At 68.0% G+C, this 57,671-nt stretch carries 51 protein-coding genes (1 of these 51 only partly in view); 22 read left to right on the forward strand and 29 right to left on the reverse strand.

The features are described from left to right. Window positions 1-112: 112 nt before the first annotated feature. The 3 genes from ABD116_RS07620 to ABD116_RS07630 all read right to left on the reverse strand — a co-directional run bounded on the left by ABD116_RS07620 (window position 113) and on the right by ABD116_RS07630 (window position 2,630). The gene (locus ABD116_RS07620) at window positions 113-1,195 is read right to left on the reverse strand and encodes a potassium channel family protein (RefSeq protein ID WP_425552066.1); all 1,083 of its coding nucleotides are present in this window, start codon (window positions 1,193-1,195) and stop codon (window positions 113-115) included. Further along, window positions 1,161-2,171, reverse strand: a complete 1,011-nt coding sequence (locus ABD116_RS07625) for a GNAT family N-acetyltransferase (RefSeq protein ID WP_343966319.1) — start codon at window positions 2,169-2,171, stop codon at window positions 1,161-1,163. The genes ABD116_RS07620 and ABD116_RS07625 overlap by 35 nt, the downstream gene beginning before the upstream one ends. A gap of 66 nt (window positions 2,172-2,237) precedes the next feature. Then, window positions 2,238-2,630, reverse strand: a complete 393-nt coding sequence (locus tag ABD116_RS07630; RefSeq protein WP_343966321.1) for a hypothetical protein — start codon at window positions 2,628-2,630, stop codon at window positions 2,238-2,240. Window positions 2,631-2,696: 66 nt separating this feature from the next. Between ABD116_RS07630 and ABD116_RS07635 the strand changes: the two genes are divergently transcribed. From ABD116_RS07635 to ABD116_RS07655, 5 genes are all read left to right on the forward strand, one after another. After that, entirely contained in the window at window positions 2,697-3,302 is a 606-nt protein-coding gene (locus ABD116_RS07635) for a hypothetical protein (protein ID WP_343966323.1), read from the forward strand. 364 nt (window positions 3,303-3,666) lie between these two features. Beyond that, on the forward strand, window positions 3,667-4,755 hold the full coding sequence (locus tag ABD116_RS07640; protein WP_343966325.1) for a glycoside hydrolase family 5 protein: 1,089 nt from the start codon (window positions 3,667-3,669) through the stop codon (window positions 4,753-4,755). Window positions 4,756-4,893: 138 nt separating this feature from the next. After that, on the forward strand, window positions 4,894-5,634 hold the full coding sequence (locus ABD116_RS07645) for an ABC transporter ATP-binding protein (RefSeq protein ID WP_343966327.1): 741 nt from the start codon (window positions 4,894-4,896) through the stop codon (window positions 5,632-5,634). Continuing rightward, window positions 5,631-8,408: an ABC transporter permease gene (locus tag ABD116_RS07650; RefSeq protein WP_343966329.1), complete on the forward strand. Its 2,778-nt coding sequence runs from the start codon at window positions 5,631-5,633 to the stop codon at window positions 8,406-8,408. Before ABD116_RS07645 ends, ABD116_RS07650 begins: the two co-directional genes overlap by 4 nt. Window positions 8,409-8,538: 130 nt before the next feature. Then, entirely contained in the window at window positions 8,539-10,335 is a 1,797-nt protein-coding gene (locus ABD116_RS07655) for a glycerophosphodiester phosphodiesterase family protein (protein WP_343966331.1), read from the forward strand. Here the strand turns inward: ABD116_RS07655 and ABD116_RS07660 are convergent. Then, entirely contained in the window at window positions 10,332-11,387 is a 1,056-nt protein-coding gene (locus tag ABD116_RS07660) for a carboxylate-amine ligase (RefSeq protein ID WP_343966333.1), read from the reverse strand. The genes ABD116_RS07655 and ABD116_RS07660 overlap by 4 nt on opposite strands. 97 nt (window positions 11,388-11,484) lie before the next feature. Between ABD116_RS07660 and ABD116_RS07665 the strand changes: the two genes are divergently transcribed. Next, window positions 11,485-12,222: a HipA family kinase gene (locus tag ABD116_RS07665; protein ID WP_343966335.1), complete on the forward strand. Its 738-nt coding sequence runs from the start codon at window positions 11,485-11,487 to the stop codon at window positions 12,220-12,222. Continuing rightward, the gene (locus ABD116_RS07670; RefSeq protein ID WP_343966338.1) at window positions 12,219-12,626 is read left to right on the forward strand and encodes a DUF3037 domain-containing protein; all 408 of its coding nucleotides are present in this window, start codon (window positions 12,219-12,221) and stop codon (window positions 12,624-12,626) included. Before ABD116_RS07665 ends, ABD116_RS07670 begins: the two co-directional genes overlap by 4 nt. A 1-nt stretch (window position 12,627) precedes the next feature. On the opposite strand, the gene pgm is transcribed toward ABD116_RS07670, so the two are convergent. Further along, complete coding sequence (gene pgm, locus ABD116_RS07675; protein ID WP_343966341.1) at window positions 12,628-14,250, reverse strand: phosphoglucomutase (alpha-D-glucose-1,6-bisphosphate-dependent); 1,623 nt, start codon at window positions 14,248-14,250, stop codon at window positions 12,628-12,630. Between the two features lie 75 nt (window positions 14,251-14,325). After that, the gene (locus ABD116_RS07680) at window positions 14,326-15,822 is read right to left on the reverse strand and encodes a fused MFS/spermidine synthase (protein WP_343966343.1); all 1,497 of its coding nucleotides are present in this window, start codon (window positions 15,820-15,822) and stop codon (window positions 14,326-14,328) included. 78 nt (window positions 15,823-15,900) lie between these two features. Here ABD116_RS07680 and ABD116_RS07685 point away from each other — a divergent pair, with 78 nt between their 5' ends. Beyond that, entirely contained in the window at window positions 15,901-16,590 is a 690-nt protein-coding gene (locus tag ABD116_RS07685; protein WP_343966345.1) for a maleylpyruvate isomerase family mycothiol-dependent enzyme, read from the forward strand. A gap of 4 nt (window positions 16,591-16,594) precedes the next feature. Here the strand turns inward: ABD116_RS07685 and ABD116_RS07690 are convergent, their stop codons facing one another. Genes ABD116_RS07690 through ABD116_RS07705 form a run of 4 tightly spaced genes read right to left on the reverse strand, consistent with a single transcriptional unit; the run spans window position 16,595 to window position 19,389 of the window. Then, window positions 16,595-16,960 carry an MmcQ/YjbR family DNA-binding protein gene (locus tag ABD116_RS07690; RefSeq protein ID WP_343966347.1) on the reverse strand — a complete coding sequence of 122 codons (366 nt, stop codon included), beginning with the start codon at window positions 16,958-16,960 and terminating at the stop codon, window positions 16,595-16,597. A 37-nt stretch (window positions 16,961-16,997) separates the two neighbouring features. Continuing rightward, on the reverse strand, window positions 16,998-17,663 hold the full coding sequence (locus ABD116_RS07695) for a response regulator (RefSeq protein WP_343966350.1): 666 nt from the start codon (window positions 17,661-17,663) through the stop codon (window positions 16,998-17,000). Beyond that, window positions 17,660-18,865: a sensor histidine kinase gene (locus tag ABD116_RS07700; protein WP_343966353.1), complete on the reverse strand. Its 1,206-nt coding sequence runs from the start codon at window positions 18,863-18,865 to the stop codon at window positions 17,660-17,662. Before ABD116_RS07700 ends, ABD116_RS07695 begins: the two co-directional genes overlap by 4 nt. Window positions 18,866-18,906: 41 nt before the next feature. Then, window positions 18,907-19,389, reverse strand: coding sequence for a hypothetical protein (locus tag ABD116_RS07705; protein ID WP_343966355.1), 483 nt, complete (start codon window positions 19,387-19,389; stop codon window positions 18,907-18,909). A 377-nt stretch (window positions 19,390-19,766) separates the two neighbouring features. Between ABD116_RS07705 and ABD116_RS07710 the strand changes: the two genes are divergently transcribed. After that, complete coding sequence (locus ABD116_RS07710) at window positions 19,767-20,336, forward strand: hypothetical protein (RefSeq protein WP_343966357.1); 570 nt, start codon at window positions 19,767-19,769, stop codon at window positions 20,334-20,336. A 156-nt stretch (window positions 20,337-20,492) separates the two neighbouring features. On the opposite strand, the gene ABD116_RS07715 is transcribed toward ABD116_RS07710, so the two are convergent. Both ABD116_RS07715 and ABD116_RS07720 read right to left on the reverse strand, forming a co-directional pair. Beyond that, entirely contained in the window at window positions 20,493-20,996 is a 504-nt protein-coding gene (locus tag ABD116_RS07715) for a hypothetical protein (RefSeq protein WP_343966360.1), read from the reverse strand. A 183-nt stretch (window positions 20,997-21,179) separates the two neighbouring features. Further along, entirely contained in the window at window positions 21,180-21,731 is a 552-nt protein-coding gene (locus tag ABD116_RS07720) for a YceI family protein (protein ID WP_343966362.1), read from the reverse strand. A gap of 144 nt (window positions 21,732-21,875) precedes the next feature. Between ABD116_RS07720 and ABD116_RS07725 the strand changes: the two genes are divergently transcribed. From ABD116_RS07725 to ABD116_RS07735, 3 genes are all read left to right on the forward strand, one after another. Continuing rightward, window positions 21,876-22,277, forward strand: a complete 402-nt coding sequence (locus ABD116_RS07725; protein WP_343966364.1) for an SRPBCC family protein — start codon at window positions 21,876-21,878, stop codon at window positions 22,275-22,277. A 70-nt stretch (window positions 22,278-22,347) separates the two neighbouring features. Beyond that, window positions 22,348-22,608: a hypothetical protein gene (locus ABD116_RS07730; RefSeq protein ID WP_343966366.1), complete on the forward strand. Its 261-nt coding sequence runs from the start codon at window positions 22,348-22,350 to the stop codon at window positions 22,606-22,608. 19 nt (window positions 22,609-22,627) lie between these two features. Further along, window positions 22,628-23,482, forward strand: a complete 855-nt coding sequence (locus ABD116_RS07735) for a class I SAM-dependent methyltransferase (protein WP_343966368.1) — start codon at window positions 22,628-22,630, stop codon at window positions 23,480-23,482. 74 nt (window positions 23,483-23,556) lie between these two features. Here ABD116_RS07735 and pyrE read toward each other — a convergent pair whose 3' ends face one another. Both pyrE and ABD116_RS07745 read right to left on the reverse strand, forming a co-directional pair. Then, window positions 23,557-24,075 (reverse strand): orotate phosphoribosyltransferase, encoded by a 519-nt coding sequence (gene pyrE, locus ABD116_RS07740; protein WP_343966370.1) that lies wholly within the window; start codon window positions 24,073-24,075, stop codon window positions 23,557-23,559. Window positions 24,076-24,127: 52 nt separating this feature from the next. After that, complete coding sequence (locus tag ABD116_RS07745; protein ID WP_343966371.1) at window positions 24,128-25,360, reverse strand: exonuclease domain-containing protein; 1,233 nt, start codon at window positions 25,358-25,360, stop codon at window positions 24,128-24,130. A 172-nt stretch (window positions 25,361-25,532) separates the two neighbouring features. Between ABD116_RS07745 and ABD116_RS07750 the strand changes: the two genes are divergently transcribed. Further along, complete coding sequence (locus ABD116_RS07750; protein ID WP_343966372.1) at window positions 25,533-26,195, forward strand: DUF6308 family protein; 663 nt, start codon at window positions 25,533-25,535, stop codon at window positions 26,193-26,195. Between the two features lie 18 nt (window positions 26,196-26,213). Here the strand turns inward: ABD116_RS07750 and ABD116_RS07755 are convergent, their stop codons facing one another. Next, window positions 26,214-26,849: a hypothetical protein gene (locus tag ABD116_RS07755; RefSeq protein WP_343966373.1), complete on the reverse strand. Its 636-nt coding sequence runs from the start codon at window positions 26,847-26,849 to the stop codon at window positions 26,214-26,216. 17 nt (window positions 26,850-26,866) lie between these two features. On the opposite strand from ABD116_RS07755, the gene ABD116_RS07760 reads away from it, so the two are divergent. Next, window positions 26,867-27,022 carry a hypothetical protein gene (locus ABD116_RS07760; RefSeq protein ID WP_343966374.1) on the forward strand — a complete coding sequence of 52 codons (156 nt, stop codon included), beginning with the start codon at window positions 26,867-26,869 and terminating at the stop codon, window positions 27,020-27,022. Here ABD116_RS07760 and ABD116_RS07765 read toward each other — a convergent pair. Together ABD116_RS07765 and ABD116_RS07770 are read right to left on the reverse strand one after the other, a co-directional pair. Beyond that, window positions 27,019-27,510: a metallophosphoesterase family protein gene (locus ABD116_RS07765; protein ID WP_343966375.1), complete on the reverse strand. Its 492-nt coding sequence runs from the start codon at window positions 27,508-27,510 to the stop codon at window positions 27,019-27,021. The genes ABD116_RS07760 and ABD116_RS07765 overlap by 4 nt on opposite strands. Window positions 27,511-27,514: 4 nt before the next feature. Next, entirely contained in the window at window positions 27,515-28,504 is a 990-nt protein-coding gene (locus ABD116_RS07770; RefSeq protein ID WP_343966376.1) for a Rossmann-fold NAD(P)-binding domain-containing protein, read from the reverse strand. Window positions 28,505-28,671: 167 nt separating this feature from the next. Between ABD116_RS07770 and ABD116_RS07775 the strand changes: the two genes are divergently transcribed. Next, the gene (locus ABD116_RS07775) at window positions 28,672-28,983 is read left to right on the forward strand and encodes a hypothetical protein (RefSeq protein ID WP_343966377.1); all 312 of its coding nucleotides are present in this window, start codon (window positions 28,672-28,674) and stop codon (window positions 28,981-28,983) included. Between the two features lie 50 nt (window positions 28,984-29,033). On the opposite strand, the gene ABD116_RS07780 is transcribed toward ABD116_RS07775, so the two are convergent. Next, window positions 29,034-29,396, reverse strand: a complete 363-nt coding sequence (locus ABD116_RS07780; RefSeq protein WP_343966378.1) for a hypothetical protein — start codon at window positions 29,394-29,396, stop codon at window positions 29,034-29,036. Beyond that, window positions 29,393-29,617, reverse strand: a complete 225-nt coding sequence (locus tag ABD116_RS07785; RefSeq protein ID WP_343966379.1) for a hypothetical protein — start codon at window positions 29,615-29,617, stop codon at window positions 29,393-29,395. Before ABD116_RS07785 ends, ABD116_RS07780 begins: the two co-directional genes overlap by 4 nt. Before the next feature lie 274 nt (window positions 29,618-29,891). Between ABD116_RS07785 and ABD116_RS07790 the strand changes: the two genes are divergently transcribed. Genes ABD116_RS07790 through ABD116_RS07800 form a run of 3 tightly spaced genes read left to right on the forward strand, consistent with a single transcriptional unit; the run spans window position 29,892 to window position 36,112 of the window. Beyond that, on the forward strand, window positions 29,892-34,316 hold the full coding sequence (locus ABD116_RS07790) for a hypothetical protein (protein ID WP_343966381.1): 4,425 nt from the start codon (window positions 29,892-29,894) through the stop codon (window positions 34,314-34,316). 36 nt (window positions 34,317-34,352) lie between these two features. Continuing rightward, window positions 34,353-35,003: an RNA polymerase sigma factor gene (locus ABD116_RS07795; RefSeq protein ID WP_343966383.1), complete on the forward strand. Its 651-nt coding sequence runs from the start codon at window positions 34,353-34,355 to the stop codon at window positions 35,001-35,003. Continuing rightward, on the forward strand, window positions 35,003-36,112 hold the full coding sequence (locus ABD116_RS07800; RefSeq protein ID WP_343966385.1) for a CU044_5270 family protein: 1,110 nt from the start codon (window positions 35,003-35,005) through the stop codon (window positions 36,110-36,112). The genes ABD116_RS07795 and ABD116_RS07800 overlap by 1 nt, the downstream gene beginning before the upstream one ends. Before the next feature lie 43 nt (window positions 36,113-36,155). Here the strand turns inward: ABD116_RS07800 and ABD116_RS07805 are convergent, their stop codons facing one another. The 8 genes from ABD116_RS07805 to ABD116_RS07840 form a co-directional block, all read right to left on the reverse strand. Further along, complete coding sequence (locus ABD116_RS07805) at window positions 36,156-36,536, reverse strand: hypothetical protein (protein ID WP_343966387.1); 381 nt, start codon at window positions 36,534-36,536, stop codon at window positions 36,156-36,158. Next, window positions 36,529-36,999 (reverse strand): hypothetical protein, encoded by a 471-nt coding sequence (locus tag ABD116_RS07810; protein WP_343966389.1) that lies wholly within the window; start codon window positions 36,997-36,999, stop codon window positions 36,529-36,531. Before ABD116_RS07810 ends, ABD116_RS07805 begins: the two co-directional genes overlap by 8 nt. Next, window positions 36,999-38,303 carry a hypothetical protein gene (locus ABD116_RS07815; RefSeq protein WP_343966391.1) on the reverse strand — a complete coding sequence of 435 codons (1,305 nt, stop codon included), beginning with the start codon at window positions 38,301-38,303 and terminating at the stop codon, window positions 36,999-37,001. Before ABD116_RS07815 ends, ABD116_RS07810 begins: the two co-directional genes overlap by 1 nt. Before the next feature lies 1 nt (window position 38,304). After that, complete coding sequence (locus tag ABD116_RS07820) at window positions 38,305-38,565, reverse strand: hypothetical protein (protein ID WP_164592782.1); 261 nt, start codon at window positions 38,563-38,565, stop codon at window positions 38,305-38,307. 13 nt (window positions 38,566-38,578) lie between these two features. Beyond that, window positions 38,579-39,259: a hypothetical protein gene (locus ABD116_RS07825; RefSeq protein ID WP_343966393.1), complete on the reverse strand. Its 681-nt coding sequence runs from the start codon at window positions 39,257-39,259 to the stop codon at window positions 38,579-38,581. Then, window positions 39,256-42,021 (reverse strand): FtsK/SpoIIIE domain-containing protein, encoded by a 2,766-nt coding sequence (locus tag ABD116_RS07830; RefSeq protein WP_343966395.1) that lies wholly within the window; start codon window positions 42,019-42,021, stop codon window positions 39,256-39,258. The genes ABD116_RS07825 and ABD116_RS07830 overlap by 4 nt, the downstream gene beginning before the upstream one ends. A gap of 113 nt (window positions 42,022-42,134) precedes the next feature. Beyond that, window positions 42,135-42,533, reverse strand: coding sequence for a VOC family protein (locus tag ABD116_RS07835; RefSeq protein ID WP_343966397.1), 399 nt, complete (start codon window positions 42,531-42,533; stop codon window positions 42,135-42,137). A 7-nt stretch (window positions 42,534-42,540) separates the two neighbouring features. Then, window positions 42,541-42,753 carry a hypothetical protein gene (locus ABD116_RS07840; protein ID WP_343966399.1) on the reverse strand — a complete coding sequence of 71 codons (213 nt, stop codon included), beginning with the start codon at window positions 42,751-42,753 and terminating at the stop codon, window positions 42,541-42,543. Between the two features lie 173 nt (window positions 42,754-42,926). Here ABD116_RS07840 and ABD116_RS07845 point away from each other — a divergent pair, with 173 nt between their 5' ends. The 3 genes from ABD116_RS07845 to ABD116_RS07855 all read left to right on the forward strand — a co-directional run bounded on the left by ABD116_RS07845 (window position 42,927) and on the right by ABD116_RS07855 (window position 50,555). After that, window positions 42,927-46,043 (forward strand): PD-(D/E)XK nuclease family protein, encoded by a 3,117-nt coding sequence (locus ABD116_RS07845; RefSeq protein WP_343966401.1) that lies wholly within the window; start codon window positions 42,927-42,929, stop codon window positions 46,041-46,043. Further along, window positions 46,036-49,725 (forward strand): UvrD-helicase domain-containing protein, encoded by a 3,690-nt coding sequence (locus ABD116_RS07850; RefSeq protein ID WP_343966404.1) that lies wholly within the window; start codon window positions 46,036-46,038, stop codon window positions 49,723-49,725. The genes ABD116_RS07845 and ABD116_RS07850 overlap by 8 nt, the downstream gene beginning before the upstream one ends. Before the next feature lie 197 nt (window positions 49,726-49,922). After that, complete coding sequence (locus tag ABD116_RS07855) at window positions 49,923-50,555, forward strand: LysE/ArgO family amino acid transporter (protein ID WP_343966406.1); 633 nt, start codon at window positions 49,923-49,925, stop codon at window positions 50,553-50,555. Between the two features lie 480 nt (window positions 50,556-51,035). Here the strand turns inward: ABD116_RS07855 and ABD116_RS07860 are convergent, their stop codons facing one another. Next, the gene (locus tag ABD116_RS07860; RefSeq protein WP_343966408.1) at window positions 51,036-55,268 is read right to left on the reverse strand and encodes a DUF6531 domain-containing protein; all 4,233 of its coding nucleotides are present in this window, start codon (window positions 55,266-55,268) and stop codon (window positions 51,036-51,038) included. A gap of 222 nt (window positions 55,269-55,490) precedes the next feature. Between ABD116_RS07860 and ABD116_RS07865 the strand changes: the two genes are divergently transcribed. After that, window positions 55,491-56,117, forward strand: a complete 627-nt coding sequence (locus ABD116_RS07865) for a DUF6308 family protein (RefSeq protein WP_343966410.1) — start codon at window positions 55,491-55,493, stop codon at window positions 56,115-56,117. Between the two features lie 6 nt (window positions 56,118-56,123). Here ABD116_RS07865 and ABD116_RS07870 read toward each other — a convergent pair whose 3' ends face one another. Next, a protein-coding gene (locus ABD116_RS07870) for an LLM class flavin-dependent oxidoreductase (RefSeq protein WP_343966412.1) crosses the window boundary here: on the reverse strand, window positions 56,124-57,671 show its 3' portion. It continues 63 nt past the right edge of the window; only the last 1,548 of its 1,611 coding nucleotides appear in the window; the start codon falls outside the window, past its right edge; it ends in the stop codon at window positions 56,124-56,126.

Below are 57,671 nucleotides of genomic sequence, written 5' to 3' on the forward strand. Positions count from 1 at the left end.
TGTTCAAGGTCGCCGCATGGTGTTCAAGGTCGCCGCATGGTTCGAGGTCGCCGGTTGGTGTTCGAGGTCGGCGGGGAGTGGGTGGGGCAGGGGGAGGGCGCAGGGGAAGGGTTTACTCTTCCTGGTCGTCGGCGCCGGGGCGTTCCGCCCAGGGGGTTTCTTTGGCGGGGCGGACGACGATTAGTTTGTCGCCGGCGGCCAGGACCGAGACGGAGGAGTCGTAGTAGCGGTGGACCTTGCCGTCGCGGACGACCGAGACGACGCGGTCGGGGACCGATGACGGTGCCTTGCCGACCTCGCGGCCGAGGACTGGGCGTTCGGCGACCTCGAGGCCCTCGCCGTAGGTCAGTAGGTCCTCCATCACCTCGCCCAGGTTCGGGCTGACGGCGGACAGGCCCAGCAGTCGGCCGACTGCCTCCGAGGAGGTGACGACCGCGTCCGCGCCGCTCTGCCGCAGCAGGGGGACGTTGTCCTCCTCGCGGACCGCGACGACGATGTGCGCGTTCGGGTTCAACTGCCGGACGGCGAGCGTGACCAGGACCGCCGAGTCGTCGCGATCGGTGGTGACGATCACCTCGCGGGCGGTCATCACCTCGGCGCGACGCAGGACGGTCCGGTTGGTCGCGTCGCCGTGGAAGGCGGCCATCTGATCGTTGCCCGCGTCACCGATCGCCTGCGCGCGCGGGTCGATCACCACGATGTCGGTGCGCTTGACCCCGTTGCTGAGCAGGGTCTGCACGGCCGAGCGGCCCTTGGTGCCGTAGCCGACGACAACGACATGGTCCTTCATGCGCTTCCTCCATCGCGAGTCGCGCATGATGCGGCGACCTTCGTTCGCCAGGACTTCGAGCGTCGTGCCGACCAGCACCACCAGGAACGCGATCCGCAGCGGTGTCACGATGAAGGCGTTCACCAGCCGGGCGGTCGGCGTCACCGGAGTGATGTCGCCGTACCCGGTCGTGGTGAGCGTCACGGTCGCGTAGTAGATGCTGTCGATGAAACCGACGCTGCCGTCGTAGGTGTCCTTGTAGCCACCCCGGTCGACCAGCACGATGCAGACCATCAGCACCAGCAGGCCGAGCGCGATCATCAGCCGCCTGGACAACTCCACCACCGGCGAGCGCGTGCTCGCGGGCAGGTTGACGAGAAGGCCGTGGGGGTTACGACCGGGCAGGGATGGCACGCGTCTGACGATAGGGCACCGACGGCCGATCCACCGCATGCGACAGGCTCTGGTCGGACAGTGCGACGGTCACCATCAGGTGGCCGCTGTCCTGGACGACCCTGGTCCGCATGCGCAGGCCCTCGACGGTTCGCAGCATCGCGTCGTTCTCCGGCTGCACCATGCAGACCACCCGGTCGGCACCCATGTCCCGGGCCTCCCGGATCACCCGGCGCAGCAGTTGCGAGCCCAGACCGTGCCGCTGCCAGCCGTCCTCGACCAGTACGGCGATCTCCATCGCCGAGCCACTCAGCTCGTCCCAGGGAGCAGCCGTGGCCATCCCGACGACGGCCTCACCGGCTGCGGCGACGATGGAGATCCCGCCGGCCGGGGCCGACAGATGACGCGCAGTACGGGCCGTGAGCTTCGGCATGGGGACGTGGTACCGCCGGGTGCGGCTCTCGTACGAGCACCGGTCGTGCATGGCGACTACTGCCTCGGCATCGTCGACAGTGGCCTTGCGCAACTCCGGTACTGCGCTGCCGGGCCGGGGCGGCTCCTGGACCGGGCCGACCTCCCGCTCGGCCAGCCGGCCGGCGATCTCGACCAGTACGTCGGCACGCGCCCACTCGGCCGGCGTGTACTCATCGAACCCCTGCAGACTCTCCAGCTCCTCGTCCACGGAGATCGGGTCGTCGATGAGCCGCAGTACTGCGCGCAGGTAGCGGGTGGGCCCGTCATGGAGGACATCGGCCTGGCACGGGCGGACCGTAGTACCGGTGCAGCCCGCTTCGGCGACCAGTGCGGTCAGGTCGTCCGCGGTCCAGCCGACGCCGGTGGAGACAACCAGCTCGTCGACAGCCCCGGACTCGGCGGTGAAGACCTCCAGGCTCAGAATGTTGATCTCGTCGGCACCACAGCGTGCGGCGAGCTCGGCCAGTGCACCCGGCCGGTCGGCGAGTTCGGTCCTGATCTTCCAGAGCATGGTGACGCCCTCCCTCGTGGACACGTCCTTCCACTGTGCGCGGGAGCTGTTGCTACGCCGGGTCCTGCGTGTTACAAGCAGGTCAACCCTCTATCGGCGACGCTTGATCTTCGGCAGCCGATCAGTCAGCTTCGGCTTGCTCGCCGCCAGCACGACCGCGTTCTCGCGCCGATCCAGATCCGCATGCCGCAACAACTCCGGATAGGACGACTGCGCCACCGGCGGATAGGTCGTGACGATCGCATCCCCGCTGAAGACGAAGAAGACGGCCTGCCCGTCCTTGATCACCTTCAACAGCGACCCGTCCCGCACAGTCAACGCGTGCTCGATCGCCTTCTTCCGGGCGTTCCGCTTGGCCAGCGCCGCCTGCAACGCCTGCTGGGCAGGCTCGCGCCCATGCTTGACCGCCTCGAACGCCATCGGCCCGTACCGCACGCCGTACTTGACAACGTTCTTGGCCAACTTGCCTTTTCCACCCGCCATGGTTCGACTGTACTGACTGCGCCGGGTCGGCATGCGGAGTTGGGGGCCGTCAGGCACGATGGGCGGGTGACCGTTCCTACGCCGCGCCGGCCGATCTTGCCGGGTGCCAAGTTGTTCGAGTCGTTGCCGGGTGCGCACGACCCGGCCGCGGTGGCCGAGGTGGCGCACCGGACCGCGGAGCTGCTGGTGCGCGGCGCGCGGTCGAGCGAGGACGCCGAGGTGATCGCGCGGGTGGTCAAGCTCGCCGACGACTACGGGCTCGACGAACTCGCGGACCTGTGGTCCGACTCGCCGGCGGACTCGCTGCCCGGCACGCTGTGGCGGCTCTACCTGCTGCGCTCCTGGGTGCATGCTTCGGCCGAGGAGGTCTCCCGCGAATACGCGACCGGCCGCAAGTACGCCGAGGTCCACGCCGTGGTCGCGGGCGTCGCCGATCCGCCCGGGCCGACCGAAGTACGGGACATGGTCGACGCCGTACTACGAGGTGTCGCGACCGGCGATTTCGCCACCACTCTCGACCGCGCGGCCGCCTTCGCGCGGATCGTCGCGACCGGCCGGGCGCACCTGGCCGACGACACCCACGACCTGGTCCGGTCGGCGTCCAAACTCGTCGAACTGGCAGACCAGCTGCAGACCGCGGCACGCACCGAACGCACCGGCAACCTGTGGTAGTTCGCTACACTGATGCAGGTGTCGGGCCGCGGTAGCCCCGGGTCCCAAAATTAGCCGCTTCGAGCGGCCTCGCGCCGTGAGGCGCTTCCCGGTCCGGCACCAAATCCTGCGAATCCGGTCAGCATCCTGCGCTGGCCGGATTTTTCGCGTCGTGATCTTTCCGTGATCTCGACCGTTAACTTTTCCCGCCGGTCCACGCCTGACCGGCCCGCGGACTGCGTTAGTTCCATCCAAGCGATGGCTTGAAGCAAACGGGCATCCGGTTGCAGGTCACGGATCGGCACTGGTAGGCAGGGAACCGCGGAGGTGGGGCCGTAGCCCGAAGCAGTAGAGAACCTGGGGACTGAACAAGGAGAAGAACCCAGTGCGGAAAGCCCTGGCCGCGGCGGCTGTCGTTGCCCTGATCGCATTACTCACCGTTGTCGCCCGACCCTCGACCGTATCGATCCCGAAGGCCGACGCGAAGGTCGCGCCCGGTGTCCGGGTGGTCGGCAACCAACTCGTCGACGAGACCGGCAAGAAAGTCCAGTTGCGCGGCGTCAACCACTCCGGCGCCCAGTACGCCTGTTCCGAGGGCTGGGGGATCTTCGACGCTCCCGCCACCGACGCGACCATCGCGGCCATGAAGGCCTGGGGCGTCAACGCGGTCCGGGTGCCCCTCAACGAGACCTGCTGGCTCGGCAGTACTCAGGTCCGGCCCGGCATGCGTGGTTCGACGTACCGGAACGCCATCACGGCCTGGGTCACCAAGCTCACCACCGCCGGGATGACCGTGATCGTGGACGAGCACTGGACGCAGACCGACGCGAAGAAGGCGACCGACCAGCGGGTGATGCCGTCGCGGATCTATTCGGCCATGTACTGGCGGTCGGTGGCCGCCACGTTCAAGAACAACCCCGCGGTGATGTTCGACCTGTTCAACGAGCCCTACCCGGACAACAACCGCGACACCACGGCCGCCTGGAAATGCGTGCGCGACGGTGGCACCTGTCCCGGCGTCAAGTTCGTCACGGCCGGCATGCAGGAACTCGTCGTGATCGTGCGCGCCACTGGAGCCAACAATGTCATCCTCGTGCCGGGTCCCGAGTACGCCGGATCGCTGCGCCGCTGGCTGGAGTTCAAGCCGGTCGACCCGGCGAACCAGCTCGCCGCGTCGGTGCACATCTACGGACTGCCGCTCGATTCGCCGTACCGGGACCAGGCGCGCTGGCCCGAGATCGACAAGGTGGCGGCCAAGGTACCGGTCGTGATCGGCGAGATGGGCGACACCGACTGCACCCACCGGTTCACCGACAAGCTCACCAAGTACGCCGACGCGCGCAACATCTCGTATCTCGCGTGGGGCTGGGTGGTCAGCGACTGCGCCGACGAGCCGTCACTGATCAAGGACTACAAGGGCACCCCGTCCGGCTTCGGCGCCGGCATCAAGGCGGGCCTGCAGAAGAAGCGCTGACCCGAGGACCAGCGCTCCCCCGGCCGGATCTCGGGGTCCGGTCGGGGGAAACCCCCTGTCGCGATCACTCCCAGTAAGAGCAGACTCGGAACCACGACGGTTCTGGGGGCCGCTGAAACGCTTGGGAGGGCGAACAGCATGACGGAGGGACAGACGACCGTCGTGCGGGCGAAGGACCTGATTCGCACGTACGGCGAGGGCGATACCGCGGTCAAGGCGCTGCGGGGGGTCGGGGTGGAGATCACCGCCGGCCAGTTGACGGCGGTGATGGGACCGTCCGGCTCGGGCAAGTCGACGTTGATGCACATCCTGGCCGGGCTGGACAAGCCGACCTCGGGGTCGGTGCAGATCGGCGGCACCGAGATCACCACCCTGGGCGACGACGACCTGACCAAGCTGCGCCGCAAGCACATCGGCTTCATCTTCCAGTTCTTCAACCTGCTGCCGATGCTGACCGCGCGCGACAACATCGTGCTGCCGCTGACGATCGCCGGCGAGAAGCCCGACCCGGCGTACTTCGATGAGCTGGTGGCCCGGGTGGGCCTGGCCGACCGGCTCACGCACCGCCCGGCCGAACTGTCCGGCGGCCAGCAGCAGCGGGTGGCGATCGCCCGTGCGCTCGTCTCCCGCCCGACGGTGATCTTCGCCGACGAGCCGACCGGCAACCTCGACTCGCGGACCAGCAACGAGATCCTGCAGCTGATGCGCAGCTCGGTCGAGGAGTACGGGCAGACCACCGTGATGGTCACCCACGACGCCAAGGCGGCCGCGATGGCCGACCGGGTGCTCTACCTGGCCGACGGCGAGATCGTGAAGGAGACCGGGCGGACCGACCAGCACGAGATCCTGCAGATCATCGACTCGCTGGACCTGCAGTGACCGGCTTCGCGCTGCGCGGGCTGCTCAGCCGCAAGCTCCGCACGGCGCTGACCGCGATCGGCGTCGTCCTCGGCGTCGCGCTGGTGTCCGGCACGTACGTGCTGACCGACTCGATCTCGAGCGCGTTCGACTCGATCTTCTCCGACAACTACAAGAACACCGACGCGGCGATCACCGGCAAGACCGCGTTCGACGTACCGGACGGGACCGCACCGGCGCCGCCGTTCGACGAATCCCTGCTGGCCAAGGTGTCGGCCCTTCCCGAGGTCGGCGTGGCCGGCGGCGCGGTGTCGGGCGAGGCGCAGCTGATCGGCAAGGACGGCAAGTCGATCGCCTTCGGTGGCGCGCCCAACCTCGGCTTCAGCGTCGATCCGGAGCACCAGGAGTTCAACTCGCTCGCGCTGGTGAACGGTGACTGGCCGGGGCCGAACCAGGTCGTGATCGACACCCAGACCGCCTCGAAGAAGGGCTTCGTGACCGGCGACACGATCGGTGTGCAGGCCCGCGGCGAAGTTCAGCAGATGCGGATCTCCGGGCTGGTCGAGTTCGGCTCGGTGTCGTCGATCGGCGGCGCGACGCTGGCCGGTTTCCAGCTGCCGACCGCGCAGAAGCTGTTCGACAAACCGGGCAAGCTGGATCAGATCCTGCTGAAGGCCAAGAGCGGCACGTCGCCGCAGCAGCTGATCGACGCCGTCCAGAAGGTCTTGCCGGAAGGCACTCAGGTGCGGTCCGCCGAGGACCAGGCCGCCAAGGACGCGGCCGGGACGAGCGACTTCCTGAACTTCTTCCGGACCTTCCTGCTGGTCTTCGGCGGGATCGCGCTGTTCGTCGGCTCGTTCGTGATCGCGAACTCGCTGTCGATCACGATCGCCCAGCGCACCCGTGAGTTCGCGACCCTGCGGACGCTCGGCGCCTCGCGGCGTCAGGTCCTCGGCACGGTCGTGCTCGAGGCGCTCCTGACGGGCGTGGTGGCGGCCGTCGCCGGGCTGTTCCTCGGGCTCGGAATCGCTACCGGGCTGTTCAAGATCTTCGACGCGGCCGGGCTGACCCTGCCCAACAACGGGCTGGTGTTCCGCGGCCGGACCATCGTCGTCGCGCTGGCGGTCGGCATCCTCGTGACCTTGCTGGCCAGTCTTCGACCGGCCATGCGAGCAACGAGGGTTCCACCGATCGCGGCCGTTCGCGAAGGCGCTTCGTTGCCACCGGGCCGTTTCCACCGGTACCGCGCACTGGGCGCTGTGGTGCTGACGCTGGCCGGCGTCGCGCTGGTCGTGGTCGGGCTGTTCGTCAACGGGCTGGGCACGGGCAATCTGCTGACGTTGCTGGCGGTCGGAGTACTGCTGATCTTCATCGGGATCGCGTTGTTCGCGGCGCAGTTGGTACGTCCGTTGGCGGCCGCGTCCGATCCGGTGGCTCGTGGGTCGGTACTCGTGCTGACCATCCTCGCGTGGCCGCTGTTCTCCTTGCCCTATTGGCTACTGCGGCGTGGGTACTGGGGACCGGGGTCCGGGCTGAAGCGGGCCGGTGGGTTCGTACTCGGCGCGGTGCTGAATCCGGTGCTGCTCGTCGTGGTCACCGCGATGGCGATCCGGCGGCGGGTGAGCTCGTGGGAGCCCGAGTGGCCGGCGGAGTTCCCCGGCGTACTGATCGATGGGCCGGCGGCTGGAATCGGTGGGCAGAACAGCCGGCGCGATCCGCACCGGACCGCTTCGACGGCTGCCGCATTGATGATCGGGCTGGCCCTCGTCACGCTGGTGGCCACGCTCGGCGCGGGCATCATCAAGCCGTTCGAGGACGCCGTCGACCGGATCTTCAGCGGTGACTACGCGGTCGCGGCGCAGAACAACTTCAGCCCGCTGCCGCCGACGGTCGCAGCCGCGGTCGCGAAGGTTCCCGGAGTACAGGCCGCTTCGAGTGTGCGTGGCGGGCAGGGGCAGGTGTTCGGCGACACGATCCAGGTCACGGCGGTCGATGAGCAGGCGCCGTCGGTACTGCGCTTCGACTGGAAGAGCGGCTCGCAGGAGACGCTCGGGACGCTGGGCGCCGACGGTGCGATCGTCAACGAGGACTACGCGAAGAAGCACAACCTGTCGCTCGGTTCGACGTTCTCGATGACGACTGTCGTCGGCAAGAGCCTGCCGCTGACCGTGAAAGGCATCTTCAAACCTCCGGCGGGCGGCTCGCCGTTCGGCGACGTGACGATCTCGACGACGACCTTCGACGCGGCCACCCCGCAGCCGCTGAACCTCTACACGTTCCTGAAGATGGACGGCGGGGTCACGGCCGCGAACACCGCGGTGGTGGAGAAGGCGCTCGCCAACTTCCCGAACGCGAAGGCCCAGACGCGCGAGCAGTTCAAGGACGCCCAGGCGAGCGGGATCAAGAGCCTGCTCAACGTGCTCTACGTGCTGCTCGCGCTGTCGGTCCTGGTCAGCCTGTTCGGCATCGTCAACACGCTCGTGCTGACCGTGTTCGAGCGGACCCGGGAGCTCGGCATGCTGCGGGCGATCGGCCTGACCCGGCGCCAGGTGAAACGGATGATCCGGCACGAGAGTGTGATCACCGCGCTGATCGGGGCGGTGATCGGCATCATCCTCGGCCTCGGCCTGGCGTCGCTGCTGGCCGCCCGGCTGGACGAAGTCAGCTTCGCCGTACCCACCGGGCAGCTGATCGTCTTCGCCATCGTCTCGGTGGTCGTGGGCATCTTCGCCGCCATCTGGCCGGCCCGTCGCGCGGCCCGGCTCAACCCGCTGGAGGCACTGCAGTACGAGTAGCGGTAAAAAAGTGGCCGACGGTGAGGGGTTACCCGTCGGCCACTTACCGGCTACCTTCGCGAGGGCCGGGGTATCCCTGCGCGGGCAACCATCGGCGCCAACCGCCGTTCCCTACGCAAAGGATGCCCTCATGCGCCGCCTCCCCCGCGCGCTGCTCCTTACCCTCGCCGCCGGTCTGCTCCTCCCGTCTGCTTTACCTGCTGGTGCCGCTGCGCCGGACGACGCCCGTCGCAGCCGTGACTTCGACATCCAGGCTCACCGCGGCGGCCTCGGGCTGACCGTGGAGAGCACGATCGCCTCCTTCTCGCGTGGCCTCGAGGTCGGCGTCAGTACGCTCGAGCTCGACGTCCAGATCACCGAGGACGGCTACGCGGTGGTCACCCATGACCGCCAGGTCACCGGCGCGAAGTGCAAGGACACCGCGCCCTACACGCCGGGCGACCCGGAGTACCCGTACGTCGGCAAGTTCATCAACACGCTGACCCTGAAGCAGGTCAAGCAACTCGACTGTGGCTCGCTGCCGCAGGCGAACTTCCCGGGCCAGACGCCCGACCCGGGTGCGCGGATGCCTGAGCTGCGCGACGTCTTCGCGCTGGTCAAGCGCTTCCACGCCGACAAGGTCAAGCTCAACGTCGAGACCAAGGTCGAGGCGGGCGCGCCGACCCAGACGGCACCGCGCGAGCAGTTCGTCCAGGTGGTCGCCGCCGAGATCCGCAAGGCCCGGATCGGCCGGCAGGTGACGATCCAGAGCTTCGACTGGGGTTCGCTGATGCGGATGCGGCAGGTCGCGCCCGAGCTGCCGATCGTCGCGCTGACCAACTACGACTTCCTGCAGACCGGCCAGCCCGGCAAGTCGCCCTGGCTCGGCGGTATCGACATCGACGACTTCGGTGGCGATCTGGTGAAGGCGGCCGCGTCGTTCGGCGCGGACGCGATCTCGCCGGTGCACGGGTTCCCGCAGGACGGTCGCGTGACGGATCCGGCGTACAAGCCGTATGTCACTGCTGACATGGTCCGGTCGGCTCACCAGGCTGGGATCAAGGTGGTGCCGTGGACGGTCGACGACCCGGCCACGATGCAGTCGCTGATCGACAAGGGTGTCGACGGCATCATCTCGGACTACCCCGATCGGGTGCGGTCGGTGGTCCGGTCGAACGGGTTCCGGTTGCCGGTCGCGTACGACGCTCCGGCGGTCCGCGCGCTGCCGGCGGCTCACGCGCACAACGACTACGAGCACCGGCAGCCGTTGACCGATGCGCTCGACCGTGGCTTCAACAGTGTCGAGGCCGACGTCTGGCTGGTCGACGGCGAGCTCCGGGTCGCGCACGACCTGGAGGACGCGGTGCCGGGTCGCAATCTCGAGAGCCTGTACCTGAAGCCGCTCGCACAGCGGGTTCGGGACAACCACGGCGAGGTCTACCGGCACGGGCGGAACTTCCAGTTGCTGATCGACATCAAGAGCGACGGGCCTTCGACGTACGCGGCTGTTGATGCGGCACTGCGGAAGTACAAGGGCATCAGCACGGTCTTCGCCGGTGGCCACACCTACCGCGGCGCGGTCACGTCGGTGATCAGCGGCAACCGACCGCTCGACGTACTGAAGGCCCAGAAGGTCCGGTACGCCGGTTACGACGGCCGGCTCGCCGACCTGAACTCCAAGCTGCCCGCGTCGTTGATGCCGCTGGTCAGCGACAACTGGTCGAACAACTTCACCTGGCGAGGTATCGGGCCGTTCCCGGCTGCCGAGCGCGCCAAGCTGCAGACCATCGTCACCACTGCCCACGCGGCCGGCTACCGGGTCCGCTTCTGGGAGACCCCGGACGTCCCGGGTGCAGCCCGTGAGGCCGTCTGGTCGGAGTTGGTGGCTGCTGGGGTCGACCACCTGAACACGGACGACCTCCACGGCCTGGAGGACTTCCTGCGCTAGTCCACTACCGCAGTGAGGGCAACGACGTCGAAGCCGTCCCGGACGGCCTGGCGTTGCTTGACGGCGCCGTTGCCCTCCCGGAGTACTCGCTGGATCGTCTCGGCGACCATGTCGGCCTCACCCAGCTGGTTGAGCGCCTGCGAGACATGTCGCTGCAGTAGGCCGAGTAGCTCGCTCATAGGTAGCGGGCGCGCCTTGAGTACCTCCAGCCCGTTGCTGGTGATCCCGTCGCGTGCTGCGAGCCAATAGGCGGCTCGTAGCACCTCCGGCTCGAGCTTCGGGCCCAGACCGCCGTCGTCGAGTGCTGTCATCACCAGTGCGCGGACGAGCGTCGCCAGCAGCACTGTCTCGTCGACGGTCAGCGGTACATCGCTCACGCGTATCTCGACCGTCGGCAGGTGGCTGGACGGGCGCACGTCCCAATAGACCATCCGCTCGTCCATGATGCTGTCCGTGGCGACCAGCATGGCGACCAGTGCGTCGTAGTGCTCGGCGGATTCGAAGTACGGCGGTGGGCCCGAGCAAGGCCAGCGCGACAACATGATCGATCGCCAACTGGAGTAACCGGTGTCCTGCCCCAGATAGACCGCACTGTTCGCCGTCAACGCCAGCAGAGCAGGCAGCCACGGCCGCAGATGGTTGCTGACCCGGACAGCGGCTTCCCTGTCCGGTACGTCGATGTGCACGTGACACGCACACACGGCCTGCTCACGAGCCAGTAACCCGTAGCGGGCCGCCATCTGCTCGTACCGCGGCTTCCTGGTGATCAGTTGAGTCGCAACTCCACGGGGAGGCACAGCAATCGCCAGCAACTGCGCATGCTCCTCCGCTGCGGCTTCCGCGAGCTTGGACCGCGCCCAGGTCAACTGGTAGCGCAGTTCATCAGCCGTTTGACACACAGGCGAGTTGATCTCCACCTGGGCTCTGGTCAGCTCCAATTCGATGTCTACCCCGTCAGTACCCGCGGCGACGGCCTTACTGCGTGGCACCGGGTCGCCACCGGCCGAGACCAGCAGCAACTCCTCCTCGACGCCCATGGACGGATGGCTCAAGGCAACTCCTCTGTAGCGATGCCTTCGACGTACCCGGCGCCGACGTGCTGGAAACCGTGCCACTGCTGGTCACCAGGCATGCACTAGGCTCGGCCGGGTGAGTCTGCCGATCGTGACTGCCACCCGGTACGTGTTGCCGTTACGCGAAGGCGGTTCGCTGCCCGGTGTTGTCGAAGGCAACGATCTCGGCACCTACGTGCTCAAGTTCCACGGCGCCGGCCAGGGCCCGAAGGCGCTGGTCGCCGAGATCATCGTCGGCGAGCTGTTCCGCCGGCTCGGGCTGCGGGTGCCGGAGCTCAAGCTGATGGAGCTCGACCCGCTGATCGGCAAGTCCGAGCCCGACCAGGAGATCCAGCAACTACTGCTGCGCAGCGCCGGCCTGAACCTGGCCGTCGACTTCCTGCCCGGCTCCTTCGGCTACGACGGCTCCAGCGGCAAGCCGGACGAGGCCACCCAGGCCAAGATCCTCTGGCTCGACGCGTACGTCGCCAACGTCGACCGGTCCTGGCGCAACCCGAACCTCCTCGTCTGGCACAAGCAACTCTGGCTGATCGACCACGGAGCAGCGTTGTACTTCCACCACTCCTGGATGTCCGCCGAGAAGTTCACCGGACTCGCGTACGACGCGCAGGATCACGTGTTCCGTGACGTCGCCGACTCGGTACCGGCCGTTGACGCCGAGCTGGCGGCGGCGATCACTCCCGAGCTGCTGACCGAGGTGATCGCGCTGGTGCCGGGCGAGTGGATCGAGGAAGGCGACCGCGAGCGGTATCTGGGTCACCTGACCGCCAGACTCGCCGATCGGTCCGCCTGGCTGCCGGGTGGTGCACAGTGAGCCTGGCGCCCTTCGACCCCGCGGTGAACCTCGTCCCCTTCGACTACGTCATCCTGCGCGCGGCACCCCGCATCCACCGCGGAGAGTTCGTCAACGTGGGCGCAGTCCTCTACTGCCGCTCCCTGGACTTCCTAGGCGCCTCCTGGGACGTCGACCCGCTCCGCCTACGCGCCCTCGACCCAGCGGTCGACGTAGACGTCGTCTGCGCTTCCTTGGAGCACCTCCGCGCCATCTGCGCTGGCGAGCCCGAAGGCGGCCCCGCAGCCGCCACCCGAATCGGCGAACGCTTCCGCTGGCTGGCTGCGCCCCGCAGTACGGTCGTCCACCCCAGCCCCATCCACAGCGGCCTCACCAACGACCCCGGCGCCGACCTGGACCGACTGGTCGACGCCTTCGTCAGATAGTTCAGGCCAGGGCTTGGGAGACGACCTCGCGGGCCTGGGCGAAGACCTCGTCGAGGTGCTCCGCGCCCTTGAAGGACTCGCCGTAGATCTTGTAGAGGTCCTCGGTCCCTGACGGCCGTGCGGCGAACCACGCGGATTCCGTGGTGACCTTGAGCCCACCGATCGCGGCGCCGTTGCCCGGCGCACTCGTCAGCCGGTCGAGGATCGGCTCGCCGGCCAGCTCGGTCGCGGTCACGGCGTCGGCCGAGAGCGCGCCCAGCTTGGCCTTCTGCTCACGGCTGGCCGGCGCATCCACCCGGCTGTACGCCGATGCGCCGAACTTCTCCACCAGCTTGGCGTGCGCCTGCGACGGCGTCTCCCCCGTCACGGCCGTGATCTCGCTGGCCAGCAGCGCGAGCAGGATGCCGTCCTTGTCCGTCGTCCAGACCGTACCGTCGAAGCGCAGGAAGCTCGCGCCCGCGGACTCCTCGCCGCCGAATCCGACCGAGCCGTCGATCAGGCCGGGCACGAACCACTTGAACCCGACCGGCACCTCCCAGAGCCGGCGGCCCATGTCGCCGACCACCCGGTCGATCAGCGACGACGAGACCAGTGTCTTGCCGACCGCGACGTCCGCACCCCACTGCCGGTTGGCGAACAGGTACGAGATGGCGGCCGCCAGGTAGTGGTTCGGGTTCATCAGGCCGGCGTCCGGCGTGACGATGCCGTGCCGGTCGGAGTCGGCGTCGTTGCCGGTCGCGACGTCGTACCGGTCCTTCTGGGCGACCAGCGAGGCCATCGCGTACGGCGAGGAGCAGTCCATCCGGATCTTGCCGTCGTGGTCGAGCGTCATGAACGACCAGGCCGGGTCGATCCGCGGGTTGACCACGGTCAGGTCGAGGCGGTGCCGCTCGGCGATGGCCGCCCAGTAGTCGACACTCGCGCCACCGAGCGGGTCGGCGCCGATCCGGACACCGGCCGCGCGGATCGCGTCCAGGTTGAGCACGGAGGGCAGGTCGTCGACATAGTGCCCGAGGAAGTCGTACTCCCCCGCCTCCGCCCTCGCCGCCTCGAACGGAACCCTGCGTACTTCGCGGTTGCCACCGGCGATCAGCTCGTTCGAGCGGGCCGCGATCCAGCCGGTCGCGTCGGAGTCGGCCGGGCCGCCGTGGGGCGGGTTGTACTTGATCCCACCGTCGCGCGGCGGGTTGTGGCTCGGTGTGATGACGATGCCGTCGGCACCCGCTCCAGCGCCACGGTTGAGCCGCAGAATCGCGTGGGACACACCAGGGGTCGGGGTCAGCCGGTCTGCGCTGTCCACCAGGGTCTGCACGCCGTTGCCGGCCAGCACCTCGAGCACGGTCCGCCAAGCGGGCTCCGAGAGGCCGTGGCTGTCCCGGCCGACCAGGAGTGGCCCAGTGGTCCCCTCGCCCGCGCGGTACTCACAGATGGCCTGCGTGATGGCCAGGATGTGGGCCTCGTTGAAGGCGCCGTCGAGGGACGAGCCGCGGTGGCCCGACGTACCGAAGACGACCTTCTGGGCGGGGTTCTCGACGTCCGGCGTGATCCCCTCGTACGCCGCGAGCAGCGCGTCGACGTCGACGAGATCCTCGGGCTGAGCGGGCTGGCCTGCGCGTGGGTGCATGTGCACATGCAACAAGCCTTCGGCCCGGATCACAACTCCACCCGTGGCGCGTCTCGCTGCTCGGTTTCAACCGTCTCAAGTCGGAAAGGGCGTGAGGAGCTGGTCTACCGGCGCGTAGTCATCGGTGAGCAACGGTGCGTCGCCGATGAACTGCTGCAGCGCGTCGGGGTCGTCGATGTAGCCGCCGGTGGTGCCGAGGCGCTGGCGGATCGCAGTACCGGGTAATGGCTGGTCGGCGGCGAGCAGGACGAAGTTGCCGCCTGCATTTCCCGCCAGCTCGGCAGGTTTCGCGATCAGTGCGACGTACGGGAATTCGGCGGCGACGGTACGGAGCTCGGCCTTGAGGAACGCCTGCGGACCGAAGTCGATGATGTTGGCAACGAGGAGCCCGTCCGGCTCGAGCACCCGGCGCAGGTCGGCGACGATCTCGCGAGTGGTCAGGTGCCAGGGCACGGCCACCCCGCCGAAGGCATCCATCACCAGCAGGTCCCGGCTGTCGTCCGGCTCGGACCGTACGCCGAGCCGCCCGTCCTTGATCTGGATGTCGAGATCCGGGCCCGGCCTGGCACCCAGCTCGGCCTTGTCGAGCTCGATCACGCCGGGGTCGATCTCGTAGACCTTGTTCTTGGTCCCCGGCCTGGTGGCCGCGAGATAGTGCGGCATCGTCAGCCCGCCGCCACCGATGTGCAGCGCCTGCAGCGGTGACCTCTCCGGCCATCTGGACTCGATCGCCGTCGCGAAGTCCTTCGTGTACTGGAACTGCAGGTAGGTCGGATCCGCGGGGTCGATGTAGGAGTGGCGCAGCTGGTCGAGGTAGAGGATGCGGCCGTCGGCCCGCGCTGGGTCCTTCTCGATCCTGGCGCAGTGGTAGGCCGTCTCCACCTCGCACGGACGCGGCGCCACCAGAGTCAGGCCAGTACCGATCAGTGCGAGGGCCAGTGGCCGGCTAGCGGCCTTCAGACCGCGGAAGAAGACCGTCAGGGCGGCTCCGGCGAGCACCAGCAGGCCGCCGAGGCACAGGACGATCGTGCTCGTCGGGACCTTGGCAACGAACACGAACCCGGTCAGTACGGTGCCGGCGATCGCGCCGACCGTCGCATAGGCGGACAGCCGGCCGACGACCGTACCGGTCTGGCTCAGCTTCGACAGTCTGAGCTTGGTCACCATGGGCGTCACCGCAGCGAGCAGTGAGGCAGGCAGGAACAAGGCGACGGCTACTGCCAGGAAGACCGCCTCATTGCCACCTCCCCGGAGGGTCTCGCCGGTCCAGCGCACCACCGGCAGGATCAGCAGCACCAGGGCTCCGGCCAACAGGATCATCGGCCCCAGCGTCCGGGTGGGCGGCGTGCTGTCGGCGATCCGGCCACCCAGCGCGGCACCGGTCGCAATGGCCGCCAGAGCGACGCCGATGACGGCGGTGTTGGTCTCCAGAGTCAGGCCCAGGTACGGCGCCACCAGTCGCAGTGAGACGAGTTCGAGCACCATCACGGCGGCTGAACTGCCGAACGACAGGGCAATGGCGACTTTGTCGTTGATCGCCTTGGCGGGTGCTTCTAGGGCGGTCTCATCCACCGCGCCACCCTATCGGCCGTCGATTCCGCCCCGGGCTGTTCGTCATGATGGAAAGACAGTGCTCAGAAGGGACCACCGATGGACGCAACCACGAGTGTCGACCTGTACGCCGGAACGCGCGCGCGGCTGACCGACGCCGTGCAGGGCTTCGGGCCCGAGGTGCTGGCCGGCCGCGTGCCGGCCTGCCCGGAGTGGACCGTGCACGACGTCGTCGCGCACCTGTCCGGCGCCGCCGCCGATTTCGTCTCCGGGAACCTCGAAGGCGCGCCCAGGCCGCCGTGGACCGCCGTCCAGGTCGACGCCCGTCGCTCGATGCCGACGACTCAAGTCCTGGACGAATGGGCGACGACGACCGGGCCGGCGCTGGAGAAGCTGATCCTGAGCGGCAACACCGCCCACCCGATGATCTGCAACCCGTACGTCGACGCCGGCACGCACGAGGCCGATCTGCACGGCGCGACCGGGATCGGGCGGCCGCCGCGGGAGATCTGGCTGGCGACGCTCGACTGGGTCTTCCCCGATCCGCGCCCGTCGGACGAGGTGGCCGGCACCTTGTCGATCGTGACGCCGGACGGTACCTATCAGCTCGGTTCCGGGAAGCCCGTGGCCGAGGTCCATACGGACACGTACGAATTGTTCCGGGCAATCTTCGGTCGTCGATCGGCGGCGCAGATCCAGTCCTGGCAGTGGACCACTCCGGCCTCCGCCGAGGCATGGTCGACCGAACTGCCCCGCTTGCTCCAGACGACGGTCGACCTGATCGACTGAGGCGTCAATCGTGGGGCTGGTCGAGTTGAGCGACCAGCGTTTTGGGGGCCACCAGGCGATAGGCGTCCTCGACGAGCTCGGCGAGCTGCGGCCAGTCGATGTCAGGGACGTCGAGGTAGACACCGAGCCAGCCGCGGTGCCCGACGTACGGCGGCCGGAAGAAGTGCTCCGGGTCGCTGGCGACCAACGACTCCTGGCTGCCTTCGGGAGCCGCGCACCAGAACGCCGTTCGGTCGTCGTGATGCTGGTCGGCGAACATCACGAAGGTCTTCTTGTCCCGGACGAACCACGTCGGCTCACCGTGACTCAGCCGCTCGGTCGTCTCCGGCAAAGCCAGGCACAGTCCTCGCAGTCGACCCAGCGCGTCCATCGTGTCTCCTCTCAACGGCGTGGTCCTGGTGCGAGTCTCAACGGCGTGGTCCGGGTGCGACGATGCCGGCTTCGTACGCGTAGACGACGGCCTGGGCCCGATCCCGCAGGTTCAGCTTGGTGAGGATCCGGCTGACGTGAGTCTTCACCGTCTGCTCGGCCAGTACCAGGGCCGCCGCGATCTCCCGATTGGACTGTCCGCGCGCCACCAAGCGCAGGACGTCCGTCTCCCGCGGCGTCAACTCGGCCGCGGCCGCCGGCAACACCGGCCGCACCTTCACGAAATCCTCGACCAGCCGCCGGGTGATCGACGGCGCCAGCAACGCATCCCCCGCCGCGACGATCCGCACCGCCGCCGCCAGCTCGTCCGGCGACGAATGCTTCAGCAGAAAGCCACTCGCCCCAGCCCGCAACGCGTCGTACACGTACTCGTCAAGGTCAAAGGTGGTCAGCATGATCACCCGCGGCGGCTCCCCCGGCGCGACCTCAGCCAAGATCCGCCGAGTCGCCTCCAGCCCGTCCATCCGCGGCATCCGCACATCCATCAAGACGACATCCGGCCGAACCCGCCCCACCACTTCGACAGCCTCGACTCCATCCCCTGCCTCCCCCACCACACTCAGATCCGGCTGCGCCCCGAGCAGAGCCGCAAACCCCGCCCGCACCACCGGCTGATCATCCACAACCACCACAGAAACCGTCACTCCACGCCCCTCTCAGCGGGTAGGACGGCTTCTACCCGGTATCCACCGTCAGCAGTTCGTGCCGCGTGGAGGCGACCATCCAGCAAACCAACACGTTCACGCATTCCGATCAGCCCATGCCCACTCCCCGACGCGACCGCAGCATCCACAGGCCCGTTCACAACACTCACAATCAACTCGCCACCGATCCGTCGAACCCTCACCTCCACCACCGCGCCCGGCGCATGCCGTACCGCGTTACTGACCGCCTCCTGCACCACCCGGTACGCCGTGAGCTCGACCGCGGGATCCAGGTCCGCAGAGGACTCGACCTCCAACCGCACATCGGCGCCGGCCCGTCGGGTGGTGGCGATCAGCTCTTCCAGGTCGGCCAAGCCCGGCTGGGGACCCAGCTCGGAGTCGGCCCGGCCACTGGATGGGTTCTCACGGAGCAGGCGCAGTACGCGTCTCATCTCGGTCAGCGAAGCGCGAGCGTCCTCGGCGATCCCGGCGAACTCCTCGCGGGCGTCGGCTGGCAAGCCGGTCAGCCGATGGGGTGCGCTGTCTGCTCGGACGACAACGACCGACAGATGGTGCGCGACGACATCGTGCAACTCCCGTGCGATCCGCGCCCGCTCCTGCCAGCGAGCTCGTTGAGCCCGCTCAGCCGCGCTGATCTCCTCCTGCTCCAGCAGCTGCTGCCGTGCATCAGCCCGAGACCTCACCAGATCGGCAACCACAACCGCCACCGCAGACAACAACGCCATCGTCAGCAGCCCGGCCCACGACCCACGCTCCGGCGCCAACGCCATCCCCACCACGCCGACCAGTTGCGTCACCACCCACCAACCGCCCAGCACCCAACGCGATGAGGCCCAAGCACCTCCAACCCCCAAGCCAGTGGCGCCTCGCGCGCCGGAGAAGGCCAACACCAGCGAGTGGCCGAAGACTCCGGTGACTGGCCAGGGCCAGGCTTCGTCGGGCGACACCGGGACGCAGACGATCGCGGTCAGGACGGAGGTGGCCAACGAAACGGGCAACGCCCATGGAGGCCTCAGCCACACCAAGGCCAAGGCCAGCGCTCGCATCACCCCGAGCGCGAAGGCGGCTCCGATCGGCAGTTGGTAGTGCTGACCGAGGTCGGTACTGGTCAGCACCAGCAACGCGCCGACCCCGAGCGCCGCCCAGATCCCGGCTCGCCCCACAGGCCACCTCGAGCTCATCTCACGACCTTAATCAGATTCCAGCTCAGCAACCCGCAGGCTCAGAGCTGTTGGGTCCAGGAGTAGAAGAAGGCGCCGCCCGCGATCGCCAGCACGATTGTTGCCGGAAGCACCATTCGCGAGGTGGCGGAGCCGTACAGACGGCGGATCGAGGCGGCCTGGAGCAGCGCCAGACCGCGGAGGATGAAGGGGATCGACACGACGATGGGGATGGATATGGCGGCATGTACCGCCCAAGCGCCGGCCTTGGTCGGACCACCCCAGGTGCCGGGGCCGAACGGGCCGTGTTCGACGAAGCCGTAGAACGGGCCGCGGACGACGGCCGTGACGAGCAGCATCACGAGGAACCAACTCAGCAGACCCAGCACCAGGCTCACCACCGCGCTGAGGAGAGAGCTGAAGAGTCCGGGGCGACGCAGTCGGATCGGGTCCGGCGAGCCCTGGAAGCGGGCGAGCTCGCGCCAGGTCTGATGGACCGCGTCGGAACGGCCGAGCAGGGTGCGCACGAACGTCAGCAAGCTCACGGGGACCAGGGCGAGGCCGTAGGCGATCGACCGGAGCAGTCGGCTTCGGAGCGACCGGCGCGCCGGCGGGCTGCCACGTCGCGGATCGCTCGGGCGGGTTGTCAAGGGGTGGTGACCGGATAGCGGTTCGTCTGCAGGGGGCGCGGGGGTTCGGACAGGGTCCGTCATGTCGACTCCTCAGTCTCAGTAACTGAGATCGAGCCTAGAAATCAGCGGTGCCGGAAACATCGCGCCACGGAGCCAATTCGCACCCCCTACCCCGGTACCGGGTCGACTGTGATCTAGGTCACAGTGACCACGGTCCGTGTCTCAGCGTTACACGGTCAGTGCCGGAGGGTGCGAGCGGCAGTGCCGCGCCGACAGGAGGTTCGGACAACATGCGCATTCGGAACCTGGCGGTGACCGCCACGCTGATCCCGGTCCTGATGCTCGCGGGCTGCGGCCATGACGACGCCGCCGAGGTCGCAGCGTCGTCACCGGGCGCCCACAAGGCCGCCAAACCCGGCGTGGCCGACGCGGTGGCCAACGGCTCCCAACCCGGCGCCGGTGTGGCCGCCTCGAACGACCCGGTGATCAACGCGTACTACGACTACCGCGTCGCGTTCGACGTGATGATGCGCAGTGGCGGCCGGTCGACCGAGCAGCTCGCGCCGGTGATGACGCCGACGATGTACACCGCGATCGGCCAGCAGGCGAAGTACTTCCGGGCCAATCGTCTGCACAACACCGGCGTCACCAAGGTGCTGTGGGCCAAGCGGGTCCTGCGCTCCAACGGCGTGATCGTCCGCGCCTGCTACGACACCAAGCAAGCCCGCACGGTCGACACCAGCGGCAAGAGCGTCCTCCCGGCCGGGACGCCGACCCGCTGGCTCGACCAGATGCGCGTCGAACTGGTCCAGGGCCACTGGGTCGTCGACGGCGGCAGCACCACCCCGCAAGCCTGCTGACCCGCCCGCCATCATCGGGCGGCGAGCAGCACCTCGTAGTACCCCTAGACGTCTCCGTGCCGCCGTCCATCCTGGGCACACCTCGCGGTCCGGAGCCAACTCACAGCGCGGAGAGCAGCCACTGCTCTCCGCGCTGTCTGTTTCAGATCGTCCGATTCAGGCGTGCCGAGTGGCCTGCTTGAGAAGCGACTCGACCGCTTCGCACAGAGCGGCGTCGTCGGCCGGACCCGACCAGACGATCACCCGCGCCTTGTCGCCGAGCTTGGCGGCAACCAGCTCGCGAGCCGGCGTCGGATCCCCTTGATTGAGCAGTACCACGAGCCGCCGGCCATCACGCTGCAGCCGATCGAGCAACGGCGGCAGCGTCGAGCCCCGGAACAGTCCCGGGTCGCTCTTCACCTTCGTCTCGATCATCACGCCGCGCCCGCGGACCACCAGCAGGAAGTCGGCGCGATCGCGGGTGAACTCGCGATCGTGATAGACCCGCGCCTTCGGCCACAGTCGTTCGAGCGCGGCATCCACCTCGGCGTCGTACCGGGCGGAGAGCCGGCTGATCTTGGAGCTCGTCCCGCGCGGCCGGAACTCCTCGGGTGCACGGAGCCCTCGACGCCGGCGCCTCAACAGGGGCCGGAGCCAGCGGTAGAACGACGTGTCGATCATCGGCGGACCCCCTGGACCTGGGATGACACTCAAACCCGATTGTTCCCGGGTGAAATGTCACGAACCACGTCCAGGTGGTGTCCGCCGGTGATTGTGACAGCATTGCGACGAACCGGCCGGCTACCGCAACATCAGGCCCGGCATCCGGCCGGCCGACAGCGCCGCGAGTCAGAGCTGCGGTGATCAGGCGTTCTTGATCGCCGAGACCTCGATCTCCAGGTTGACCTTCTCGCTGACCAGCACGCCGCCGCCCTCGAGGGCCGCGTTCCAGCTCACGCCGAAGTCCTTGCGGTTCAGGGTGACCGAACCCTCGAAGCCCAGCCGCACGTTGCCGAACGGGTCCACGCCGCGACCGGTGTACTCGAAGTCGACGTCGACGGACTTCGTCACGCCACGGATCGTCAGGTCGCCGGTCACGATGAAGTGGTCGTCGGCGGCCGGCTTGACCGCGGTGGAGACGAAGGTGATCTCCGGGTGGTTGTCCATGTCGAGGAAGTCGTTGCTGCGCAGGTGCTCGTCGCGCTGGGAGTTGCGGGTCTCGATGCTCTTGGCCTGGATGGTGACCTGGGCCGTGGAGTTCTCCGGCTTCTCGCCGTCGATGTGCGCCGACCCGGCGAACTCGTCGAAACCACCTCGTACCCGGGCGACCATCGCGTGCCGGGCGCTGAAGCCCATCCGGCTGTGCGAGGTGTCGATCGTGTAGTCACCGGTGAGTTCGGAATAGTCAGTGGACATGCAGTCCGCCTCCCAAAGAGGGTAGTTTAACTTTGCACTGTCAACCCTGACAGGGTTGAGTTGATTCGTCAACTGACCGCCGGTGACCGGTCTGTGACGCAGAATCGGCAGGCAGCCGAACCCGTCGGCCGATCAGGAGGTCCAGTGAGTTCGACGCAGTGGAAGGTCCACTTCAAGTCGGCCCCGAGCGAGGTCTACCGCGCCATCAGTACGCCGCTGGGCCGCTCGCGGTTCTGGGCGGCGGCGGCCCCGGAGAGCGACGGGGTGATCCATTTCGTGCTGCCCGGCGATCGTACCGACGACGCCCCGATCGAGCGCGCCGTCCGCGAGCACCTGTACGTCGTCCGCCTGTTCGGCGAGCGGATCTCCTTCGCCCTGGCCCCCGACGAGAACCGCGGCACCGACCTCACCTTCACCCACGAGGGCGAGCCCGACCCGGCCACCTGGGTCTCCCTCCTGCTCCGCCTCAAAGCCCACGTCGACTTCGGCGCCGACCTCCGCAACCACGACCCGGCCCGCGCCCTCACCTACATCGACGGTTGTTGACAGCATCGTTGCGGTGGATGTGGGCACTAGGCTGGACGTCACGGGCAGGCCGTCACAGGGAGAGGTCGCGATGTCGGAGTTCAGAATCACTCACGAGATCCACCAGGTTCATCCGGACATCCGCGAGAAGCTCACCACCACCACGATCGAGGCGATCAACGAGTCCAGCTCGCGCTCGCCCGAGGACGCGGCGCTGGTGCTGCGCAACAAGCTCGGCGAGATCGGCGTGCACATGAGCGAAGAGGCCTGCCTGGCCGCCGTCGAACGGATCCGCCAGGGCAAGACGCTGCGCTTCGAGATCGAACAGGTCGACGACCAGGCCGATCGCTGACTCGCGAGGGGCTGAGCTGATGCCGAGTTCGGAGCAGATCCGCGCCGGCCAGCGCGCGGCATGGGCCAGGCTGTCCGCGGGCTGGGAGAAGTGGGACGCGGTCATCATGGACCAGCTCGGCCCGGTCGGCACGGCGATGATCGAGCGGCTCGACATCGCCGCTGATCAACAGCACCTCGACATCGCCTCCGGCACGGGCGAGCCGGGTCTGAGCATCGCCCGGCTGGCCCCACACGGACGCGTCGTACTGACCGATCTCTCGGCTGAGATGCTCGAAGTCGCCGCACGACGAGCCGCGGCACAAGGTATCGGCAACATCGAGACCAAGGTCTGCAGCGCCGACGACCTACCTTTCGCCGACGCCACCTTCGACAGCGTCTCGGTCCGCTTCGGCTACATGTTCTTCCCGGACATGGCCCAAGCCACCGCCGAGTTCGCCCGCGTCCTCAAGCCCGGCGGCCGCCTGGCCGCGTCGGTCTGGGTCAGCCCCGACCAGAACCCGTGGACCACGATCGCCATGGATGCGATCGCCACCGAAACAGAACTCCCACCACCCGTCCCTGGCGCCCCCACCATGTACCGCTGCGCCGCCCCCGGCTCCATCACCGCCCTGTACGAACAGGCCGGCCTCCACGACATCGCCGAGTGGAACGTCCCCCTCGAACTCGTCACAGACTCCCCCGACCAGTACTGGGCCATGATCAGCGAACACGTCTCCCTGGCCGTCGCCGCCCTCCAAAAGCTCGACGCCGACACCCAAGCCCGAATCCGCACCCACGCCATCACAAACGTCGCCGCGTTCGAGCAAAACGGCAAGGTCCGCATCCCAGGCCTGGCCCGCTGCGTCGTAGGCACAAAACCAAACTCGCAGTAGGCCGGACCGCCCCCGCGTCAGCCGGACCCGCGGCAGGTCGGAGCCGCGGCAGTCGGGACCGGACTTGCGGTTGGTCAGGGAGCGAGGTCGGCTGCGGTCAGCAGGGGAATCAGTTTGATGCCGTCTGCGGCCAGGGTCTCGGCGCCGCCGAGTTGACGGTCGATCACGCACACGGCCTCGGAGATCTGGGCGCCGAGGGCGCGCAGCTCCTGGGTGGACAGCACGATCTGGCCGCCCTTGGTGACGACGTCCTCGACGACCAACACCTGACGGCCCGCCACCTCGGCCCCTTCCGCGAGGCGGCAGGTCCCATAGGTCTTGGCCTCCTTACGGACGAAGGCACACGGCAACCCCGTATGCCGCCCGAGCGCCGTCACCACTGGAATCCCACCCATCTCGAGCCCAGCCAGCACCTCAGTCCCAGCCGGCACCAACGGCACCATCGCCTCCGCGATCGCGTCCAGCAACACCGGATCCGCCTCGAACCGGTACTTGTCGAAGTACTCCGTCGCCGTGATCCCCGACCGCAGCACAAACTCCCCGGTCAAATGCGACGCCCGATAAATCCGCTCCCCCAGCTCACTGATCTCCACGGCTGCACCCTACCGAGACCGTCGGCCCTGGCCCGGCCCCCGGCCCAGCACGTCAGCCGGCCTTCCGCTCCCCTCGATCCGGCAGCATGCGGACGAAGTCTTCGACGGCGACGATCGGTACGCCGAACTCGCGAGCAGCTCGTGCTTTGACCGAGAGACTGTCGACGTCGGCGGCGACTACGAAGGTGGTGTCCGGGCGGACTGCCTCTTGTGGGACGAAGCCTGCTGCGACCGCTCGGTCCCACCAGATCTCGCGTGGCTCCACCATGTCGCCGGTGAACACCAGACGGCTGCCAGCCGGGAACCCCTGCGCCCCAGGCCGAGCCGGTACGTCGTACTGCCCGCCGCTCACCCGCAGCAAAGCATCATCGACATCCGCCGCCCGTTGCCCCAGCATCACCGCGACGCGATCGAGGTCGGTCCGCTCCTCCAGGCTGACCACTCCCCCGCTCCACAACGCGTCCGCCAGATCGGCGACGTAGACCCGATGCAGCTCGTCCACCTCCGACCGCGTCAGCCCGAGATCCGTCGCGACGTGCACGAGCTGATCCGCCTCGGCCTCGTTGATCTCCCGATCGGCCAGGATCATGTCGAGCACCGCCAGGTACGAATCGGCTTGCGGCGGCTCCGGCACCCGCGGCAACTGATCCACCAACCTGCTCATCCAGCCATGCCGACCGCCCGCATGCACCGGTCGCACGGTCGCCACCCCATCCGCACCCGGCAACGCAGGCCACGGCAGGTGTCTGATCTCCTCATAAGCCCATTGCCATGGCGGAGGCGACGGAAACGACCGCAGATAGTGGCTGAAGAGCTGTGCCGTCGCCCGGGTGTCCGCAAGCGCCGAATGCCACCCCTCGATCGAGATCCCGGCCGCCGAGCAACAGGCACCCAACGTCCGCTTGGCCCCCGGATACAAATAGCCGGCCAGCGCCATCGTGCACATCGACCGCTCGGTGATCAGCGGCACCCGGAACCCGATCCGGGCAAACTCCGCCCGCAGGAACCCGAGATCGAACTCCACGTTGTGCCCGACCACCATCCGCCCGGCCAGCAACGACCCGAGCCGGCCCGCGATCTGCGCGAAGTCCGGTGCTGCCAGAACGTCCGCGGTCAGAATCCCGTGAATATGCTGCGGCCCGAGGTCGCGCTGCGGATTCAGCAGCGTCACCCACTCCCGCTCGAACCGCCCGTGCGCGTCGAGCAGCACGACGGCGATCTCGATCACCCGGTGCCGATACCCCGGCGACAGCCCGGTGGTCTCGGTGTCGATGACGGCATACATCCGGCGCCTCCTTCAGCGTCGCTGCCAACTGCCACCAGCCAACCACAGGCCACCGACACTTTCTGGAACCGCACAGATCCGATGTAACGCGGCAACGATTCCACTCGATAGCCCATATGGAAGCGCGGGGGGAAGCCGGAAGGCGCCGCGACCGGGAAAAAGCGGGGGGACCATGCAACTCACCATCGACACCAGCCTCTCCAGCAGACTGCTGGACATCGTCACCGACCCGCAGGCAGTAGCAGACTTGCGGGCCTACTTCGAGGACGGGCCGCCGAACACCGGCTACCCGGGCCGCTGGTTCGAGCAGATCGGTTCGCCGGCCGACCAGGAGCGCGACCGCAACCGGCTCACCGCCGACGACATCGTTGCCTTGTCCGCGCTCAACATCCGGCTGCCGATCACCGTCTCGGCCAGGCTGCTCGGGGAGGACTCCGCCGAGATCAGCGAGCTGCTGACCGAGATCCCGGCCGACGTCGACCTCTGGGACGTCGCCCGCTCGGACCTGAGTCCGCGCTCGGCGGCGTACCGGCTGTTCACGAAGTTCCGGGCGATGGCGTGGAACGGCGGCGAGCACGGTACGTCCGGCGTCACCGCGAGCAAACTACTGGCCCGCAAGCGGCCGCGGCTGATCCCGATCTACGACCACCAGGTCAACCAGCTGGTCGATCTCGGCAAGGGCGCCAACTGGTGGATCTCGTTCCACGAGGCACTGACCGCTCAGGTCCGCGACCATCTCGAGCACGCGCACAAGTCGGCCGAGCTCGGCCCGCGGATCACGTTACTGCGCACGCTCGACGTGATCCTGTGGATGCGCGCCCGCCACACCGACTGAGCCCGCGCGGCGCGACTACTACGCAGGCGGGATGTCGACGGCGATCTCCTCGCCCAGCTTCGCGCCACCGGTCAGATCCAGGTCGTCGCCACTCCAGAAGCGGCCCGGGTCGTACCAGTTGATCCGCTTGCCGGCCGGGAGAAGTCCCATCTCCTCGTACGTCAGCGCGACGACCTCAGCGCAGTAAGCGCTCTCCAGCTTCAGCTCCCGTTCGCCCCTGCGGAACTGCGGGATCCGCCCGCGCAACCAGCGGGATGCGAGTCGCGCGGTCGACGGGAACGGCGTACCGTCCAGGCGCGCGACGGTACGCAGTACGGCGTCCTCTGTCTCACGAGTGACCGGGTACTCGAGCTGCCGCAGCCAAGCGCGCTGACCGTACTTGCGCGACCAGGTGAGCACCGCATCGCGCAGGTCATGCAGCTGTACGCCGCGTTGGTGCTGGCCGGTCCACACGTCGGGCAGCGAGCGGCCGAGCTCGGCGTGCCACATCAGCGGCGGCAGATCCTCGAGTACCACCGCCATCCCGACGTGGTTGACCGGGCTGTTGGTGGTCAGCTGGATCGCCCGATCGGCCGCGCTCTCACCGCGGAACAGCCAAATGTCACCCGTTCGTGTCAGTTCCGTAGCGTCATCCAGTGCTATCCGTGTCTCCACGTCGCTAGGTTAGTGACATGAAGGCATGGAAGGTCGTAGGACTGGCAGGTCTCGTCGGCGTCGCCGCAACTGGCGTCGTCATCGCGCGAGGCGAGCGCAAGCGCAAGTCGTACACCCCGGAAGAGGTCCGCGGCCGCATCAAGACCCGTGTGAAGGAAGCCGCAAGCGCCTAAAGATTGTGCAGCGCAACCTCTGTCAGACGGCCTGACTCGATCACGGCCGTCTGGTAGGTGCAGTACGGCTGGCTGCGCCGATCCGTCGGCGACCCCGGGTTGAGCAGCCGCAATCCCCGTGGCGACGTCGTGTCCCACGGGATATGGCTGTGCCCGAAGACGAGCAGGTCGACGTCCGGGTAGGCGCGTTCGCACCGCTCCTCGCGACCTTTCGCCTGGCCGGTCTCGTGCACGACCGCGATGGACAACCCGTCCAGCGTGACCCGGGCGACCTCCGGAAGCCTTGCCCTGAGCAACGATCCGTCGTTGTTGCCCCAGCAGCCGACCAGCCGCTTCGAACGCTCGGTCAACTCGTCGAGCAGGTCGACACTCACCCAGTCACCGGCATGGATCACCACGTCCGCGTCGTCGACCGCTGCCCACACGGCAGCGGGCAGCTTCTTCGCGCGGGCCGGTAGATGAGTGTCCGAGATCAGCAGCAGCCGCATATCGCTACTGTGCCACGGCCTCGATCAACTCCCGCTCGCGAGCGAGGCTCAGGCCGGCCTTGCGTTCGCGGTCGAGGCCGAGCTCGCGTTCCCACGCAAGGGTGTCGACCAGGAACTCCTTGCGTGGTCGATGCTTCAGGCCGGCCGCGGTAGCCGCCGCCCCGCTGCGGTTCGACCAGCCCTCGTACCCCGGCGCGGTGATCCACATCGCGATCGACTCCGGCCCCATGAACTGCTCGACCTTGTGCTCCTCCAGCCACTCCTGCGACGCGAGTACGACCGGCCCGGTATGCCCGCCGACCTCACGTACCAACGAGATCCACTCGCCGAACGGCACCACGGGACCCACGGTGTCGAAGGTCCCCGTCGTACCGCGTTCGGCGTTGTCCAACAGCCAGGACGCCAGGTCCCGTACGTCGATCACCGACGTCGCCAGGTCAGGCGTGTCCGGCACGAGCAGCGGCTCCTCCGGTGCCCGCGCCGCGCGAGCAACCCACGCTCCGCCCCGATCGCTCGTATCCCCCGGCCCACCGATCAGCCCCGCCCGCGCGATCACCAGACGATCCCCGACCGCAGCCACCGACGCCAACTCGCAAGCCACCTTGGCCTCGCCGTACAGCTCCCGATCGACGACCTCCAGATCGGTTGCCTCCCGCAACGGCGCCGACTCGTCCGCCCCCGGTACGTCGAACGCCGCATAGACGTTGCCCGTCGACACGTAAGTCCAGTGCCTGGCGTCGTCCTTCAGCGCTGCCAACGCCTCCCGCACGAACCCGGGCTGCCACGACACCTCGAAAACCGCGTCCCAGCCCTTCCCCCGGACGGCCTCGTACGCGTCCGGCCGGCTCCGATCGGCCGCGACCAACGTCGCCCCCGCCGCGACCGCACCGCTCTCACCGCGCGCCAGACAGGTCACCGCATGCCCACGCGCGAGCCCTTGCGTCGCGAGCTCGCGCCCGAGGAACGCCGTACCGCCGAGAATCAGAATGTCCACGCCCCAAGCCAAGCAGGCGGCATGGACGAATCCCACCCCCTCTGCCCAGGGCAGACACGCTCAGTGTCCTCCCGTCCCCGTCGCGTCATAACTGTCCGTCACCACTTGCGGGGCGCGCGGGGCAGGCGCACTGTCGGCAGTAGGAGTACTAGACAGCAGGGGGAATCATGGCTGGTTTCGTTCAGATCATCGAGTTCCAGACCTCCAGACCGGACGAGGTCCGGGCACTCGGTGAGGAGTTCCGCAAGAACCGGGAGGCGGCCGGTCCCGGCTCCTCGCCGGTCCGGATGATGGCGTGTGCCGACCGGGACAACCCGGGCCACTACTTCAACATCGTCGAGTTCGCCTCCTACGAGGAGGCGATGGCCAACTCCGAACGCGCGGACACCACCGAGTTCGCCACCCGGATGATGGAGCTGTGCGACGGGCCGACGACCTTCCGCAACCTGGATCTGCGGGAGACCGCCGAGATGAGCTGAAGGCTGAACGGGGCCGGCGCCGGAGGGAGTTCGGCGCCGGCCCGTTCGGGTCAGACCAGGTCCGCGGCGCCGGATCCGGTCGTGGTCTGCCGGCCGGACTGGAACTCGTCCGGCGGGGGTTCGGGGGCCGGGTGCAGGTCCGGCCAGGGCTGGGGCGGCAGATCGGCACGCTTGGGCAGCTGCGGATCCGGCCCCGGGTCAGGGTCCAGCCACTCGATCTCGGTGGCGCCGTGGTGACCGTGGATGGCGATCACCGAGTCGATGCTGTCCCAGACGGTGGTGGTCGGATAGTCGCCGTACCAGCGCAGCGCGACGGCTTCGTCGGTGAACTGAACGCCCTCGGCGACGGGCCCGGTACCACTCACCCCGGAGACGTCGTGGTGGCGGATCAGCCGGAAGCGACGGGCAGTCATTTCGGCGCGACCTCCCAGAGCCGTTCACCCGGCAGCGCCCGGCCACCGGGATCCGCGTCGGGGATCGGTTCACTCGTCACCTTCAGGCCGGCGAACCGGCGTGACATGGCGGCGGCATAGCGGTCGGCCACATCGGCCTCCGCCCGGTAGTCCGCGACGACGTGGTCCCCGAACCACACTCGTACGCGGCGACGTTGTTCTCCCGCCGGATCCCCGGACATCAGTGCACCCGGCGTCCGGTCGAAGGCGTGCGGCGGCCGCCTGTCGGGGTTCCCATCAGCGGCATCGAATAGCTGTCGTTCACTTCGATCACTTCCACTTCCCTGTGGGGATGGGTTCACTCGTAGTGACGAACCGGTGACGGCTTCATGACGCGGATTCGGGAGATATTTTTCGAGACCGCCCGTTGCCCGATCAGGCCGCGTTTCGGGCGGGCCCCCGCCGCCTGCGCCGGATGCTCTGGACCGCTCCTGACGGATCCGGAGAATCGGTGGAATGGGGGAACTGCGGGATCAACGGGAGGACTCTGCCGGACAGGCCCGGCAGACTGGCGGACCGCAGAGTGCGGCGCTGAGTCCTGCCGCAGCCAACCTGCTCGGGCTGCAGGCCTCGGCCGGCAACGCGGCCGTGGCGCAGGCGATGGACTCCGAGATCAACGGGACGCTCGAGACGATCTACTCCACCCTGCATGTCGGCGGCATGTCCGACGACCGGGTGGAGAACGTACTGCGCCTGCTGCTGGCCAACTTCCCCTCGGCCGAGAAGCTCAAGGCCGGGTACCAGAGTCAGTACAAGCTCGATCTGTACCGTGACCTGGCCACGCTGCCCGCGGAGAAGGCCGTCCGGGCCCGGGACTACCTCGACACGGGCACGTTGCGGACGATGACCAAGCTGCTGATCTCGCTCGAAGGCGCCGGTACCGACCTGCCGACGCTGTGGCGCGTTCTCGGCGACGCGCACGCCGAGGGCGACCCGGAGAAGAAGTGGACGGAGGTCGCCGGCGGTGGACGGCTGGACGACCTGTCGGGCTACAGCCGCTTCGCGGGCGAGACGCTGGACGTCGCGCTCGACGACGACCTGGACGGGCACGAGCTGATCCGGGCGCACGCGATCCTCAAGTTCGGCAAGCCGCGCGACATCGACGAGCTGGTGATCGCGATGGAGCAGATCGGTACCGACGAAGCGAAACTGTTCGGGGCGCTCGGCACGGCCGGCAAGCGGGCGACGATCGAGCAGGAGTACCGCGACTACGAGCTGCGCAAGTACACCGCGACCCCCAACGGGCACGGCGTACTGCTGGAGGATCTGGGCGCCGAGATGGACGGCGAGGACTACCGGCACGCGCTCGCGCTGCTCGGCTACGACGAGAAGCTCAAGAAGCTGGCTGCTGACCAGGGGCTGGTCGCGCTGGTCAAGGCCGCGACGCACGGGCTGGGGACGAACAACGCGCTGATCTGGGACTCGGTCGGCAAGGCCAGCCCCGCGGAGAAGGCGGCGCTGCTGAAGGAGGTCGACGCTCCCGGCGATCCCCTGGGCCTCAAGGGCCTCACCGGCGACCTCAGCGACACCGACCACGCCCGCCTCCGCGCCATGCTGCTCGCTCCCGACCCCGCTGTTGCTACGCCTGCACCAGGCGGTACCACCCCAGCGCCCGGTACTACGGCCGTACCGGCGCCGCCTGGTCCTGATGAGCCTGGCTTCTCGTCGTCTGGTGTCACCGACCCCGCGATCCTGAGCGATCCCCTGGTCCTGCGTCTGCGCGGACTCGGCGGTGTCGACACGCTGACGGTCTTCGACACCCTCAAGATGGCCAAACCCACCGTCTGGAAGGCCTTCCGCGACGCCTGGAACGACCCGAAGTCGCCCTTCCATCTCTACGTCTCCGCCAACACCGTCGTCGGCGAGAAGCGCGACCTGGCGATCGTCCTCGGCACCGATCTGCGCGCCCGGCTCGACTACTGCATCGGCATGGTCAGTGACGACGAGGACTACCTCTTCCTGCTGCTCGAGGAGTTCGCCACCGACTCCGACCGGCACGTGCTCAGCAAGGACCAGGGATTCCGCGACAAGGTCCTCGGCGCGCTCAGCTCGTCGGAGCAGAACCGCGCCGAGGCAGCACTCCGCCCCCGCGACCAGAGCGCCCAGGAGCAGGCCGACTGGCTCAAGAAGGCGGTCGACCGGGAGAGCAGCAGCTTCTTCGACCTGTTCACCGACACCGGCGACGCACTGCGGGACGAGAAACGCGAGCTCGCCCAGAAGGCTGCCGGCCCGTCCGGAAGCGAGCTGGACAAGCAGATCGCGAAGACCTCGAACGCGCTCACCAGTTACACCGCCGCGCGCGACGAGTTCGCCAACACGGCCTCGATGGTCGTCAACATCGCGGTGGGGGTGATCGCCGCCGTACTGACCGGAGGCGCGGCCGGTCCGATCGTCGCCGCCCAGCTGGCTCGGGCCGCGGCTGCCATGGCGTTGACGCGGGTTCTGTCCGAGAAGGTGATTCGTGGCGACCGGTTCGATGTGCTCGGCGCGGACGGCGCCGTCGCGTTCGCGGCCGGTGCGACCGATGGGGTGATGAACGTGCTGGGCGGCGTCGCGGCGCGCGGCATCAGCACGGCCGCGCTCGACGCGATGGGGCCGACGGTCGGTGCCCTTGCCAGGACGGCCCACGGGACGGCCGCGGTCGGCGTACTGCGGACGTCGCTCGAAGGGGGTCTGTCCGGTGGCGCGTCCGGGATGGTCGAGACGGTGGCGAAGGACGAGACCTGGCGGCAGGGCATCCAGAACGGTGTCGAGACGTCGATCAAGGCCGCCGGGGCGGGCGCCGGGCAGGGCGCACTCGTTGCCGTCGGCATCCATACCGTCTCGTCCGCGATCAGCGCGATGCGATTGCCTGCCACGGATCCGGCCCGTCAGGCGCTGCGTCAGGCGGTCCTCGACGGCAATCCCGAGGCTGCGAAGGGATTCGTGGCCGGGATGGAACGCTGGGAGACAGGCATCCGCGATCTGGACGCCGGTACCGGGATCGGGGCCGGACTGGAGCCAGGGGTCCGCCAGCAGCTGATCCGGCGGGTGCAGGAGCATCGCCGGCAGCTGGTCCAGCAGCTGGGTGAGCACTTCGACGCGAAGCCGTTGGGTGGCGCGAGCACGGAGGCGATCAGCGATGTCGATCTGAGCGTTTCGGGCGAGAACGCCGGTACGAATCTGCTGGCGGCCGAGGCGTTTCTGGATGGGTTGTACCCGGGGTGGCGTTCGAAGTACCGGATGGGGTTGATGGTCGACGCCACCCGGATCGGGACGTACACGCAAGCGCTGGAGGGACTGCCGCCGCAGGCGCGGGCGGCGCTGGAGTCCCGGGTGACGATGGAGGTCGAGACGCTCAACGCCGCACGGCGGCTGCGGAACGCTAGTGGGCCCGAGCGTGGGCTGTTGCTCAAGGACCTGCCGGCTGGGATCGCTCCGGAACGCGTGGAGATCCTGGCCGGGCTTGGCGATGAGGCGCGGCAGGCGGTACGCGACCATGCGCTGGTCGAGGGCGACAAGTTGCTGGCCCAGCTCAAGGCGGCGACGGATCCGGCCGAGAAGGCGCGACTGGCCGAGCAGGTTACCTACCAGCAGATGCTGGCCAATGCGATGAGCGATGACGCGTACCTGTCGCCGGGTGGGGTGAAGGGCTTCGCGCTGAACCAGCCGTTGTCGGGGCCGCATCAGCACTATCAGGCGGCGCTCGATCAGCTCGACATGGCTGGCCATGCGATCCGCGAAGCGGGCGGCGTACTGGAGGCCATGCGCAGCTACGAGCTGTTCAAGTACATCAATCGTTTCAGCGTGATCGTCGAGTCGGCCGGGTTGACCGATCCGTCGCTGAACTTCTTCAAGAACTGGTCTGATCTGGTCTATCGGGTGGATCGCGCGGCGACCGGGGCCGAGGCACGGCCGGGCGGTCTGGGCAGCGAGGCGAAGGGGGCGCACAAGTCGGGGGCGCGGTACGACAACCCGGGTGAGGCGCTGGATGCGCCGACGGCCGAGTTCCTGCTGGGGCGGTACGAGGAGTTCCAGGCTTTCGTCGCACGGCACACTGCGGAGCTGAGGGCACGTACGCAGCCTGAGGGTGCTGAGGCCGGGTCTTCGGGGTTGAGCAGACTGCCGGATCCCACCGCGCAGGACACGACGCCGAGCGGGGACACCGGTGACGGCCGGCTGACTCCTCCTCCGGTGCCGCTAGGTGGGTTGGAGGCGTTGCATCAGCCGATCGGGCGGCCGGTGGTCGATGAGGAGGCAGGGCAGGCGCTGATCCGGCGGCTGGCGAGCAACGACGCGAGCGCGCTGACCGACATCGGTGTCTCGCTGCCGCCGAAGTTCAGCCCGGAAGGACGCGAGTGGGGGCTGGCCCGGCTGGCCGACGGGACGTACGCGATCATCCAGGGCTCACCGGGCGTCATCCACTGGCCACGCGGCAGCACGCCACTCGGTCACACCCATCCGTGGCACGCCGGCCGGATGATCAGCGAGGGCGGTACGCCGATCACCGCGATGGCCGACTCGACAGTGACCAGCGACACCGCGGTGTATCTGCAGAAGGTGAAGGTGTTCCCGTCGGTCGGTGACATCGGCTTGGCGTCGGCCAAGGGCTGGAAAAGTCACGAAGTACACACTCCGTACGTCCACCTCGGCGACGGCCGGATCGGCAACCCCACCGCCGCCCCCGCGGCGCCCCGGCTCAGCTTCCGCGTCCTCGACGCCGAGATCGTCGGCCACATCGACATCTTCGACGTCACCCGCTGCCAGCTCCAGGCGGTTGCCGACGGCAAAGTCATCTGGGAGGGCACGGTCTGGGCCTCCAACGCGGGCGTGGGCACCATCGAGACCAAACCACCCACCACCTTGAACCCCGGTCGCTACAGCGACCGCTACCGCCGCTGAGCAGCTTTGCACCTTGCTGGGTGGCAGGCTGGCGGGATGGGGCGGGAACCGGATGCGGCCGTGCGGGCAGAAGCAGGTATGCACCCACTCCGCCTAGTGACCGAGACAGCTCCGGCCGAGCCCCCTCCACCGTCGGATGGCGAGCTGATCGAGGCCGGGGAGACACCTGATGACTTCGCCCGGCTGTTCGACCGGTACTCGGTCACCATCCACCGGTACGTCGCTCGGCGGCTCGGGACGGCCGAAGCGGACGACCTGCTCGGGCAGACGTTCCTGGTCGCCTTCGAACGCAGGCACCGGTACGTCGATTCGCCTGCGGGCGCACTGCCCTGGCTGTACGGCATCGCCACCAACCTGATCCATCGTCGACGGCGCGACGAGGTCCGTCAGTACCGCGCGTATGCCCGCTCGGAGCCGGCCGGTTCCGAGCAACACGGTGACCCGCTCAGTACGGACGTCGCCGCCCGTGTGGACGCAGCGGTGGCTACGCGTGCGCTTACCGGCGTACTGGCTGGTCTGCGCAAGGTCGAACGGGATGTGCTGCTGCTCTACGCGTGGGAGGACCTCAGTTACGCCGAGATCGCGCTCGCGCTCGACCTGCCCATCGGGACCGTCCGGTCCCGCCTCCACCGAGCCCGTCGAGCCCTCCGCTCCGCGCTCGGCCCCGACTTCGAGGAGAACCTATGATGACCGAGATCGACCTGCTCAAGCGCGTCCGCGACGACGTACCGGCCCCTGACCCGCTAGCCCTGGCCCGCGCCCGCCAACGCCTGTTCACCCCACCACCTGTACGCCGCTGCGTCACCCGGGGACGTCTGCTCGTCGCCGGCGGCCTGGCCCTCACCCTGGCCGGAGGCTTCCTCGCCGCTGACGTGGTCGGCCACGAGAGCAGCCCTCTGCCCGGTACGGCCGCCGACGCCAGCACTTTCCTCGCCAACGCGGCAGCCCTGGTCAAGGCCGGCCCGGACACGCCGATCCGCCCGGGGCAGTACCGGCTGGTCACCACGGAGGTCAGCCGCATGTACGAGTTCGGGCCGGGCAAGAAGTACCGGGCCATGGTGAACGGCGCAACCAACGAGTGGATCCCTGCCGACCCGACCACCCGCAGGCATCCGCTGCAGACCCAAGAGCTCACCAAGGTCGAGTTCACGACTCCCGAGGCCAGGGCGGCTGCACGGAGGCTTGCGCCGGTCCTGTTCACGCATCCGAAGCCGACGCTGTACGCCGCCAACTGCCACGGCATCATCATCCAGTCGAGCCTCTCCCCAGAAGTGCTGAACCGGCCGTGCATTCCCGGCTGGTCACTTCCGACCGCCGAGTTCCTCGCCCGGCAGCCGCGCGACCCGGACAAGCTGCTCACGGCGTTGCGCAACGCACCGCTCCTCGACCACCCACCGTCGAATCCGCTCGAGCAGGCCCGGGTGGAGAACACGCCCCCCGACGAGATCGCCTTCGGCCGGATCGCCGCCGTGCTGGAGCTGGGGGTCGCGCCGGCCGATCTACGCGCCGCGCTCTACCAGGCAGCCGCCAAGCTCCCCGGGATCGTCCTCATCGACGACGTGGTGACCATCGCCGGGAAACACGGCCGCGCGATCGGCTACGAGCGGCACGGCCAGCGGCAGGACATCATCATCTCGCCGACGGACGGTCAGAGCATCGGCTCCCGCTGGGTCGTCACCCAGGAAGGCGCTGACCTCGACAAGGCCAACCTGACCGGCAACGCTCGCCCCGGCGACCTCGACATGGCCACTTCGGTCACCTCCCGGATCACTTCCAGGGCCCCAGCCATCAAGTAGCTCGCTGCCGCGCTGTCCGGAGTCCCGGGCGGCACGGCTGCTCTCATCCCTCCCGCACCTCGGTAACCCAGTCCCGCCACTGCGGCAGATCCGGCTCATCCATGCTGACCCCCGCCGCGAAGTAGTGCGTCCCCGCATCCGGCAGATAAGCCGCCACCAGATAAGTCACGTCCTCCACCAACAACAAAGGCATCCCCAACCCGACCAGCCGCTCGAAACTCGCCCGAGCCTCATCTCCCCCACCCACCAGATCAACCTGAACCCCATACGGATCGATCGCCTGAGCCTCCCCCGCCTCGAGCTCCCCCAGCACATGCCAATTCCCATGCACCGAAACCCCAGCCCCCAGCACCCCCTGCACCAACCCAGCGACCTCCTCGACAGCCAACTCAGTCCCAAGAAAAACGCTGTACTCGTCAGCCATCAACCCGCACCCAATTCCGCCACTTGTCCCGATCCGGCGCATCGACGGTCACCGGCTCATCGAAGTACTGGGTGCCGGTTCCTGGGAGGTGCGCGGCGTCCAGGATCGTCACCTCGTGGACCAGGAGCATCGGTACCTCCGGCCGCGCCTCGACCAACTTGTCGAACACCAGCCGAGCCTCCCGTCGCAACACCTCGTCCGGCTTCAACCGGATCCCGATCTCGATCGGATACCCGTCGATCGCCTGAATCTCGCCGGGCTCGTCATCCGGCGACTCATAGATATTCCGACCGACCGACACCCGCAGCCACCCATCCACTGTCGCCGCCCGCCCCCGCAGTCCGACCTCGTCCTCGTCCTGCCCGCCCTGCAACAGTTCCAGCCCCAACACCCCAACCAGCCACCCAGCCACCTGCCCCGGCTCCTCGTCGAGCTGCAGAAAAATGCTCTCATCGGTGGCCATCAGTTCTCCTTCGCATACGTGATCATCCGTCCATCACCGAGAATCAGGTGCACAACCCTGGCAACTGTCGTTCCCTGCTGCCTCGCCGCCGCGCGGTACGCCTCCCGGGCGGCATCCTCGCCGAGCTCGACGTTCCTGCCGTCGATGACTACCTCGCCGTCGACCGCGCGCACCTGCCGCCCGGCTTTGAGAATGTTGCGTTTGACCGTCTCGATCCTGCTGGTCTCCAAGGTCTTGAACTCAACGACCGAACCTCGATCAAAGCGGCTCTTGCGTGCCATCGCATCCGGGTCCGGACCATCGGACCTGTTGTCGATCAGCCTCGCATCGACGCGCCACCCCTCGCCGGAAAGACGCTCGGCGATTCTCAGCTCTTTCGGCACGAAGCTGCTGTGCGGGTCATGCACCCCGGGTGCGAAGTCATCGCCCAAAGCGCGCGGATGCACCGCGGGGTCGAAGTCCGCGACGTCGTCGAGTGCGGTGTCTATTTCTGGTACTTCGATGGCCTCTGGCGGCCGGCCCTCGAAGTCGCCCGGTTCTGGTAGGTGGACGTCGATCATTACCGGGGGCGCCGGGGTGGGTGGGGGCTCATCGGGGTAGGTGAAGGTGGCGGTGACCTTGTCGGGTTCTATCAGGATGGTGGCGGCGGTCCAGGTTTGTTTGCCGGACTCTTCCATCGACTTGAGGAGCTCGCGGGCCGCCTTGTCGAGTTCGACCTTGATTTCGTAGTCGCGGTCTTCGGGGGGCTCGATCTCCTCGAAGACCTCCAGCTCGCCGGTCTCGGTGACCAGGATCTCGAACTCGAGCTCTTCCGGCTGCTCGTACTCCTCGGCGTCCTTCTCCTGTTGTTTGCGGAGTTTTTCGAAGGCCTTGCGGGCGACCGTGATCAGCGGGGGCTCGAAGTCTTCGGAGTCTTCCAACGGCTTGAAGGGCAAGGAGAAGCGGGTGACCCGGCCGAGTAGGTCGCGGGTGGCTAGGTCGGAGGAGCCGCCGGTGGTGCGGTTGCGGTCGGCGGACTGGGCGTCTGGGCGGTCGCTGGAGCGCGGCGCGCCGACGAGGCGCTCGGCCCAGGCTTTCGTCTTGGGCGGCGCCATCGACAGGTAGTGCGCGGCCTGCTCGCAAGCGCGTGCCGCCGCGTCCAGCTGCTGTGCGGCGACAGTCGCCTGCCCCTGCGACGCAGCGATCGCCAGTGCCGCGTTCTCGCGACACCGCTCGGCCGTGCGCTGCAGGTGCGCCACCACAGCGGGTACTTCGTTCAGGCACTCGACCAGTCCGCGCGCCACCCGCTGCAGGTCGGAGGGCATGTTAGATCTGGTCGGCGTAGCTCTTGCAGCCGGCCGAGGCGATCTCCAATGCCTCCGCTGCCTGTTCGACCGCCTTGCCGGCCGCGTCGAGGATCTCGGAGATGTCGCGGTCCACCCCGGTCGCCGTACCGGCGATCAGACTCTCCACCTGGGCGCTGTGCTGGATGAAGCGGAGCTTGAACCCGGCCAAGCCGCCAGCTGCTTGCTTGGCCTCGGCGGAGACCTGGTGCAACTGTTCCTTGAGCCGCTGTACGTCGGACACTTACTGCCTCTTCCTAGGGGTTGCGCTTCTTCGGCAGCACGATCGCCGTGCCGGCCACTGCGGCCGGTACCAGCACCGCCAGCCACCACGGCAGTCCTGCTGCCATCAGGACTACTACCAGGGCTGCCCCGCCCCAGCCCCACCAGCGGGCGCCGGGCAGTCGAGGCAGGCCCAGTACCCGCGACGCGGCCAGCAGGGTGACCGCCGCGATCGCAGCGGCCTCCAGGCCGACCAGGAGGGATCCCCTCGCTACCCAGACCAGTACGAAGCCGACCAGTACCTCGACGGCGCTGATCGTACGGCGCTTGCGCCGCTCCTGATCCGCCCGGGCCGCCTTGCGTACCTCTTCCAGCTTGTCGACGGTCTCCGCGAGCTGTTTGGTGAGCTTCGCAGCGGCCGCTTCCATGTCAGTCATACCGCGCATGTCCGGCAACGGGATGGAGGCGCGCTTGCCATCCGGCGGCAGCCCCGCCCGCTGCAGGCTCTCGGCTGCCTTCTCCGCGAGCGCATTGAGCCGGATCTCCAGCTTGCGCCCCCGCTCGGCCATGGCGTCTGCCTCCGCCATGGCGGTCGCCTCTGCCTTCGACCGGTGCGCAGTGAGCCGGTCCTGCGCCTGCTGCGCGTCTGCCCGGGCCCCTGCGACCTGCCGGAGCGCCCGCGCGTACTCCGTCCACTGCTGCTGCTCAGTCTTCATCGCCGCACCAACTCCAGGCACCGGTCGATCTCATCGGCCCGCAGCGGCGCAAACGGTACGACGACCTGCGCCTCCGGGTGCAACCCGTCCCACAGCAGCGCACGATGCGGTTCCGACGCCCACCGCACCAGCGGCCCGGCAACAGCCCGTACTCCGTCCTGCGGATGCCTCAGGAACACATGTGTCGCCACATTGGCGCGGCCGTACCCGAGTTGCTCAGTGCACACGTGCAACCGGTTCCACCACCCAAAGGTGACCAGCCCCTGCGCAGGCCCGTCCCGCACGATGTCCTGCAGCGCATTGGCCGGGCTCTCGAAGAACCCCTCCGCATGCGTCTGCATCTTCGGTACGCCGTGAAACCCGAACCCCAGCAAGTACGTAGTACCGCCAACCTGCCCGTCCCGCACCGTGTCCCGCAACGAGAACAACCGCGGCACCACATCCGCATGCTTGTCGACCGTCTCGACCTCGCATCCGAGCTGCCGCAGCGTCTCGACCAGCGCATGCTTGCCTTCAGCAACGACCGGCGCCGAGTCCGTGCCGTCCAGGAAGATGAACCGAGGCGGCACGACAGCAGCCGCAGCGGCCGACACCGCCAACCCGGTCAACACCCCCAGAGCATCCGTAGGCCCATCACCGAGCACCAGCACCCCAGCGCCAGGCTCCGGCCGCACCTCCACCGACACCGGCTCCTCGGTCACCGCGATCGGCAGCCCGGTCCACGGCCGCCCGAGCTCAGGCGACACCGCGGCGGCAGTGTCGGTCAGTCGCGCCGGCTCGGCCAGGTGGAAGATGCGCGGCGGGTGCGTAGTACCGGATCTCACCCACAACTCACGGCGCAGATCATCCAGCACCGCCTTGTCCGCAAAGCTGACGAGCACGTGCTGGTTGTCGTCGGGCGATCCGAAGTTCGCGTTCAGCACCGCCTCGCCGCGGAACTGCAGCTCCGCCGCGGCTGTGTTGCCCGTCCGCAGTATCGCCTGCGCGTCAGCCGGCGTCGTCTTCAACGCGATCCGGTAAGGCACCTGCCCGAAGATCGAGTCGCGCCGCGTCGACAACCGCTTCACGCCCTCGATCGTCTGCGTCGCCAGCACGACATGCACGCCGTACGCCCGCCCGAGCCGTACCAACCGCTCGAGCAATCGCGCGGCCTCGTCGGCCAGCTCGTCATCGTCCTCGAGCAGCACCTGGAACTCATCCAGCACCGCGAGAATGCGCGGCGGTCGCTCAGGTCCTGGCTCGAGCTCGGCGATATCGGCCACATTCCCATGCGACTTGAAGATCTCGCTCCGCCGGGCCAGCTCATCGGACAGATGCCGCAGTACCGCGAGCCCGAACGCCCGGTCGCTGTGCACCCCGAGCACCCGCACATGCGGCAGCCAATGCTCCCGCTCGCCGGCCGGCCCGAGCGCGGAGAACTCCACGCCGTGCTTGAAGTCGAGCAGGTACATCTCCAGATCCGCCGGGTCGTAGCGCGCGGCGAGACCATGGATCAGCACGAGCAGCAGGTTGGACTTGCCCTGCCCGACAGCGCCGCCCACCAGCACATGCGGCAGGGCGGGGTTGCCGCTGCGCAACCGCACCAGCGCCGGCGTGCGATCGTCGTACCCGATGACCGTGCTCAGCTCGTCGGTGACCGGTTGCCACCAGGTCGATCTGTCCGGAAGGGTGCGGTTGAAGTCGATCGTCGGCAGTACCGCGATCTCGGCCAGCTCGGCGACGACGTCACAGATGCCCGCGGCAACTCCCGCGTCGAAGGCCGGATCCAGCTTCGCCGGTACGTTCGGCAGCTGCGAGATCTCGACCTTCTCGTTGGCGATGGCAACGGGATTGAGCAGATCGAGCAACTGCCGGGCGTCGATCTCGTGCTCGCCCGTGCTCGACGGGTCGTGGTGGACCAGGAAGCAGATGCCGCGATCGGCGCCGGTCGCCGCCAGCCGCACGAGGTCGCGCTGAGCCAGCTGGTCGATCCCGGCCGGGTAGTCGAACAGCACGATCAGCCGGTACGGATCGGTCACCCGCCCGGTCTCGCGGACCAGGTCCTCGAAATGCTTGTGCCCCAACTGTGCTTGCCTGCTGGCACGCAACGACGAGACGTCGACCAGCCCGGACAGCACGGTGTGCAACTGATCCGCGGTATGCGTTGCCCGAGGCACCAGTTGCGGGTACTTCGTGGTCAAGTGCCCGAGCAGCCCCATCATCCCGGTCAGCCGCGGGTCGAACGCGTCGATCCGCAACCGGAACGGCTCGGCCGACGCGATCAGCCGCAACGCGACGCTCTGCAGCAGCCGTCGGGCCGACTCGTTGCGGTCGGCGGTCACCCGCCAGCCGTTGGTGCGCAAGAGGGGCGCGACTACCGGAGTACCGGCTTCGAGCTCTCCGACTCGCACGTACGACGGGGTGCCGGCGCCGATGTACTGGCGGTTTCGCCAGCGGGCGTCGTTGGGGGGAATGGATGCCAGTCCGGGTGCCAGCCGGTCGGCCAGGATGCGCGCGGCGGGCTCCGCGGTGGCCAACGCCTCCGAGGTGGCGGACTCGACCAAACCGCGCGATTCACGGCGCGCGGCGGCAGTCTCGGCCTGTAGCTGACGATGCAGCTGTACTGCGCGTTGATGCTCGCCACGAGTGAGCTGACGCGCGTTGTCGAGCAACTGCCCGAGCGCGAACTGGAGGCCGCGAATTCGTGCCTCTAGAACCTCTGGAACTGTCGCAGTCTCTGTGGGTGGTGCGGGCGTGCCACTCCCGTCAGGCTGCTCCGTCACGAGCACCGTCCTTCCACCTTCGCCCCGCGACCAACCGAATGCCTTCGCCAACCATGTCACACCAGCAGTCCCGTGCGTCACTCCAGGCACCAGAAGTCTCACCAACCGATCGGTTATCCGGGGGCGACGATCTCGAGCTCGTAGCCGTCCTGGTTATGCAGGAATGCGGCGTAATGCTGCGGCCCGCCGGCGTAGGGGTGCCGGTCGGCGAACATCAGCGTCCAGCCGTGCGCTGCGGCCTCGGTGACGATCGTGTCGACCTCGGCCCGGCTGGCCGCGTTCAGGGCCAGGTGGTTCATCCCGGGACGGAGCCGGTCGTGGACGTCGGCGGACAGGGCCGGGCTCTGCTCGACGACGATGTACGAACTGTCGGCCCCGGACTTCCAGCTGAATCCGCCGGGCCAGCCGTCACCGTCCTTCCAGCCCAGCTGGTGGAGCACCCAGCCCCAGTCGTTCAATGCCCGGGACAGGTCCGGGACCCAGATCTCGATGTGGTGCACAGCGGCGGCCATCGGAGCATTATCTGTGCTCGTCGCGGTATTCATCGTCGAACCGGCTCGAAACCGCTACCGAGACCAGTCCGGACAGCACCAGCCAGACCAGCGCGGCGACCAGCCACGGCCACCACTCCCGGCCCGCGGCGGCATCGGCGACAGCCTTGCCGAACAAGCCGCCGGACGGCGCGAAGACCAGCACCAGCAGTACGCGGGCGACGCTGCTCTCCTTGGTCATTCCTTCATTGTCCGAGCCGATCGCGATCCCCGCTCAGCTGCGGGCGTTTCGTCCCGTCGGCCCCTCCTTTCGCTTCCTTCCTTCCCTTGTTTTCCACAGTCTTGGCCGGGGGTTCAGGAAAGTGTCGGCCGGTTGGTCTAGCGTCTGTTGCGACAGTCAGGAAGGGGCTTCGAATGAGCGCGACCCGGATCGAGACCACGGCGTACGGCGCTGCCGCCCTCGCCAAGCTCGGCGAGGTCGTGACTGCGCTCAAGGCCGACGACCCGATGAAGCCGGTCACGCTGCTTCTCCCCAACAACCTGGCCGGCGTCACAGCCCGCCGTTTCCTGGCCCGGACGACGATCGGCGCCCTGTACCTGGCGACGTTGCCACGTCTGGCCGAGCAACTCTCCGCCGGCGCCCTCGCGCCCCGCCGACCAGCCACCCGCCCGATCGTCGCCGCCACCTGGCGAACCGCTTTGTCCAAAGCGCCTGGCGTCTTCGAAGCCGTCGCCGACCATCCCTCAACAATCCAAGCGCTTGCTGCAGCTCACCGCGAGCTCCGCGATCTTTCCCCGTCGGCACTCGACAAGGTGTCGTCGGCATCGACTCTCGGACCGGACCTGGTCAGGCTCCACCGCCATGTAACGGACGAGCTCCTACCCGACTGGTACGACGAGACCGAGCTACTGCACGCCGCCTCGGCCCGCTGCGAGCCCGGTGTCGTCGCCGAGCTCGGCGCCTTGGTTCTGTACCTCCCCCAGGAGCTCACCCAAGCCGAGGCAGGCTTCGTCTCCGCGCTCGGTGATGCCGCCGCCGACCTCACGGTGATCGTCGGCCTGACCGACGTCCGCCGTGCCGACCGCGCAGTCCGGCGGTCGCTGGAGCGCATCGGCATCGACCTCCCGACCTCGATCTCCAAGAACTACCCGGTCGCCACCGAGGTGCTCAACGCGTCCGACGCCGATGACGAGGTCCGCTGCGTCGTCCGGGACGTGGTCGCGTCGCTGAAACAAACGCCCGCTCATCGGATCGCAGTTCTGTACTCCGCATCGACGCCGTACGCGCGACTGCTGCACGAGCACCTGGCGGCCGCGAAGATCGAGGTCAACGGGCCTGGCACCCGGCCAGTTCACGAAAGGGCGATTGCCCGGACGCTGCTCGAAGTACTGGCGCTGGTCGATCACGACCTGCCACGGGCCGACCTGTTCCGCGCGCTGGCGAACGCGCCGACGCGTGACTTCACCGGGGAGCGGATTCCGGTGCCGCAATGGGAGCGGCTGTCGCGGGTCGCCGGGGTCGTGCGCGGCGACGACTGGGACGAGCGGCTCAGGCGATACGTGGAGTCGGAGCGCCGGACGGCCGAGCAGGAGCAGGCGTCCGATGACCCGATCGCGGGAGTCACCCGGCGCGCGCAGTACAACGCCGGCAACGGGCAGAAGCTGCACGAGTTCGCCGTCGAGCTGCGGCGGCGGCTCTTCGCTGCCTCGGAGCTGGGGACCTGGTCGGACCTCGCGAACTCAGTGCTCGGGCTGTTCCAAGCACTGCTCGGCGATGCGTCGGCCCTGCCCGTCGAGGAGCAGTATGCGGCGGTCGCGGTCGAGGGTTCGCTGCGCGGCCTCTCAACACTGGACGAGCTCGGCACTCCGGCCAGCCTGTCGGTACTACGAGATGTCCTCGATCTCGAATTGCAGCAGTCGTTGCCACGCGTCGGGACGTTCGGCACCGGCGTACTGGTCGCGCCGCTGTCGGCAAGCATCGGACTGTCGGTGGATCTCGTGTTCGTGGTCGGCCTGTCCGAGGACCTGTATCCCGGCAAGGTGCATGAGGATGCGCTGCTCCCCCACCGCGTCCGCGAGGCGGCGGCACCCGAGCTTGCGTCCTTCCGCGATCGGCTCGACGAGAAGCAACGGCACCTGCTCGTCGCGTTCTCCTCTGGTTCCTCGCGGGTCGTCGCGTCGTTCCCTCGCGGCGATCTGCGCCAATCCTCGCGCCGGCTGCCGACACGATGGTTGCTGGGCACGTTGCGGTCGATCACCGGCGACCACGCGTTGGCCGCGACGGAGTGGGACCAGGCAACTTATGGCGATCGGCTGCTGACCTCGGCGTCGTACGCGGGATCGTTGACCACGACAACCTTGCCGGCGACCGAGCAGGACTGGCGGGTGCGCGCGTTGACGGCGGGACTGACGCTGGCCGACGACGTGGTCGATCGGGCTCGGGTGTTGCTGCGTGCTCGGAGCGGCGACGAGTTCACGCGTTTCGACGGGAACCTGTCCGGCGTACCGGGGCTGCCCGACTACGCGCTCGAGGATCGGATCGCGTCGCCGACGTCGCTGGAGTCGTATGCGACCTGTCCGCATGCGTACTTCGTCGAGCGGCTGCTGCAGGTGGAGCCGCTGGAGGCGCCCGAGGATCTGCTGGTGATTTCGCCTTTGCAGGTGGGAAATCTGATCCACAACAGCCTCGATGCCTTCGTCAACCGGCTGAGCGGTTCGCTGCCCGGCTTCGGGGAGCCGTGGACAGCTGAGCAGCGGTCTTTGCTGGTGGCGATCGGCGCGGAGCTGGCCGACCGGTTCGAGGCCGAGGGGCTGACCGGGCATCCGCGGTTGTGGCAGCGCGAGCGGTTGCGGATCCTGGGCGATCTGCTGGTGCTGCTCACCGACGACGAGCGATGGCGTGCCGAGCATGACGCTTCGGTGGTGGCGAGCGAGCTGCGGTTCGGCTACGACGGCGAGCCGCCGGTGGAGATCCCGGTGCCGTCCGGCCGGGTGTTGCTGCGCGGGTCCGCCGACAAGGTAGACCTCGGCAAGGACGGCACGATCTACGTCACGGACGTCAAGACAGGTGGCTTCTCGCGGTACGAGTCGATCGAGTCGGATCCGGTGGCGGCCGGGACGAAGCTGCAACTTCCGGTCTATGCGTATGCGGCTCGCGCCCGCCTGGGTGAGCCGACGACACCGGTCGAGGCGTCGTACTGGTTCGTCCGCCGAGGCGGCCGTCGTATCCCGGTCCCGCTGACGACGGAGGTGGCCGCCCGGTACGTCGACACGCTCGACGTGATCGTCTCCTCGATCGCCGCCGGCTACTTCCCCGCAAAGGCACCGGAGATCCCCGACTTCCTCTGGGTGCAATGCCCCTACTGCAACCCCGATGGCATCGGCCACAGCGAAGTACGAGCCCGCTGGGACCGCAAACGCCACGACCCCACCCTCGACCGCCTGGTCCGCCTGATCGATCCAACGGCACTCACCCCTCCTCTCGACCCCGCTTCGCCTGCTCCGATTCAAGAGGTGCCGACCGATGTCTGAGCTCCTGGACGCCGACGCTCGCGAGCGGATCCGCACCGACACGTCCTCAACGCTCTTCGTCGAGGCCGGTGCGGGCTCGGGCAAGACGCATGCGCTGGTCGAGCGCGTCATCACGCTGGTGCTGCGCGACGGCGTACCGCTGAGCACGATCGCGGCCGTCACGTTCACCGAGAAGGCCGGCGCCGAGCTGCGCGACCGGCTGCGGGTGGAGTTCGAAAAGGCGCGCAAGGGCCCGGCCCGGGCTGCGGCCGACGATGCGCTCGACGATCTGGACTCGGCATCGATCGGGACCCTGCACTCGTTCGCCCAGCAGATCCTGCTCGCGCATCCGATCGAGGCCGGCCTGCCGCCACTGATCGACGTCCTCGATGAGGTCGGCTCCTCGGTCGCCTTCGAGGAGCGCTGGTCCGAGCTGCAACAGCAGTTGCTGGATGACGACACCATCGCCGAACCGTTGCTGCTCGCAATGGCCGTCGGCGTCGAGCTGAAGCACCTCCGCTCACTGGCGCGACTGTTCGGCAACGACTGGGACCTGATCGGCGATCGCGTTCTGGTCGATCCGCCCGAACTCGTCGCGATGCCGGACCTGAGCGGCCTGATCGCCGCAGCCGGCAAGATCGGCTCGACGATGGCGGACTGCCTCGACGCCGAGGACCGGATGCTCGCGAAGGTCCGCCAGATCCACAACCTCGGCCTCACGCTCGAAGCCGCCACCGATCAAGAGACTCAACTCGCGCACCTGCAGGCCTTGCGCAGCCTGAAGGTCGGCCGGATCGGCCGCAAGGAGAACTGGCCCGACATCGCCAAACTCCGCGCCGACTGCACCGAGGTCGTCGACGTCGCCGGCTCGCTCGTCGAGCTGCTCCTGGATGCTTGCCTACGGCACCTTTCTCGCTGGCTGGCCGTCCGGGTCCTCGAATCCGCCGAACTCCGCCGGGCAGAAGGCCGCCTGGAGTTCCACGACCTCCTGGTACTCGCCCGCGACCTCCTCCGCCGCGAGCCCGCCGTCCGTTCAGCACTCCAAGAGCGCTACGGACACCTTCTACTCGACGAGTTCCAAGACACCGACCCCATCCAGATCGAACTGGCAGTCCGCATCGCCGGCGGCGCGGACGCCGACGCCCCCGACTGGCGCGACGTCGAAATCCCCGACGGCAGCCTGTTCGTGGTAGGCGACCCCAAACAGTCGATCTACCGCTTCCGCCGAGCCAACATCGCCACCTACCTCACCGCCCAGGACCTCCTAGGCGACACAGTCACCCTCACCACCAACTTCCGCACAGTCCCCGACGTCCTGGACTGGATCAACACCGTCTTCACCACCCTCATCACCCCCGAACCAGCCGCCCAACCCACCTACCACCCCCTAACCCCCCACCGCCCCTCCGCCGCCGCTGCTCCCTCCCTCACCGCCGTCACCGCTGAGCGAGCCCCGACAACACCTTCACCAGCCCTCAACACGTCGCCCACCGTCACAATGCTCACGCCCACCGGCAACGAACCGCCCTCAGGCGCCTCCCCCAAGCCCAGCGCGGACACAGCTCGGCCTGATCCCGCCTCCTCACCTCCCCCGATCTCCGACCACACAACTCCGGTAAGCGGCGACCAACTCTCCTTCCTGGACTTCTCCGACGAGCCGACCGACTCCGACGGGTCGACCGTGTTCGGCGAGTCCGGCGACTTCTCCAGCACCCCCGGCGACTCCGACGCCTCAGGCGACGCGTCGGTGGACGAGCCTGCAGAGACACCGCATCTCGCCAGCGTCACCCCGCTCCGTCGGCACCTCTCCGCGGTGCCCACTCCGTCTGACGCGACCAACGAGCCCCTCAGCCAACTCGCCGGCGACCTCAGTACTGCCCAATCCAGCGCCGGCCCAGCAGTAACAATCCTCGGCGCCGAGCCGCACGACGACCTCCCCCGCGCGCAAGCCTCCGTCCTCCGCGAATGCGAGGCAGCCGACGTCGCCGCAGTCATCGACCAGGCCCTCAACAACAACTGGCAGGTCTTCGACGACAAGACCGAGTCCTGGCGCCCAGCCGGCGCCGGCGACATCGCAGTACTCGTCCCAGCCCGCACCTCACTCCCGTTCCTCGAGGAAGCCCTCGACCGCGCCGACATCCCGTACCGCGCCGAGGCCAGTTCCCTCGTCTACCAAACCGCCGAGGTCCGCGACCTCCTCGCCTGCGCCCGCGCCCTCGGCGACCCCAGCGACCAACTAGCCCTGGTCACCGCCCTCCGCTCTGCCCTCTTCGGCTGCGGCGACGACGACCTCTTCACCTGGAAGCGATCCGGCGGCTCCTTCAACCTCACCGCTCCCGTCCCCGACGCCCTCCTCACCCACCCGGTCGGCGAAGCGATGGAGTGGCTCCGCCGTACGTACTACGCCTCCCGCTGGCTGACCCCGAGCGAAGTCCTCGCCAAGATCGTCGCCGACCGCCGCATGCTCGAAGTAGCCGCCACCGGCCCCCGCGCCCGCGACGCCTGGCGCCGGGTCCGCTTCGTCGTCGACCAGGCCCGCGCCTGGTCCGAGGTCGAACACGGCGGCCTGCGCTCCTACCTCGCCTGGGCCGCGCACCAAGGCGAGGAAGCATCACGAGTCGCCGAAGCCGTCCTCCCCGAGACCGACGCCGACGCAGTACGCGTGATGACGATCCACGCCGCGAAGGGCCTCGAGTTCCCCATCGTCATCCTCTCCGGCATGACCGCCGCCCCGAACCGCCAACGCGGCGTACAGGTCCTCTGGCCCACCGACGGCGGGTACGCCGTCAAGCTCAAGTCCTCCGTCCAAACCGAAGACTTCGACCTCGTCCAACCCGTCGACGAGCAGATGGACGACTTCGAACGCCGCCGTCTCCTGTACGTCGCCACGACCCGCGCCCGCGACCACCTCGTCATCTCACTCCACCGTTCGGGCACCCGCCGCCACTCCAGCAACGCCGAACTCTTCGCCTCGGCCGACGCCGCCACCGCCGCCAACCCGGCCCTCTTCACCGGCCCTCAGGTCACGGCGACAACCAGCACCAACCACGCCGAGCAGGTACGCCCGCCAGTCAACCGCCAGGAGTGGGAAGCCCGGATCACCGACGCCCGCCAAGCGAGCCGCAAACGCTCCGCCCAAAGCGCCTCCGGCCTCGAGGGCACCGGCCCCGACGTTGCTCTCCAAGGTTCGGACCCCGGCGCCGCCAAGGCAGCCCGCGACGTCGAGCTCCCACCCTGGTCCAAGGGCCGCTACGGCACGGCCATCGGCCGCGCAGTACACGGCGTCCTCCAAGTAGTCGACCTAGCCACCGGCGCCGGCCTAGACGCCGCCGTCGCCGCCCAATGCCTAGCCGAAGGCGTAGTCGAGTACGCCGACGTCGTCACCGCCCTGGTCCGCTCGGCCCTCGCCTCAGAGGTGGTCCAACGAGCAGCAGCCCGCGAACACTGGCGCGAATCCTACGTAGGCACCCTCCAACCAGACGGCACCGTCCTGGAGGGTTTCGTAGACCTCATCTACCGCGAGGACGACGGCACCCTGATCATCGTCGACTACAAAACCGACGCCATCCCCGCCGAAGCCCTCGACGCCCGTATCGCCCACTATGCCCCCCAACTCCACACCTACACCGACCTACTCCCCAACACCGGCCGCCCCGTCCTCCTCTTCCTGGCCCCCACCACAGCCCACGCCCACCAGCTCTGAAATCCGCTTGCCCGCGCCATCCGCGGACCGCCATCATCGCCCTATGACCACGACGAAAGCCCTTCTGCTCTTGACCTACACCGACCTCTCGGTGCGGGCCCAGCAGCAGACCGGCCGAGCGCGGAGGCCAATCCCCTCGCGGTCATGACCGCCCCGCTCGCAGGGCCGCACCGCACCTCGCTCGCCGGGCGGCACTCATGACCGCCGCCTTGGTCGCAGGCCTCCTGGCCGGCTACGGCATCGCCATGCCAGTAGGCGCCATAGCGACGTACCTAGTAGCCCTCACGGCCCGCACTTCCCTAAAGCTGGGCGCATTCGCCGCCCTAGGCGTCGCAACAGCCGACGGCCTCTACGCCCTCATCGCCACCCTCGGCGGCTCAGCCCTGTCCCCACTCATAGAACCGATCACGGTCCCCCTCAAGTGGGCCTCGGTCCTAGTCCTCCTAGCCCTGGCGACCCGCGGCGCAATCACAGCCATCACCCAACACCGCCGCCTGTACTCATCCGACGCCTCGGCAACCACTCCCCCAAGCCCACCCCGCGCCTACTTCGCCCTACTCGCAATGACCATCCTCAACCCCACCACAATCATCTACTTCACCGCCTTGGTCCTAGCCAGCCAAGACGCCACAACCCCAACCCACCTTGAAGAATCAGCCTTCGTCCTAGCCGCCTTCATCGCCTCCACCTCCTGGCAACTAGCCCTAGCCACCAGCGGCGCCCTCCTTGGCCGCCTCCTAACCACCCCCACCGCCCGCCTACTAACAGCCCTACTCTCCAGCACCCTCATCACCGCCCTAGCCCTACACCTACTACTAACCACCCTCTAACCCAGATTGACGACCATGCCCTCACCCACGAAGACTTCGAATGAGCCCTAACCCACAGCTGCCTGACACCATTCACGCCCTGACCAAAACCTCCCCACCCGACGCCGAACTCCACCTCCCCAGAGATGTGGCGCCTTCAGCGGCGTCAGCTCAGCTCTCGAACCTCGATCTCCAGTCGGTACAAGGACCGGATGTCCTCAGCCAACGCCCGCCCGGCAAACCGTGGAACTCTCGCTTCCCACCAAGCCGCGCCGGGCCGCACCTGCTGCTCGGTCAGCAGCGCCCGATACCGATCGTCAATCGCCTCGATCTCGGCCCGAACCCACCTGCTCGTACTTCGCAAGCTCGGAATCCTGCAGTATCCCCCGCGATCATCGGGCGAACGACTCCCACTGCGCGATCACTCCGGTAGGAGGCAGCGGACGCCCTCACCCCCGAGAATCCATGAACTCCCGGTACTGCTCAAGGAACTCCGCCCTGTCATCCACTCCCGACCTCGGCGTCCGCCAACCCCCGCGCGTGTCTCCGGAGCGCGAGAAGACGCTCATCGCCGACCGGCGCCAGCGGCAGATCCGGGTCCAGCGGACACTCGAAGGCCCCGTCGTCCGTCATCCAAGCCAGCACCCCTCCGGACATGCAGTCCGGGTGCAAGAGCGAGGGCGGATCACAGAACGGCACAGCCACCTGTTTCCCTTCGATTTCGCCAAGGAAACCCTTGACGGGCGTTGCGCCCAGTTGGTGGTCGAACGTGGCGGTCGGATGCTCCAAGATTGGCACGAGCGCACGCCTGATCAGCTCCGGGCTCTTCTTACCGGACCAGGCGGGGAGAATGCCGGACTCGGTCAAATGCACTGATCCGTGTTGCAGGCGACGAGCCGTCAGGGCCGTAGCTCCTTCGCCCTCCGCAAATCCGATCACCGTTTTGGCGGGCCTGCGAGTTGCGGCCTGCGCACGTCCCAGCGCCGGGAAGCGGCTCGCGACTGCGCCTATGGCTATGTCGGCGGCTAGGGCAGAGCAGTTGCCTTTTACTACGCAGGCTTTGGAGTCGAGGATGCCGGCGGTGCCGGCGGAGAGCATGCCGGTGGCGGCTGAGACCTGCATGAAGATGGGGATGGCGGGGGCGCAGGAGCGGACGAAGGTGCAGGTTACGGCGCCGGCCAGGGCTGCTGTGGAGGTCCAGCCGGAGATGGTGGAGATGTTGGTGAGGGTGCCTTCGATCTCGTCGAGGCCCTGGAGGTCGTTGTTGGAGATGGGGTTGCCGGCGGCGTACGCGTAGGGCTGGGGGCTGCCGCCCTGGTCCGGGGAGATGAAGGTGGCGGTGGTTGGGTTGTACTCGCGTTGGCCCATCAAGTAGTTGCCGTTGGGCAACTCGAGGGCACCTGCGTACGTCGGTGCGTCCGGTCTCGGAGTTTTCGGGTCGCGCGGGGCGCCGTAGGACTCGTAGTCGTAGTGAGTCAGCGAGCCACCGCTGGTAGCGACGAGGGAGCCTGATCGGCCGGACACGAGTTCGGTGGTTTTGTGCCCTGCACTCTGGGCGATGAGGCCGGCGCCGTAGCTATAGCGTTGGGACGTCTTGCCAGTCGTGCTTTGGAGGATCTGCGGAGAGAGCGGATCCCACAGATAGCCAGTCGTCTGGGAACCGGTGGTGGAGGTAGCACGACGGCCGTCGCCGGTGTGGACGTAGGTGGTCGTGGCGTTGACTGTTGTGGAGGAGGTCGGCTTGCCTGCGGCGTTCCACTCGTACTTCGTGGTTCCGTCCGATGCGAGATTGCCATCGAGGTCGTAGGTGTACGAACTAGCGGATGGCGGCACGAGCGGGTAGCCCTTGCGCGCGGTGATCGAGCCACGCAACTCGTTACCGGGGCCGTAGAGGGACCACGTGCTGTCGCTCGGGCTGCTCGCCCAAATTCGATTTCCGGCGCCGTCGTAGGCGTACCGGGTGGCGCCAGTGGCATCGTCCGAGCACGGATCGGCTGTGTAGCAAACCGCGGTCAGGCGGTTCAGCGGATCGTACGTGTACGCCGTCGAGCCGGCGATCGAGTCCTTCGACCGCACCAGATTGCCGGCGGCGTCGTACTCGGAAGCCAGCTCGCGCACGGTCTTGCCGGCCTGCGTCAGCTTGAGGGACGACTCGCGATCGAGTGCGTCGTACACACGCGTTTCGACCAGGCCGCTCGGACGCTTGACGGTCACAGACCCACGAGCGAGGTCATAGCCGTACGACGCCATCGGCTTGCCGTCGACCTTCGCCGAGCTCAGGCGGTCGACCACATCCCAGGTGTAGCTCTCGGTGTGACCGGCCGCGGTACGCGAGGCCAGATTGCCGGCCCGATCCCATTGATAGGCGATCGTCGCCCCCGGCCGGGTGACAGAGCTGAGTCGATCGAAGGAGTCGTAGCCGAACCGGGTCGTTCCGAGAGCATCGACCATCGACGTACGCCGACCTGCGGCGTCCCAGGCGAACGAGACCGGCGGAGTCTTGTCGGAGTACTCCAGCTTCGTCATCGCACCGCGCGCGTCCAGGGTGAAGGTCGCGGACTTGCCCGAAGGCAGCGTCGTTCGGGCAAGGCGGCCGGCCTTGTCGTAGCTGGAGCGCCAGGTCCGATTGCCGGCGGTCGTCGACGTCGTCCGCCCGGCCCCGTCGTACTCGAAGGTCTGGCTACGTCCGCTGGCATCCGTGTGCTTGGTGACCCGACCCGCTGCGTCGTACTCGTCGAGGACCTCGGGCAGAGACGAGTCGGGGCCTTTGACACCCACCAACTGATCCGCATCGTCATAGCGGAGCTGGGTCACTCCGCCACGCGGATCTGTCGCGGAGACAAGTCGTCCACGATCGTCGTAAGCCAGCTTGCCGGTGACGCCCATCGGCGCGCGCTGCTCAACCAGTTGATCGTCAGCCGAGTAGACGTACGCGGTGCCCTGCCCGCGCGGCGACGTCGACTTGGTCGGGCGCCCCCAGCCGTCCACCTCATAGCTGGCAACACGTCCAGCGGGATCGGTCGCTCTGACCAGATCACCGTCCGCCGAATAGGCGAACCGACCGACTCTCCCCAGGGGATCCCGCACCGAGCTGACCAGACCGCGACGGTCGTAGGTCGCTGTGGACGTCTGCCCGGCGTAGCTGGTGCTGAGAGGATTGCCACGCTGGTCGTACGCGAAGGTGGTGGTCCGGCCAAGTGGATCGGTGGTCGCGACGAGATCGTTGGACGCGTTGTACCTGTACTGCGTGACGTTGCCTGCAGCATCAGTCGAGGTGATCCGGCGACCCAGCGCGTCGTACACGTGCCGTGCCCCATGCCCGAGTCCGTCGAACACCCGGATCAGATTGCCGGACGAGTCGTAGTGGAAGGTCACGGTCGCGCCGGTCGGATCGGTCTGCCGCACGAGCCAGTTGCGCTCGTACTCGTTGATCCACTTGCCACCCACCGGATCGGTCATCGTGGACTTGCCGCGGATCCCGGCCGGCTCCCAGAGCCAGGTGGTCTTCCCGCCGTTGCCGTCGGTCTGGCTCGTCACCCGGCCGTCGGCGTCGTACTCCGTGGTGAGCGACGGCTTGGTCGCCGACCCCTGCGTCTGAGTGCTGAGCCGTCCACCGCCGTCGTACCCATAGGTGGTCCTCAATCCACCGGGTGAGGTGACCGAGGTGAGACGACCATCGGTGTAGCCGTACTTGACCGAGCGAGCTTCGGTCGCGGGCGCGGTCAGCGTCACCGACGAGATCAGGCCTTGGTCGTCGTAGGCATACGCCAGCGACCGTCGGCCGTTGGCGACCGAGGCGACCCGTCCGGCCGAGCGCCTGACAGTCACTCCCTGACCGTTGCGGTCAAGCACGGCCAGCAGGTCGCCACTAGCGGAGAACTGCATCCGCATCTGGTCGAAACTGGTCAGCGTGTACCCGGCGCTGGCCCGGGCCAGGCTGAAGCGAGCCGCTCCGGGCTCGATGACGAAACCACCGCCACGACGGCTGAATCCGATCTCCCGACCGTCCGATGCCAGATAGGTGGCTGACCGACCGGTCACCACCAAGCGATCGGAGTACGACGGACGCCATCCCGGGCCGAGTGGACCCGTTGCCGCATCGTTGGAGTTGTACGTCCGGGTAGCCGTCAGCGGGGCGCCAGGACCAGGGAGCGCCGCATCGGACTCCACCGCAGCCAGCGCGCCGGTCAGGGAGTTGACCGGGTCCGACTGCATCGCGAACGGCCCGAACAGTGCCCTGGCTTGTTTGTCGGGCAGGGTGAAGCCGGGCGAGCCGGCGTAGATGTTGACGTAGCCGCCCGCGGAGCCTTTGCCGTTCGTGAGCGTGGCGCTGAGAAGGCCAGGTGACGACGGCAGCTCGCAGTCGAGCGGGACTGTGACGGTCCAGGTGAGGGACTGCGTGCGCACGGGCTTCGGCTTCGGGTAGTTGGTGCAAGGCCAGACGCTCACCTTCCATCTGCGGAGGTCCGTCAGCTTGATGACGCAGATGTTCAGTGACGGCGAGAACGTCCGGGCCTGGAAGGTGAAGGTCTGGCCGGTGCCGGCATGACCGAAGCCGCCGTCGTTCGCGATCTGCGGACCCTTGGTCAGCAGTTCGCCGCCGGCGGTCACGCTCACGTCCACGTGAACGCAGGTGCCGTCCTCTGGGTTCGCGGCGGAGGCCCGCATGGTGCAGAGCGGATTCAGGAGCAGCAGAGTCAGGAGCAGCAGGAGGAGGCGACGGGTCCGGGACATGCTCGCCTCCAGTCGGTGATGGTCGGTGACTGAGAGTTTATGGGGATCGCGGAGGGCTGTGGGGTGGGTGGTTACGGGGTGTGGATAACTGGGGATGTCACCCTGTGTGCAGGTGGGGGTGGGCGTCCCCTACGATTCACCGCATCCGTGTAGTTCGGATTCGCCGATCGGAATGCCCAATCCGGCTGGCGGATCTGCCACGAAGAGTGTGAGGGTGTGGCCATGAACATCGGTAGTCGGAAGATCGTCGTGGACGAGGCAATCGCGCAGCTGCGGCTGTACGCCGAGACGAACGGCGCGGTGCTCAAGTACTACGACGGTCTTCCCGGGATGACGAACGTCGGTGGGTCGGACCCTGACCGGGTCACGCTCGAGGACCTGGCGCGGACGATGCTGATCGGATCCGACCTGCGCCCGCTGGACATCGTCTGGCTGCTCGAGGTGGACGCGGACAAGGAGTTCGCCGCCGTACCGGTCGACGCGCGTCTCGAGGATGCTGCCCCCGGTACTCCGCTCTTCGAGGCCGCGACCGAGCTGGACGAGAAGTTCAGCGGTCACCGTGGTTTCGGGCACGCGAAGAAGGCGAAGCTGCTGCACCTCAAGCGGCCGTACCTGTTTCCCGTCAGCGACAGCTTCATCCGGATGACCTACAGCGAGGCGTCGGCCGGCCCGGACTTCCTGGCCGCCGTGCATCGCGACCTGGTTAACCCGGCCAACGTCCGCGACTTCAAGCTGCTCCAGGTCCGCCTCATCGCCGAGCCGCCGACCTCTGCCGCCCGTGTACTCGCCGAGGCGCCCACGCTCCGCCTGCTCGACATCCTCGCCTCGCTGCTGGGCGAGGCGAAGTAGTAGCTCCTACATGACGCCTAGTCGGGCCAACGGCTCGACTAGCTCTCGTTCCTCGTAGGAGAGGTGTGAGAGGAGGGTGTCGTCGAGGAGGTCTACGGCGGCACGGAGGGTGTCTATGGTGCCGGAGCCGTCTACCAGGGCTACAAGTGCCTTGTCGACGCCTTCGAGGACATCGTGGATGATCAGGTGCTCTGCCTGGAGGCGGTCGACCACTGGCGTCAGAGCCGGGTCTGCTCGGCGGAGGCGAGGGAAGAGCGCCGCGTCCTCGATCGAGTGGTGCGTGGTGACCAGGCGGCAGTAGGTCTCGCAGTACACGCCTAGTGTCCAGTTGTTCTGGCGCATGGTCATGGTGTTGATGTGGTCGCGCGCTGCGCCGACACCCAGTGAGCCGGCGGCCACCTGTTCCACCAGATCCCGGATCTGCTCCAGCTCGGCTCGCAGGTGATCGTGTACCTGGACCAGGTGCTCCCCCGACGCCAGTTGTTGCGGTGTGTACTTCCGCGTGGGGTCCACAGCAGGTCCAGTCGGCCGCTCCGATTCATCCAGCACCTGTACTCCGCTCCGCTTCGCGGAGGGCGGCGGCGTCGGCACCACGCTGAAGTTCCCGCGGGCGGGCGCGGGTGAAGGAAAGGAGGGCGCAGTGGAGGCGGCCGAGGCGCTGGCGGAGGTGGCGCCGGTCGCCGAGTCACCCGAGGTGGCGGTGGAGCCAGCGCTGGACCCGGCGGTGGTCGCTGCAGCGGTGGCGCGGGCGGCGGCTACTGCTTCTCGGACTGCGGGGGCGAGGTCGGCGAAGCGGCGGATGTCTTCTGGGTTGTCTGAGGCGAGGATGTAGGTGCTCATGCCCTCGGTGAGGGTCAGCTCGGTGAGCTGGTCGATCCAGAGCTCCTCGCCGCCCTGCAGGAAGCCGCCGTGGCCGTTGAAGTTGCCTGAGATGTTGTAGAGGCGGCGTACTGCCGACGGCTCGCGGCCAGCGGCCACAGCCGCCTCGTCGATCAGCTTGTTGAGAGCAGGGAGCTCCGCGGGCGGTACATAGGCGCTAGACGGCAACCACCCATCAGCAAGCCGTCCAGTGACCGCCAGCATCCGAGGCTTGTAGGCGCCCAACCAGATGGAAACCTCATGCGACGGCTCAGGACCTCTCTTGGCCCCAGCAACCGTGTAGTGCTTCCCAGCAAGCCGAATCCCACCAGTACCGCCGGCCCAGACCTCGCGAATGATCGCAATGGCCTCCTCCAGCGCCTCAACGCTCTCCCCTGCCGTCAGCCGAGGCCCAGCGTTGGCAGCGACCGCCTCCAGGAACCCACCGGCCCCCAACCCGAGCTCCACCCGCCCACCAGTGATCCGGTCGAGCGTGGCGACGCTACGAGCCAGCACGACCGGGTGGCGCAACGGCAGGTTGGCCACGTTCGTCGACACCGACACGGACTGCGTATGGGCCGCGATGACCGACAGCAGCGTCCACGCATCGAGCAACCGCGGCTGGTACGGATGGTCCTGGACTGTCACCAGGTCGAGCCCGACCTGCTCGGTCAGCTGCGCCAGCGCGATCACCCG

Source organism: Kribbella koreensis, from assembly GCF_039525325.1.
GTDB lineage: Bacteria > Actinomycetota > Actinomycetes > Propionibacteriales > Kribbellaceae > Kribbella > Kribbella koreensis.

Bases quoted from the DNA above. Each gene is read 5' to 3' on its own strand.
- ABD116_RS07860 (WP_343966408.1), bottom strand. From the start codon at position 55,268: ATGTCCCGGACCCGTCGCCTCCTCCTGCTGCTCCTGACTCTGCTGCTC.
- ABD116_RS07685 (WP_343966345.1), top strand. From the start codon at position 15,901: ATGGACGCAACCACGAGTGTCGACCTGTACGCCGGAACGCGCGCGCGG.
- ABD116_RS07815 (WP_343966391.1), bottom strand. From the start codon at position 38,303: ATGCCCTCCGACCTGCAGCGGGTGGCGCGCGGACTGGTCGAGTGCCTG.
- ABD116_RS07735 (WP_343966368.1), top strand. From the start codon at position 22,628: ATGCCGAGTTCGGAGCAGATCCGCGCCGGCCAGCGCGCGGCATGGGCC.
- ABD116_RS07810 (WP_343966389.1), bottom strand. From the start codon at position 36,999: ATGGCCACCGATGAGAGCATTTTTCTGCAGCTCGACGAGGAGCCGGGG.
- ABD116_RS07855 (WP_343966406.1), top strand. From the start codon at position 49,923: ATGACCGCCGCCTTGGTCGCAGGCCTCCTGGCCGGCTACGGCATCGCC.
- ABD116_RS07805 (WP_343966387.1), bottom strand. From the start codon at position 36,536: ATGGCTGACGAGTACAGCGTTTTTCTTGGGACTGAGTTGGCTGTCGAG.
- ABD116_RS07825 (WP_343966393.1), bottom strand. From the start codon at position 39,259: ATGAAGACTGAGCAGCAGCAGTGGACGGAGTACGCGCGGGCGCTCCGG.
- ABD116_RS07645 (WP_343966327.1), top strand. From the start codon at position 4,894: ATGACGGAGGGACAGACGACCGTCGTGCGGGCGAAGGACCTGATTCGC.
- ABD116_RS07850 (WP_343966404.1), top strand. From the start codon at position 46,036: ATGTCTGAGCTCCTGGACGCCGACGCTCGCGAGCGGATCCGCACCGAC.
- ABD116_RS07720 (WP_343966362.1), bottom strand. From the start codon at position 21,731: ATGTCCACTGACTATTCCGAACTCACCGGTGACTACACGATCGACACC.
- ABD116_RS07845 (WP_343966401.1), top strand. From the start codon at position 42,927: ATGAGCGCGACCCGGATCGAGACCACGGCGTACGGCGCTGCCGCCCTC.
- ABD116_RS07730 (WP_343966366.1), top strand. From the start codon at position 22,348: ATGTCGGAGTTCAGAATCACTCACGAGATCCACCAGGTTCATCCGGAC.
- ABD116_RS07630 (WP_343966321.1), bottom strand. From the start codon at position 2,630: ATGGCGGGTGGAAAAGGCAAGTTGGCCAAGAACGTTGTCAAGTACGGC.
- ABD116_RS07655 (WP_343966331.1), top strand. From the start codon at position 8,539: ATGCGCCGCCTCCCCCGCGCGCTGCTCCTTACCCTCGCCGCCGGTCTG.
- ABD116_RS07710 (WP_343966357.1), top strand. From the start codon at position 19,767: ATGCGCATTCGGAACCTGGCGGTGACCGCCACGCTGATCCCGGTCCTG.
- ABD116_RS07690 (WP_343966347.1), bottom strand. From the start codon at position 16,960: ATGGACGCGCTGGGTCGACTGCGAGGACTGTGCCTGGCTTTGCCGGAG.
- ABD116_RS07785 (WP_343966379.1), bottom strand. From the start codon at position 29,617: ATGTCCGGGGATCCGGCGGGAGAACAACGTCGCCGCGTACGAGTGTGG.
- ABD116_RS07745 (WP_343966371.1), bottom strand. From the start codon at position 25,360: ATGTATGCCGTCATCGACACCGAGACCACCGGGCTGTCGCCGGGGTAT.
- ABD116_RS07715 (WP_343966360.1), bottom strand. From the start codon at position 20,996: ATGATCGACACGTCGTTCTACCGCTGGCTCCGGCCCCTGTTGAGGCGC.
- ABD116_RS07835 (WP_343966397.1), bottom strand. From the start codon at position 42,533: ATGGCCGCCGCTGTGCACCACATCGAGATCTGGGTCCCGGACCTGTCC.
- pgm (WP_343966341.1), bottom strand. From the start codon at position 14,250: ATGCACCCACGCGCAGGCCAGCCCGCTCAGCCCGAGGATCTCGTCGAC.
- ABD116_RS07800 (WP_343966385.1), top strand. From the start codon at position 35,003: ATGACCGAGATCGACCTGCTCAAGCGCGTCCGCGACGACGTACCGGCC.
- ABD116_RS07775 (WP_343966377.1), top strand. From the start codon at position 28,672: ATGGCTGGTTTCGTTCAGATCATCGAGTTCCAGACCTCCAGACCGGAC.
- ABD116_RS07790 (WP_343966381.1), top strand. From the start codon at position 29,892: ATGGGGGAACTGCGGGATCAACGGGAGGACTCTGCCGGACAGGCCCGG.
- ABD116_RS07750 (WP_343966372.1), top strand. From the start codon at position 25,533: ATGCAACTCACCATCGACACCAGCCTCTCCAGCAGACTGCTGGACATC.
- ABD116_RS07780 (WP_343966378.1), bottom strand. From the start codon at position 29,396: ATGACTGCCCGTCGCTTCCGGCTGATCCGCCACCACGACGTCTCCGGG.
- ABD116_RS07700 (WP_343966353.1), bottom strand. From the start codon at position 18,865: ATGAGCTCGAGGTGGCCTGTGGGGCGAGCCGGGATCTGGGCGGCGCTC.
- ABD116_RS07840 (WP_343966399.1), bottom strand. From the start codon at position 42,753: ATGACCAAGGAGAGCAGCGTCGCCCGCGTACTGCTGGTGCTGGTCTTC.
- ABD116_RS07765 (WP_343966375.1), bottom strand. From the start codon at position 27,510: ATGCGGCTGCTGCTGATCTCGGACACTCATCTACCGGCCCGCGCGAAG.
- ABD116_RS07760 (WP_343966374.1), top strand. From the start codon at position 26,867: ATGAAGGCATGGAAGGTCGTAGGACTGGCAGGTCTCGTCGGCGTCGCC.
- ABD116_RS07865 (WP_343966410.1), top strand. From the start codon at position 55,491: ATGAACATCGGTAGTCGGAAGATCGTCGTGGACGAGGCAATCGCGCAG.
- ABD116_RS07795 (WP_343966383.1), top strand. From the start codon at position 34,353: ATGGGGCGGGAACCGGATGCGGCCGTGCGGGCAGAAGCAGGTATGCAC.